Source organism: Microbacterium sp. M3 (genome assembly GCF_033548675.1).
GTDB classification, from domain to species: Bacteria; Actinomycetota; Actinomycetes; order Actinomycetales; family Microbacteriaceae; genus Microbacterium; species Microbacterium arthrosphaerae.
The window spans coordinates 809,898-865,683 of sequence record NZ_JAWTZT010000002.1; the positions used below are offsets into that span (position 1 = coordinate 809,898).

Here is a 55,786-nt window from a genome sequence, read left to right on the forward strand (position 1 = left end):
ATCGCGTCCGCCGGCTCACCGACGACCGTCGCCACCAGGACGAGGACGCCGAGCGTCGCGAGGGATGTGGTCACACGGTTCGTGTCGCGCACGGCCCGACGGTCGCGCGCCCAGGTGAACCCCCACGGTCTCCGGGTCGATCAGGCGGTGTACGGCGGCGGGACTTTGCGGTCGCCCGAGCGGCGTCACGCCGGTGATTCACACGGTGGCCGCGCGGACCGCCGCCCCGACGATCTGCGGATCGGTCACGTCATGCCCGTCCGCCCCGCCGCCGGGACCGGAGGGCGACGCGAGCCCCGCCCGCCCGCGGGCCGACAGATGCACCGCGTCGACGCCGGCGGCGAACAGCGCGGGAACGTCGGCCGGCTGCACCCCGCCGCCGGCCATCACCTCGACGTCTCCCGAGCGCGCCGCGAAAGCCGCGAGGGCGTCGAGGCCGTCGATGGACCGCGCGGCACCGCCCGACGTCAGGACGCGGTCGACCCCCTCCGCGACCAGCGCATCGAAGACCGCGGCGGGATCGGCCGCGGCATCGACGGCCCGATGGAACACGAGCGTGGCCGGGTCGGCGGCATCCCGCCATCTGCGGAGGGTGTCGACGTCGAGGCCGCCCGCGGCGTCGAGGCAGCCGATCACCACGCCGCCCGCACCGCGCCCGACGCACGCGCGGATGTCGGCCGACACGATCGCGATCTCGTCCGCGTCGTACACGAACCCTCCGCCGCGCGGACGCACCAGCACGTTCACCGCCGCCGGGTCGACCGCGCCGAGCACCGCCTCGAGGATCCCCAGCGAGGGGGTGAGCCCGCCGACCTCGAGCGCCTGGCAGAGCTCCAGACGGGCCGCGCCGGCACCGATCGCGACGCGCGCTCCGGCGGGGTCCTGCACGGCGATCTCGACGGGTCGGGGTGTGGCCATGACGGGAGCCTAGCGGCCCGCTCGTCTTGGGACCGGGGCCCGCCTCCCGCCCGAGGGAGCCGGGCCCCGTCCCCGGTTCAGAAGACGGGTGTCCCCGCGCGCACCAGCCGCCAGTTCTCCACGTGGAAGTCGGCCGGATCGATCACGCCGGTCGCCGACGCATAGGAGACGATGGCCTCGCGGATCGCGACCTGGGCGTTGTAGACGACCGGTGCCGATGCGATGTGCGGGAATCCGCCGCCACCGGACTGCCGGTAGTTGTTGACCGCGACGACGAACCGCTGGTCGGCGCCGACCGGTGTGCCCTCATACGCCAGGTTCGCGATGCGCGAGCCCTGCGGCTGCGAGATGTCGATGTCGTACGTGACCCCCGAGAACTGGTCGAAGTTGTAGTCGGGGGTGCCGAGGGCGTTCGTCCACGTCGCCGGCGCGACGGCGGCGTCGGGCGCCACCTGCAGGAAGTACTTGGCCGAGTACTCGAGGTAGTCCTTGATCTGCGCCCCCGTCAGCACCGAGCCCAGCAGCGTGTTGTCGTAGATGTAGAGGCCGGCGACGTCCTTGATCGTGACCTCCCCGGCGGGGAAGGTCGCCGCCCGGTTGAAGGGCGCCGCGATCGAGACGATCGGGAGGGATGCCTCGGCCGTGCCGGCGATCGCCTTCGACACCGTGTCGATCTGGACATGGTTCACATAGTCGAGGATCGCCGTGTCCTTCCAGCATGACTCGGCGGCCGACAGGGTCTCGGTGGACGTCGCCACCGCCGTGTTCACGTAGGCGACGACGGCGTCGTGCTGCGCCTGGACGACCTGCACGAGCGCCGGGTCGTCGGCCACCGTGTTGGTGTTCACCGTGAGGGACTTCGCGGCGGTCACACTCCACTTGCCGCGCACCATCGTGAGCTCGAGGTCGAAGACGCTGAGGCGCTGGCCCCAGTTCTTCGGCTCGCTCATCACCACCTCCTTGCCGGTGGCCTTGTTGACCACCCGCACCTCCGGCTTGTCGGCGTGCGCGTGGCCGAACAGGATCGCGTCGATCCCCGGGACCTCCTCGGCGAGCATCCGGGAGGCGTTCTCGACGGGGATGTCGCTGCCGTACGACGACAGTCCGCTGTCGCCCGCGTGCACGCTCACGACGACGACGTCGACGCCCTCCGCACGCATCACCGGCACCCAGCGCGCCGCCGTCTCGACGACGTCGAGAACGTCGATGCGCCCGCTGACGTTGGCCTTGTCCCAGATGACGACGCCGGGATTCGTGAGCCCGAGCACGCCGACCCGGACCGGCTTGTGACCCGGCACATGCATCTTCTTCACGACGTACGGCTGAAAGGCCGGGTCCGTCGTGCCGGCGTGCACCGCGTTCGCCGCCAGGGCCGGGGCATCCAGCTGAGAGATCCAGTAGTCGAGGAAGTCGAGGCCGTAGTTGAACTCGTGGTTGCCGAGCGCGATGGCGTCGTAGCCGATGGCGTTGAACTGGGCGGCGATGGGGTGGACGGCGCCGGACTCGTCGACGGGATCGACGGTGGCGTAGTAGAACCCGAGCGGCGAGCCCTGGATGGTGTCGCCGGCGTCGAAGAGGAGCGTGTGGTCACGACCCCGGTCGGCGCGGATCTGGTTCACCAGGCTCGACACCCGCGCCAGCCCGATGGTGTTGCCCGCGCTGTCGCTGTAGGCGGCGTCCTTGTAGTAGTCCCAGTTGAGCGCGTTGGCGTGGATGTCGGACGTGCCCATGATCGTGATCGTCAAGGACTTCCCTCCCGGCGCCGCGTGGGCCTGGGGCGACTGCACCCAGCCGGCGGCGGCCAGCACGCTCGCGGCCGAGACGCCGACGAGGAAATTGCGACGACTGAGACCCGGGTGGAGCGGGGTGTCCGCCCCTGATGCGGTGTCGGAGTCGGGCGTGTGGTCAGGCATGTGTTCTCCCATGGCGAGGATCACATCACGCGCGCGAGGTCAGCGACAAGGCTCGGCTGATGAGGAAACTCTCAGCAACGCCGGAGGCCCGGTCCCCCGTGGGGAACCGGGCCTCGCAAAGCCGGTGGGTCAGCGCGCCGCGCTGCCCTGGTTTCGATACGCCGCGCTGACGCGCGGCCACTCAACCCGAGTCGTCGAGCGCACCGCGGCGCTAGCGCGCCGCGCTGCCTTGGTTTCGATACGCCGCACTGACGCGCGGCTACTCGACCCGAGTCGTCGAGCGCACCGCGGCGCTAGCGCGCCGCGCTGCCTTGGTTTCGATACGCCGCACTGACGCGCGGCTACTCGACCCGAGTCGTCGAGCGCACCGCGGCGCTAGCGCGCCGCGCTGCCCTGGTTTCGATACGCCGCGCTGACGCGCGGCTACTCAACCCGAGTCGTCGAGCGCACCGCGGCGCTAGCGCGCCGCGCTGCCCTCGACGTAGTCCGCGTCCTGCTGCTTCCAGGCGAAAAGCGAGCGCAGGTCCTTGCCGACCGACTCGATCGGGTGCGCGGCGGCCTTCTCGCGCAGCTCGAGGAACTCCTGCGCGCCGTTGTCCTGGTCGCCGATGAACCGCTCCGCGAACGCGCCGGACTGGATGTCGGCGAGCACGGCCTGCATGTTCTCCTTGACGTGCGGGTCGATGACGCGGGGACCCGAGACGTAGTCGCCGTACTCCGCCGTGTCGGAGACCGACCAGCGCTGCTTGGCGATGCCGCCCTCCCACATGAGGTCGACGATGAGCTTCAGCTCGTGCAGCACCTCGAAGTAGGCGATCTGCGGCTGGTAGCCCGCCTCGGTCAGGGTCTCGAAGCCGTACTGGACGAGCTGCGAGACACCGCCGCAGAGGACGGCCTGCTCGCCGAACAGGTCGGTCTCGGTCTCCTCGGTGAAGGTCGTCTTGATGACACCGGCGCGCGTGCCGCCGATGGCCTTCGCGTACGAGAGCGCGGTCGCCCACGCCGAGCCCGAGGCATCCCGCTCCACGGCGATGATGTCGGGGATGCCGCGGCCGGCGACGTACTCGCGGCGCACGGTGTGGCCGGGGGCCTTCGGCGCGACGAGGATGACGTCCACGCCCTCGGGCGCGTCGATGTAGCCGAAGCGGATGTTGAAGCCGTGCGCGAAGGCCAGCGTCTTGCCCGGGGTGAGCTGGTCCTTGATGCTCTCGCTGTAGATCGACCGCTGGTGCTGGTCGGGAGCGAGGATCATGATCAGGTCGGCCCACGCGGCGGCGTCGGCCACCGTCTTGACCTCGAAGCCCTCGTCCTGCGCCTTCTCGGTGGACTTCGAGCCCTCCTTGAGCGCGATGACGACCTCGACGCCCGAGTCGCGGAGGTTCTGGGCGTGCGCGTGGCCCTGCGAGCCGTAGCCCACGATCGCCACCTTCTTGCCCTGGATGATGCTCAGGTCGGCGTCGGCGTCGTAGAAGATCTCAGCCATCTTCGTGTTTCTCCTTGATTGATTCCGGTCGTTGCGTTTCGTCTCGCTTCGCTCGCTCAACGACCGGTGAGCGGCATGCGAAAGGGGGTGTCAGCCGCGCAGGACGCGCTCGGTGATGCTCTTGCCGCCGCGGCCGATGGCGACGAGGCCGGACTGCGCCAGCTCCTTGATGCCGAACGGCTCGAGCGCGCGCAGGAAGGCCTCGACCTTGCCCTTGTCGCCGGTCACCTCGACCACGAGCGCGTCGGGGGCGTAGTCGACGATCTGCGCGCGGAAGAGGTTCACGACCTCGAGCACGTTCGAGCGCGTCTGGTTGTCGGCGCGCACCTTGATGAGCATGTGCTCCCGCTGCACGGAGGCGGCGGGGTCGAGCTCCACGATCTTGATCACGTTGATCAGCTTGTTCAGCTGCTTCGTGACCTGCTCGAGCGGCAGCTCGTCGACGTCGACCACGACGGTGATGCGCGAGAGTCCCGGCACCTCAGTGACGCCCACCGCGAGCGACTCGATGTTGAAGCCGCGGCGTGCGAACAGTCCGGCGACGCGGGTCAGCAGACCCGGCTTGTCCTCCACCAGGAGGCTCAGCACGTGACTGGGCATGTGTCAGTCCTCCTGCTCTGCGAAGGCGGGCGAGTGGTCGCGGGCGTACTGGACGTAGCTGTTGCTGACGCCCTGCGGAACCATCGGCCAGACCATGGCGTCGGCGCTCACGACGAAGTCGATGACGACCGGGCGGTCGTTGGTCTCGAGCGCCGTCTTGATGGCGGCATCCACGTCCTCCTCCTTCTCGACGCGGATGGCGAGGCAGCCGTAGGCCTCGGCCAGCTTCACGAAGTCGGGGATGCGGACGGTGCCGTGGCCGGTGTTGAGGTCGGTGTGCGAGTGACGGCCGTCGTAGAACAGCGTCTGCCACTGGCGCACCATGCCGAGCGACGAGTTGTTGATGATCGCGACCTTGATCGGGATGTCGTTGATCGCGCAGGTCGCGAGCTCCTGATTGGTCATCTGGAAGCACCCGTCGCCGTCGATCGCCCACACGTGGCGGTCGGGCTCGGCGACCTTCGCGCCCATCGCGGCGGGCACGGAGTAGCCCATCGTCCCGGCGCCGCCCGAGTTCAGCCAGGCGTTCGGACGCTCGTACTTGATGAACTGCGCCGCCCACATCTGGTGCTGGCCCACACCGGCGGCGTAGATGCCCTCGGGGCCGGTGAGCTCGCCGATGCGCTGGATGACGTACTGCGGCGACATCAGCCCGTCGGTCGGCTGGGTGTAGCCGAGCGGGAACTCGTCACGCAGCCCGTCGAGGAACGACCACCACTCGGCGATGTCGGGCGTCGTGCCCGCGGTGACGGTGTGGAAGGCGGCGTCGAGGTCGACGAGCACCTCCTTGAGGTCGCCCACGATCGGCACGTCGGCCGTGCGGATCTTCGAGATCTCGGCGGGGTCGATGTCGACGTGCACCACCTTGGCGTTCGGCGCGAACAGCGACGCCTTGCCGGTGACGCGGTCGTCGAAGCGGGCGCCCAGGGCGACGATGAGGTCGGACTCCTGCAGCGCCAGCACCGCCGGCACCGTGCCGTGCATGCCCGGCATCCCGAGGTGCTGCGCGTGCGAGTCCGGGAACGCGCCGCGGGCCATCAGGGTCGTCACGACCGGTGCGCCGGTGGACTCCGCGAGGGTGCGGAGCTCGTCCGACGCGCGCGAGCGCACCACGCCGCCGCCGACGTACAGCACCGGCTTCTGGGCCTCGGCGATGAGCTGGGCCGCCGCCTGGATCTGCTTGCCGTGCGCCTTGGTCACCGGGCGGTAGCCCGGGAGGTCGATCTTCGGCGGCCACACGAACGGGGCCTCGGCCTGCTGCGCGTCCTTCGTGATGTCGACGAGGACGGGGCCGGGGCGGCCGGTCGAGGCGATCTCGAAGGCCGCGGCGATGGCGCCGGGGATGTCCTCCGCGCGCTTGACCAGGAACGAGTGCTTCGTGATCGGCATCGTGATGCCCACGATGTCGGCCTCCTGGAAGGCATCCGTCCCCATCAGGGTCGAGAAGACCTGGCCCGTGATGCAGACGATCGGCACCGAGTCCATGTAGGCGTCCGCGATCGCGGTCACGAGGTTGGTCGCACCCGGGCCGGAGGTCGCGATGGCGACGCCGACACGACCGGATGCCGCGGCGTAGCCCTCTGCGGCATGACCGGCGCCCTGCTCATGACGGACGAGGATGTGGCGCACGGACTCGTCGTCCATGAGCGGGTCGTAGACGGGCATGATCGCGCCGCCGGGGAGCCCGAAGACGTCGGTCACCCCCAGCAGGTCGAGGGAGCGGACGACCGCTTCCGCACCCGTGAGCACGGGCGTCGTAGCGGTGCGGGCCGGCGGCCGCGGAATGGCGGCAGCGGTGTCGGCTGACATAGGAGGTCCTCAGAGATCGGTCGGACGGATGTCGGACGCCAGGCTCAACCGGTCGTCGCGCCCTCTGCAGCGGAGCGCACGAGTCGGGAGTACTTGGCAAGGACGCCACGGGTATAGCGCGGGGGAAGCGGCTCCCAGCCAGAGCGGCGGGAGTCAAGCTCAGCCTCGTCGACGAGTAGGTCGAGAGTGCGAGCCGCGATATCGACCCGTATCAGATCACCATCGCGCACGAAGGCGATGGGACCAGCGTCCACCGCTTCGGGTGCTATGTGGCCGATGCACAGGCCGGTTGTGCCGCCTGAGAATCGACCGTCCGTCAAGAGTAGTACATCTTTTCCGAGCCCCGCGCCCTTGATGGCCGCGGTGATCGCGAGCATCTCGCGCATGCCGGGGCCGCCCTTGGGGCCCTCGTAGCGGATGACCACGACGTCGCCGGCCGTGATCTCGCCCGCCTCGAGCGCGTCCATCGCCGAGCGCTCGCGCTCGAACACACGGGCCGGGCCCTCGAACACCGCGGCGTCGAAGCCGGCCGTCTTGACGACGGCACCCTCGGGCGCCATGGAGCCATGGAGGATGGTGATGCCGCCGGTGGCGTGGATCGGGTTGTCGAAGGTGTGGATCACCGTGCCGTCGATCGGGTCGGGATCGAGGTCGGCGAGGTTCTCGGCGAGCGTCTTGCCGGTGACGGTGAGCGCGTCGCCGTGGAGGAGCCCCTCGTCGAGCATCGCCTTCATGATGACCGGGATGCCGCCGTGTCGGTCGACGTCGTTCATGACGTACTTGCCGAACGGCTTCATGTCGGCTACGTGCGGCACCTTGTCGCCGATGCGGTTGAAGTCGTGCAGGCTCAGGTCGACGTCGGCCTCGCGGGCGATCGCGAGGAGGTGGAGCACGACGTTCGTCGAGCCGCCGAGGGCCATCGCGAGCGCGATCGCGTTCTCGAACGCCTCCTTGGTGAGGATGTCGCGCGTCGTGATGCCCTGGCGGAGCAGGTTGACGACCGCCTCGCCCGAACGGTGCGCGAAGTAATCGCGGCGGCGGTCGGCCGACGGCGGCGCGGCCGAGCCGGGGAGGCTGAGGCCGAGGGCCTCGGCGACCGAGGCCATCGTGTTGGCGGTGTACATGCCGCCACAGGCACCCTCACCGGGAGCGATGGCGCACTCGATGCGCTTGAGGTCTGCCTCGCTCATCTTGCCCGCGAGGCATGCGCCGACGGCCTCGAAAGAGTCGATGATCGTGACGTCCTTCTCGGTGCCGTCCGACAGCTTGACCCATCCAGGGGCGATCGAGCCGGCGTAGAGGAAGACGCTGGAGAGGTCGAGGCGGGCGGAGGCCATGAGCATGCCGGGGATCGACTTGTCGCAGCCGGCGAGCAGGACCGAGCCGTCGAGACGCTCGGCCATGATGACGGTCTCGACGGAGTCGGCGATGACCTCGCGCGAGACGAGCGAGAAGTGCATGCCCTCGTGCCCCATCGAGATGCCGTCGGAGACGGAGATGGTGCCGAACTGCAGCGGGTAGCCGCCGCCGGCGTGCACGCCTTCCTTGGCGCCCTGCGCGAGCCGATCGAGGCTGAGGTTGCAGGGGGTGATCTCGTTCCAGCTCGAGGCGATGCCGATCTGGGGCTTGTCCCAGTCCTCGTCGCCCATGCCCACCGCGCGGAGCATGCCGCGGGAAGTGGTCGCTTCGATGCCGTCGGTGACGACGCGACTGCGGGGCTTGATGTCGATGGACGTGTCGGCGGGCGAATCGAGCTGGGCCATTGACTCAGTGTATTCCCGCGAGGGCACCGCCTCGGCCCGGGTGTCGGCCGCCGAGGAACGCTCAGCCGACGCGTCGCGTCCGCTCCGCCGCCAGCCGGTCGAGCAGGTCCGCGAGCGCCGCGATGTCGGCGACGCGCACGGTCGCGGCGGTCTCCCCTTCACCCACTCGCACGCCCACGTCGGAGTCGCCGAGGCTCGCCAGGGCGTCCTCGTCGGTGACATCGTCGCCGGCGAAGAGCACGGCGGTCGCGCCGACTCGCTCGCGCAGCTCGGCCACCGCGGAATCCTTGCCTTCGTGGCGGAACGCGAACTCGACGATGTTGTAGCCGGTGCGGCGACGCCACTGCGGCGCCTCGGCCTCGACGATGTCGTCGACCAGACGGTTCGCCTCCGCCGCGGCCTCGGGGCTCGCACGTCGCGTATGGACGCCGAAGCCGAACGTCTTGGGCTCGATCCACACGCCCTCGAGGTGCGCCGTGGCCTGCTCGGCGTGCGCGCGCAGCGCATCGCGCAGCGCGACGTCGCCGGCATCCTCGCCGTGACTGGTCAGCCCCTCCCCCGGGCTCCAGTGCTCGGCGCCGTGCGACCCCGCGAGCAGCACGCGCGAGTCGTCGTCGTGCTCGGCGATCACCCGCAGGTCGACCAGACTGCGGCCCGAGACGAACGCCACGACGGTCTCGGGCGCCGCGACGAGGGCGTCGACCGCGGCGCGCGCGGCAGGCAGCATCCGTGCGTCCATCGGCTCGTCCTCGAGCGGAGACAGCGTGCCGTCGAAGTCGAGGGCGACGAGAAGACGATCGGATGCCGCGACCCGCGCGACGGCGGCGCGCAGGTCGTCGTCGGTGGAAACGGTCATGCCTCGCCCGCCCCGCCGCGCCGCGTCCGCCGTGCCTCGTCCAGCGCGTCGAGGAACGACTTGGACCACCGGGCGACGTCGCTGTCGATGACCTTCTTGCGGAGTGCGCGCATGCGGCGTCCCTGCTCGGCCGAGGGCATCTCGATCGCCCGCATGATGGAGTCCTTCATGCCGTCGATGTCGTGCGGGTTGATGCGGATCGCGCTCGGCAGTTCGTCGGCTGCGCCGGCGAACTCGCTCAGCACGAGCACACCGCGGTTGTCGATGCGCGAGGCGACGTACTCCTTCGCGACGAGGTTCATGCCGTCGCGGAGCGCCGTGACGAGCATCACGTCGGCGGCGAGGAACAGCGCCACCATCTCCTCGCGCGGATACGCCTGATGCAGATACCGGATGGCGGTGTGGTCCATGGTGTCGAAGTCGCCGTTGATGCGGCCGACGGTCAGCTCGATCTCGTCGCGCAGCTGCATGTACGCCTCGACGCGCTCGCGGCTGGGGCTCGCCACCTGCACGAGCGTCACGTCCTCGACCGAGACGCGGCCGTCTTCGAGCAGCTCGCCGAAGGCCTTCATGCGGTGCCGGATGCCCTTGGTGTAGTCCAGCCGGTCGACGCCGAGGAGGATCTTCTTGGGATTGCCGAGGCTCTCGCGGATCTCGCGGGCGCGCGCCTGGACGTCGTCGCGGCGCGCCAGCTCGATGTAGGAGTTCGCGTCGATCGAGATCGGGAACGCCTTCGCGAGCGCCCGGCGGGAGGTGCCGTCGGGGTTCGGGACCGTGATGCCCGTCGCCTTGGTCTCGTAGCGGAACTGCCGCCGCACGGCGCGCGCGAAATTGCCGGCGTCGGCGACGCGCTGGAAGCCGATCACGTCGGCGCCGAGCAGTCCCTCGAGCACCTGGCGGCGCCACGGCAGCTGCGAGTACAGGCCGTATGCCGGGAAGGGAATGTGGTGGAAGTACCCAATGGTGAGATCCGGCCGGGCCTCGCGCAGCATCTGCGGAACCAGCTGCAGCTGGTAGTCCTGAACCCACACGGTGGCGCCCGGTGCGGCGACCGCCGCGGTGGCCTCGGCGAACCGGCGGTTCACCCGCACATACGAGTCCCACCAGACCCGGCGGTACCGCGGCTCGGCGATCACGTCGTGATAGAGCGGCCAGAACGTGTCGTTCGACATGCCCTCGTAGTACTTCTCGACCTCGTCGGAGCTGAGGGCGACGGGCACGAGATGTGTGCCCTCGAACTCGAAAGGCTCGACCTCGATGTCGGGCTGGCCGGGCCAGCCGACCCAGGCGCCGTCGGCGCGTCGCATCACCGGCTCGAGCGCCGTCACGAGCCCACCGGGCGAGCGCCGCCATCCTGGTTCGCCGTCGTCGGAGGTCACCCGATCGACGGGGAGCCGGTTCGCGACGACGACCAGTTCAGCGGTGGGGGCGGGCTCTGTCACGCGGTCTCCTGACGGTTCGTGGACTCGGCACGATCAGGCTAACAGCGGCTCCGTGACGCCCGTTGCGCCCTTGACGCACGGCTGCCGCTCGTGTCAAGGGGCGCAAGGTGCCAGGCCCGCGCGCTAACGTGGCGGCATGCGCAAGTACCTCTTCGGCACCGGCATCCTCACCGCGTTCACCGGAGGGGTGACGCTGTTGCGGGCACTGCGCGAGCACGAGCCGTTCACCTGGCGCCAGGCGCTCGCGTGGATCAGCTGGGGCATCTCGCTGGCCCTCGCGATCGGCGCGATCGTCGACGTGCGCCGCGCCTCGCGCGGCGGGGTCATCGCGAACGACTCCCCCATCCACGGGCACGAGAAGAAGCTCCTCAAGCGCCGCGTCCAGAACTGACGGCAGCCGCGCCGCGCCGGTCGGCGCGAGCTCCGCACGGCGCGTGCTCTGCACGACACGCCGCGGGGTCTGCGCAGACCCCGCGGCGCCTTCGCGTCAGCGGGTGAGGATCAGCGCGTCACCCTGGCCGCCGCCGCCGCACAGCGCGACCGCGGCGGTGCCGCCGCCGCGGCGGACGAGCTCGTGCACCGCGTGCACCACGAGCCGGTTGCCGGACGCGCCGATCGGGTGACCGATCGCGATGCCTCCGCCGTGGGGGTTGACGACGTCGTCCGAGAGCCCGAGCTCGGCCTGCGATCGAGCCACGACCGCCCCGAACGCCTCATTGATCTCGACGACGTCGAGGTCGGCCGCGGTGATCCCCTGCTTCGCCAGGGCCTTCTCGATGGCGCGCGCGGGCTGGGCATGGAGGGAGTTGTCGGGTCCGGCGACCTGACCCGAGGAGCCGACCACGGCGAGCACCGGCCAGTCGTTCTCGTCGGCGTGCGTGCGCGTCGTCAGCACGACGGCGGATGCGCCGTCCGAGATCTGCGACGAGTTGCCGGCCGTGATCGAGCCTCCCTGCGCGAAGGCGGGTCGCAGGCCCGCAAGCGTCTCGACAGTGGTCTCGGGACGCACGCCCTCGTCCTTCGTCACCACCACCGGGTCGCCCTTGCGCTGCGGGATCTCGACGGGCACGATCTCGCCCTCGAACACGCCCTCGGCCTGCGCGGCGGCCGCCCGCTGGTGCGAGCGTGCGGCCACGGCATCCTGAGCCTCCCGGGTGATCTCGAAGCGCTCGTTGTGGCGCTCGGTCGACGCGCCCATGCTCTCGCGGTCGTAGGCGTCGGTGAGCCCGTCGGCGGCCATGTGGTCGAGCACCTCGATCGAGCCGTAGGCCCAGCCGTCGCGCGAGCCCATGAGCAGATGCGGCGCGCGGGTCATCGACTCCATGCCGGCGGCGACCACGACGGTGGCATCGCCCACGGCGATCATGCGCGCGCCGTCGATGATCGCGGTGAGCCCCGACAGGCACACCTTGTTGACCGACCCGGAGTGCACACCCCACGGGATGCCGGCGCCCACCGCGGCCTGGCGAGCGGGGTTCTGGCCGGCGCCTGCCGGCAGCACCTGTCCGACCAGGACGGCGTCGACGGCGTCGGCGGGGATGCCGCCCTGGTCGAGGGCCCCCTTGATGGCCGCGCTGCCGAGCTGGACCGCCGTGAGCGGCGCGAGCTGCCCCTTCAGTCGCCCCTGCGGCGTGCGTGCCGCGGCGACGATGACGACATCGTCGTGATTCATGCTTCCACCTTCAGTTCGTCCGAGATCGTGAGGCGGGGCTCGGTCGCCGCGACGACCTCGTCCACCGTCACCCCCGGTGCCGTCTCGACCAGCACGAGTCCGGCATCCGTCACGTCGATCACCGCGAGATCCGTGATGATGCGGTCGACCACACCCCGTCCGGTGAGGGGCAGCGAGCACTCGTCGACGATCTTCGCCGACCCGTCCTTCGCGACGTGCTCCATCAGGACGACGACCTTCGCGGCGCCGTGCACGAGGTCCATCGCGCCGCCCGGCCCCTTCACCATCTTGCCGGGGATCATCCAGTTCGCGAGGTCGCCGGTCGCCGACACCTGCATGGCCCCGAGGATGGCGGCGTCGATCTTGCCGCCGCGGATCATGCCGAAGCTCGTCGCCGAGTCGAAGAACGCGGCGCCGGGCAGCGTCGTCACGGTCTCTTTGCCGGCGTTGATGAGGTCGGGATCGACGTTCTCCTCCGTCGGATAGGGCCCGACGCCGAGGATGCCGTTCTCGGACTGCAGCACGACGGTCACGCCGTCGGGCACGAAGTTGGGCACCAGCGTCGGAAGGCCGATGCCGAGGTTGACGTACGCGCCGTCGGCGAGCTCGCGCGCCGCACGGGCAGCCATCTCGTGGCGGGTCAGGGGCATGTCAGGCTCCTTCCGGCATCTCGCGGGCGGCGGCCTGCGCGACGCTGACCGTGCGCCGTTCGATGCGCTTCTCGATGTCGGATCCGACTTCCACGATGCGGTGCACGTAGATGCCGGGGAGGTGGATGCTGTCGGGCTCGAGCTCGCCCGGCTCCACCAGCTCCTCCACCTGGGCGATGCACACGCGCCCGGCCATGGCCGCGAGCGGGTTGAAGTTGCGCGCCGCCTTGTTGAAGACGAGGTTGCCGTGCCGGTCGCCCTTGAGCGCGTGCACGAGGGCGAAGTCGGTGACGATGGCCTCCTCGAGCACGTACTCGCGAGCCGTGCCCGACACATCGAAGCTGCGGACGTCCTTCACCGGCGACGCGACGGCGATCGAGCCGTCGGCGGCGTACTTGCGCGGCAGGCCTCCCTCGGCGACCTGCGTGCCGACGCCGGTCTGCGTGTAGAAGGCGGCGATGCCCGAGCCGCCAGCGCGGAGCTTCTCGGCGAGGGTGCCCTGCGGCGTCAGCTCGAGCTCGAGTTCGCCGGAGAGGAACTGCCGCTCGAACTCCTTGTTCTCACCGACGTACGACGAGGTCATCTTGCGGATGCGCTTGGCGTTCAGCAGGACGCCGAGCCCCCAGTCGTCCACGCCGCAGTTGTTGCTGACGATGCTGAGGTCGCCGGTGCCCTGCGCGAGCAGCGCCTCGATGAGGGCGATGGGATTGCCCGAGAGACCGAAACCTCCCACCGCGAGCGAGGCTCCGTCGGGGATGTCGGCCACGGCCTGCGCCGCCGACTCCCAGGTCTTGTCGATCATTCCGCTCCTTCGCATGGACGACGTCTGCAGAACTCCACAAGGTTGCTCGCACGCGGCCCGGCTGACGCGGGTTCCGGTGCCGAGACCACCCGAAGCGTGGAGTTCCGCAGACCATGTTTCACCGCGGCCGACGTCGGCACCACGCCGCGCTTGCCATGTGGCCATCGGGCGTCGTACCGTCCATATTGTGGACACACCCGCCCAGCGCACGGTTCCCGGCGCGCAGTCGATCGCACGTGCGGCGCACCTCCTGCGCCTGGTGACGGCCGGCGGCGACGACGGGATGCCGGTGGCCGAGCTCGCCCGCCGCGCCGATCTCACGCGCCCCACCACGCACCGCCTGCTCACGGCGCTGCGGCACGAGGGTCTCGTCGACCAGGACGAGCGGACCGGGCGGTGGATGCCTGGACCCGAGCTGTTCCTCATGGGCACGGTCGCGGCATCCCGGTACGACATCACCGCCGTCGCGCGCGACATCGTGCGATCGCTCGCGGTGCGGACGGAGGAGAGCGCGTTCCTCTCGGTCCGGCGCGGCGACGAGACCGTCTGCCTGCTGCGGGAGGAGGGCAGCTTCCCGATCCGCTCGTTCGTGCTCTCGGAGGGGGTCCGCTTCCCGCTCGGCGTCGCGTCGGCGGGACTGGCGATCCTGGCGTTCCTGCCGCCCCACGATGTGGACGCCTACTTCGAACGACACCCCGAGCTGCCGCGCGACTGGGGTGCGGCCCACGGCGAGCCCCGACTGCGCGCGCGCCTGCGCGAGACGCAGGAGCGGGGCTATGCGGTGAACCCCGGCCTCATCGTGGAGGGCTCCTACGGCATCGGCGCGGCGGTCTTCACGCGCGAGGGCCACCCGCAGTGGGCCCTGAGCCTCACCGGCGTCCAGTTCCGGTTCGGGCCCGAACGCCTGGCGGAGCTCGGGCGCACGCTCCTCGCCCACGCGCACCAGCTCACGACGCGCATCGCGGCTTCGCGCTGAGGGCCGCGGGCACCGCATCGGGCTGAGCCTCGCGCAGCGTCGGCTCAGGACTGCCCGCGTTTCGGCGCAGCATCTCTATCGCTTCGAGCACGCGTGGGCTAGTTTGATCGCAACCCGGACGGCATGGGACCCGGCCGGGGAGCGCAGTACCCCTGGGGAGGGATCATGAAGCAGCGTTCATCCGTGCTGTCCGCCGTCGCTCTGGCGGTCTCGGCGGTTCTCGTCTCGATCGGGGGTGCGGCGTACGCCGACGACCTGTTCGTCGACGGGGACGCGATCGCCGTCGGCACGCAGGCCGATATCGAGTTCGGCACCGTCGCGTGCGGGAGCACCACGACCGAGCAGGTGGCCGTCTATCTGAAGAGCAACGGCCACCAGGGCAACACACAGGGCCAGAAGGTGTTCAAGAACGACACCTGGGTGAACGTCACGGCGGAGACGACCGCGCCGCTGTCGGTGACGGTGACGGACGGTGTGGCCGGCGACATCGAGGTGCCGGAGGACTGGGAGGGCACCGCGGTCTACGGCAACAACGACCTGTCCCCCACCGGGGCGACGGTCACCGTGACGCTGACGGCGGGCACCACTCCCGGAGGCCGCATCGGCACCGTGACCTTCTCGGGCTCGGGCACCAACTGGGAGGGCAAGCCCATCACCGTGGGTCCTGTCTCCAAGACGGCGCGCTGGACGGTCGGTCCCTGCGCCACCAAGACCGACACGACGACGACGCTCTCGTGTCCGGACTCGGTCGTGTACACCGGGACCGCCCTCACCCCCTGCACCGCCACGCTCACCAGCGCGGGCGGGGCCAGCCTGAGCCTGCCGGTCTCGTACGCCTCCAACACCCTCGCGGGCACGGCGACCGCGACGGCCTCGTTCGCCGGCGACGCGACGCGCAATCCGAGCGACGCGACCACCACCTTCGAGATCGCCAAGGCGCCCTCGACCACCACCCTGGACTGCCCGGCCTCCGTCACGTACACCGGCGCGCCCCACACTCCGTGCAGCGCGAGCGTCGTGGGTGTCGGCGGGCTCGCCGCATCGGTGCCGCCGTCGTACACCGACAACATCGCCGCGGGCACCGGTCAGGCCTCGGCGAGCTATCCCGGCGACGACAACCACAGCGGATCGAGCGCCACGAAGTCGTTCGCCATCCTTCCGGCCGGCGCGACCTGCACGGTGACCGGCTACGCGGGCGTCTACGACGGCGCCGCCCACGGCGCCGAGGGCACGTGCACGGGTCTGAACGACGAAGACCTCCGCAGTGGCCTCTCCCTCGGCGAGACGTTCATCGACGTGCCCGGCGGCACTGCGCGGTGGAACTTCGCGTTCGCCAACTACATGCCGCAATCCGGCACCGCCGATATCGCCATCGGGCCCGCGGCTTCGTCGATCGCGCTGGTATGCTCCGACACCGTCTACGACGGCACCGCCAAGGAGACCTGCACGGCGAAGGTGACGGGAGGCGGCGGCCTCGACGAGAGCGTTCCGGTGACATACCAGAAGAACACCGCCGCGGGAGAAGCCACCGCCTCGGCGGACTACGCCGGCGACCGCAACCACACGTCGAGCACGGCCTCCACCACGTTCCGCATCGCCAAGGCGCCGACGACGACGACGATCACCTGCACGGCGCCGAACACCTACACCGGCCAGCCGCTCACTCCGTGCACGGCACGCGTCGTGGGCGCCGGCGGCCTCGACGACGCGGTCACGCCGACGTACGAGAACAACATCGCGGCAGGACCGGCGGCGCGCGTCTCGGCTGCCTACCCGGGCGGCCCGAACCATGAGCCGAGCGCCGACGCGACCACGTTCGAGATCGGCAAGGCCGCGTCGTCGATCGCGCTGGCGTGCATCGGACCCGTCGTGTACACCGGCGAGCCCCACACCCCGTGCACCGCCGTCGTGAGCGGGGCGGGCCTGGCGGCCTTCACCGTGCCGGTCACCTATGTCGACAACGTGCACGCCGGTGACGCGGGGGCGAGCGCGTCGTGGCAGGGCGACGACAATCACGTCGGAACCTCGGTGCAGGGAGGCTTCGTCATCGGCAAAGCGCCCTCGCTCGTCGTCGTGAACTGCCCGACCGCGAAGATCCCGTTCTCGGGCTCGGCCATCGAGCCGTGCACGGCCACGGTCACGGGCGCCGGCGGGCTGAACCAGCCGCTGACCGTCGCCTACACCGGCAACACGGCGGTGGGCTTCGCGACGGCCTCGGCGAGCTTCCCCGGAGATGCCGACCACCTCGCGGGCGAGGGATCGGCCACCTTCGAGATCGAGGCCTGGAAGCTCGACGGCTTCTACAAGCCGGTCGACATGGGCACGACGGTGCTCAACGTCGTGAAGGGCGGATCGACCGTCCCGCTGAAGTTCGCGGTGCGCGCCGGCGAGACCGAGGTGACCAGCCTCACGACGCTGAAGGCGGCGTTCGTGGTGAAGGGTGCGAGCTGCGACCCGGCCGACGCCAAGAGCGACGACGTGCTCACCACCACGGGCAACACGACGCTCCGCTACGACGCCACCGCACACCAGTGGATCCAGAACTGGCAGACACCGAAGACGCCCGGCAAGTGCTACACGGTCGTGCTGACCACCGCCGACGGGTCCACGCTCAGCGCGCAGTTCCAGACGAAGTAGCGCTCACGCGGTCGTGGCCGCCGCCGCCAGCTCCTCGCGGACGGCGGTGGCCACGACCGCGGCGCCGTCCGGCGACATCACGATCGTGTAGTGGTTGACACCGTCGATCCGCTCGTGCGTCACCTCGGGGAACGCCTCGAGCACTCCGGCGAGGTACTCCGGCGCGTACAGCCCCGGCGGGTCGTCCTGCAGTCCGCGGGGCGCGGTGAGGACGCGGGTGGGATGCCGCAGCCCCGCCAGCGCCTCCGGCAGCGCCGTGCCGGTGTTCATGTCGACGGTGTCGTCGGCCGTCGTGGCATAGCTCGTCGCCGGGCGGAATGCGCCGGCCCCGTCATCGACCAGGTCGTACGCGAGGTACTCCTCGAGCTCGGCGGTCCACGCCGCGGCGAAGGCCGGATGCCGGCGCCAGAACTCGAGGTACTCCCCCACATCCGCGAATCGCATCGACAGCCGCGCGGCCGTCGGACCGAGGATCCCCGCGACCAGCTCGTCGGCGCTGAGCCCACTCGGCACGTCGAGCGGCAGCCCGCCGTCGACGAGCAGCAGCCGCGACACGCGCTCGGGGTGCCGGTGGGCGAACACCACCGAGACGAAACCGCCCATCGAGTGACCGACGACGACCGCGCGGTCGACGCCGACGGCGTCCAGCAGGGTGGCGAGGTCGTCGGCGTGTGCGGCCATCCCCGCCGCGCCCTCGATGCCGTTGCTGCGCCCGCGTCCGCGCAGGTCTGGCGCGATGACCCGCACGCCGGGCAGCCGGTCGACGACGAACGGCCACGCGAGGTGCGAGGCCGTGACCCCGTGCACCAGCAGCACCGTCGGCGCGCCGGGCGCGGCATCCGTCGGCTCCCACACCCCGGCGCGCAGCGTGCCGCCGGGCACGGGCACGTCGAGGGCGCGGTACCGGTGATTCAGCCTGCCGTCGCTCATCGGGCCGTCCATCCGCCGTCCATCGTGTACGACGCCCCGGTCACCATTCCGGCCTTGTCCGACACCAGCCAACCCGCGAGCGAGGCCACCTCGTCGGCCTCGACGAGCCGCTTGACGGCGCTCTCGGTGAGCATGATCTTCTCGACCACCTCGCTCTCGGGGATGCCGTGCACCTTCGCCTGGTCGGCGATCTGCTTCTCCACGAGCGGCGTCCGCACGTAGGCGGGATTGATGCAGTTGCTGGTGACTCCGTGCGCGGCGCCTTCCAGGGCGGTCACCTTCGAGAGCCCCTCGAGCCCGTGCTTGGCCGCCACGTAGGCCGACTTGAACGCGCTGGCACGCAGGCCGTGGGCGCTCGAGATGTTCACGACCCGGCCCCAGCCCCGTGCGTACATCCCGGGGAGCGCCGCCCGGACCAGCAGGAACGGCGACTCCAGCATGAGCCGCAGGATCAGCCGGAACGCGTCCGGATCGAAGTCCGGGATCGGCGCGACCCGCTGGATCCCGGCATTGTTCACGAGGATGTCGACGTCGAGCGTGAGATCCTCCAGCGCCCCGGTGTCCGACAGGTCGACGGCCCATGCCTCGCCGCCCACGGCGGTGGCGGCATCCGCTGCGGCATCTGCGTTGAGATCGGCGATGACGACGTGCGCGCCGCGGGCAGCGAACTCGTGCGCACAGGCTAGCCCGATGCCGCTGGCGCCCCCGGTGACCAGGGCCCGCTTGCCCGCGAGATCGCGCATCACTTCTCCTCCTCCGCCCGCGGCGCGAGCGCGTTGTCGATGAACCGGGTCATCCCGGCGAACACCTTCGGGTCGAGCTCGGCCGGCGGCCTGCCCTCGGCGTCGCGCTCCCACAACAGGAAGCGCATGCCGATGAGCTCGCCCATGCCCATGAGCGCCCACGCAGTGGTCTCCGGGTCGAGCGCGCGATCCACGTCGCCGGTGGCCTGCGCCGCGCGGAGCCCGGCCTCGTAGCCCTCGACGATACGGGTGTAGTGCAGGCGCAGCACCTCCGGCGAGACGAACTCCGCTTCGCGCACCACGCGGTACAGCGCCGGGTGCTCGGCGGTGAAGCGGAAGAATCCCGCGAAACCGGCCCGCTCGGCGGCAAGGCGGTCGGACGCCCCGGTCATCGCCTCCGACATCGAGTGCCGGACGCGCCGGTTGAGGTCGAGCACCAGGGCCTCGAAGATCGCCTGCTTGCTGTCGAAGTACAGGTAGAACGTGCCCAGCCCGATGCCGGCGCGCTCGGTGATCTTGACGATGGATGCCTCGTGGTAGCCCTGCTCGGCGAACACCAGCTCTGCCGCCTCGAGCAGGCGCCGGCGCGTGGCCTCGCCGCGTTTCGTCAGCGGCCGCCCCGTCGCGGACGACACCAGCTCCTCGTGCTCGACGAGTTCGTCGGACATGCTCATCGGGCCTCCCCCTTCGTTGCCTCGCGCACGACGTCGTGCGGATCCGCGCCGCTGCCTGCCGGGTCGCCGATCAGGGCCAGCGCCTCCTGGCGCAGGCGCGAACGGGCCAGCTTCTCGATCGTCGAGCGCGGCAGCTCGTCGACGAACCGGACGTGGACCGGCACTTTGAACGCCGCCAGGTTGCGGCGCGCGTGGGCGAGCACCTCGTCGACCCCGAGCGCGGCCCCCGGGGCCGGCACCACGAAGGCCACGCCCCGCTCGCCCCACACCGGGTCGGGCACACCGACGACGGCCGCCGCCTCGATGAGCGGGTGCAGGCACAGCGCGTACTCCACCTCGGCCGGCGCGACGTTCTCGCCGCCGGAGATGAAGATGTCCTTCAGCCGGTCGACGACCCGGAAGACGCCGGCCGCGTCACGCGACACCAGGTCGCCGGTGCGCAGCCAGTCCCCGCGCATCGCGCGGGCCGTCGCGGCGTCGTCACCCAGGTATCCGGCGAAGACGCTCGGCCCGCGCACCCACATCTCGCCGGTGGCCTCACCCTCCAGGGCCAGCTCCGACACCGGATCGACCACCCGCACAGAGACGTGCGGGTACGGACGCCCGACCGCGCCGGGCGCGTCGGCCGTCTCGGACGCGGGCAGGTGGAGGACGTTCGGTGCGGCCTCGGTGAGACCGTAACCCTGCGTCAGCGGCACGCCGCGGCTCGCCCAGATCTCGGAGAGCGCCAGCGGCATCGTGGCGCCGCCGACGAGCGCGAGCCGCAGCGAGCTCAGCTCGGTCGCGGCCCAATCGCGGTCGTCGGCCAGCATCGCGTACTGCGTGGGCACGCCCATCATGGCGGTGATGCCCCGGTCGGCGATGAGCGGCAGTACGCGCGAGGGCTGGAAGGAGCGCTCGAGCACGACCGTCGCGCCGACCCACCAGGCCAGCAGCGGCTGGCAGTTCCAGGCCGCGACGTGGAACTGCGGCAGCATGGCCAGCACGACATCGTCCTGACCGAGGGGCAGCGCCTGTGCCAGCGCCAGGTTGTTCCAGAAGCAGTTGGCGTGCGTCAGCACGACGCCCTTCGGGGCCGCTTCGCTGCCGGACGTGAAAATCACCAGCAGCGGATCCTCATCCCGCACCGGGCGGCGGCTGCGCGGCTGCGCCGCAGCCGGGGCACCGGACTCGACGCCCGTCGCGCCGAGCGAGGCGGACGGGGGCCGTACCGCCGCCAGGCGCAGGGCCTCGCCGGCGAGGGCCTCGTGCTCGTCCTCGATGAGGACGAGGGCCGGCGAGGCGCGCGTGAGCACGTCGGCGAGCTCTCGCGGCGTGAGTCGCCACGACAGCGGGACGAACGCGACGCCCGCGATCGCGCAGCCGAAGAAGGCCACGACGTGGTCGGCGGAGTTGCCCGACACGGTCGCGACGCGGTCGCCGGGGCCGTAGCCGGCACGCCGCAGGCGCTCGGCCAGGTCGGTCGCCCGCTGCGCGAGCGTCGCGTAGTCGGTGGTCACGCCGCGGTCATCGATGGCGATGCGCCCGGGCGATCGCGAGGCACGGTCGACGATCCACCGCCCGATCGTGTGCGGTCCGTCGTCGATCTCGGGGTCGGCGGTCCACGTCATGCGCGCACCTGGTCCGCAGCCGCGGGCGCCGTGCCGTCGAGCGCGTCGCCGGCGTCCTCGGCGTCGTCGAGGTCGCGGAGCGAGCCGCGCACCCGCTCGCCGCGCCGGCGGCGCACGGCGGCGTCGATCGTGCCGGCGATGCCACCGGGGAGGAACATCACCACGATGATGAACAGCACGCCGAAGAGGAACAGCGGCTCGGAGAGCGGGATGCGCAGCACCTCGGGCAGACCGGCGATGGCCTCCGAGCCCGCGAGCACCGTGAGTCGCTGGTCCAGCAGCGTGTAGAGCACACCGCCCACGATGGCACCCCAGCGGAATCCCACGCCACCCAGCACCACCATGACGAGCACGGTGATGGTGAGGTCGGCCGAGACCGATCGCGGCACGGTGCCCGACTGCAGCAGCATGTAGGCCACGCCGGCGAGGCTCGCGAGCACCGCGGCGATCACGAAGACGATGAGGCGCACCTTGTACGGCGACAGCCCGAGGACGCGCACGCGCTGCTCGTTCTCGCGCGTGGCGCGGGCGAGGTGACCGAGGCGCGATGTGTCGACCCACACCGTCACGAGGTAGACGACGACGAGCACGACCAGCGTGAACCAGTACAGGTTGCGCGTGTTGATGACGCCGACCAGGAAGTCGGGCACCTGATCGGTGTTGACGCTGAGCCCTTCTTCACCGCCGGTGATCTGCGAGTTGCGACGTACGAGCACAGACCCCGCCTGCGCGAAGGCGAGCGTCACCATGGCGAACGGGATGCCCGAGACGCGCATCGACACGGCGCCGGTGATGAGGGCGATGATCATGCCGCCGACGAGTGCGATGAAGACCCCCGGCCACAGCGGCACGCCGAAGTGCTCGAGCGCGATCCCCAGCCCGTACGCGCCCGCGCCGAAGTACAGCGCATGGCCGAACGAGAGCATGCCGCCCGATCCCAGCAGCAGGTTGTACGACAGCGCGAGGGCGGCGAACACCATGCACAGCGACAGCAGCGCCAGCGTTCCGGGCATGTACGTGGGTGTGGGCAGGATGCCCGGCAGCGAGAGGTTCAGCTGCGGCAGCACCGCCATGAACGCGACCAGCACGACCCCGACGACCGCGGGGACGAATCGACGGATGCCGGGGTCCGAGGCATCCTCCGCTCCTCGCGCGCCGTTCGCCGGTCGCTGAGCCTGTCGAACGGTCATGCCTTCCTCCCGAGGAGTCCGGTCGGGCGCACCAGCAGCACGAGGGCCAGGAGGATCACGACGATGAAGTCGCCGGTGCCGCCGAGGTAGAAGTTCGCGAACTGCTGCAGGACCGCGACGAGCACAGAGGCCACCGCCGCTCCGGTCAGCGAGCCGAGACCGCCCACGACGGTCACGATGAACGCGAAGATGAGCAGCGTCTGCCCGAGGTGGGCCGACACGAAGGTGGAGTAGTGCATGGCCAGTACGCCGCCGATGCCGGCGGCCGCGCCGCCGATGGCGAAGACGAGGGTGAACGAGCGCCGCACGTCGATGCCGAGGGCGGTCACCATCGAGCGGTTCTCCACGCCGGCCCGGATGATCATGCCGTAGCGGGTGCGCTGCAGGAACAGCACGAGCGCGGCGAGCACGAGCACGGCGGCGATCATGAGCACCCAGTACGTGTTCGGGATGCGGGCCCCCAGCACCTCGGTGGTCTGCCTGAGCCACGGCGGTCCCGAGATGTGGATCGGGTCGGTGCCCCAGATGCCCTCGAAGAGAGCCACTGCGGCGAACGAGAGGCCGACGGTGACGAGCACCTGCTCGATGTGCCGCTCGTACAAGGGACGAATCAGCACCAGCTCGGTGAGCGTCGCGAACACCGCGCCGACGGCGGCGCCGACGAGCACCGACAGCAGGAACGAGGTCCACGAGTCGGTGCCGAGCGCCTGCGCGACCATGAAGCCGATGAAGGCGCTCAATGTCAGGAACGCGCCGTGCGCGAAGTTCAGCACATGCATGAGCCCGTAGATGAGGCTCAGCCCGCTCGCGACGAGGAAGTAGAGGGCGCCGAGGCCGACGCCGGTGATCAGGGTGAGGACGAGGGTGCTCACTTCGACTCGCTCCGCTCGCTCAGTGCATCGCATGCGTCTGCGTGCTCCGCATGGACGCCGAGGAGGCGCCGGGTGAGGTCGTCGTCCTCGAGGATGTCGCGCGCCTTGCCGACGTGCACGACGCGACCGCCGGCGATGACGATCGCGTCGTCGGCGAGCCGCCGCACGACCTCGAGGTTCTGTTCGACGAGAAGGATGGGCACGGTCTTCGACGCCTCTTCGAGGGCATCGGCGACCTCGGTCACGATCCTCGGGGCGAGACCTTTGGTCGGCTCGTCGACCAGCAGCAGCCGGTTGTCGTTGAGCAGCGCCCGGGCGACAGAGACCATCTGCTGCTGACCTCCCGAAAGAGTGCCTGCCGGCTGGTCGCGGCGGGCCACGAGGTCGGGGAACAGCTCGGCGACGAACTCGCGCCGGGGGTTGCGCTGACGCTCGGCCAGCGCGAGGTTCTCGGCGACCGTGAGCTTCGAGAAGACCTCGCGGTCTTCGGGCACATAGCCCACGCCCCGTCGGACGATGCGATGCGTCGGCAGGCCGTCGATGCGCTCACCGGCCAGGCGCACCTCGCCGCGCCGCGAGATGAGCCCCAGGATGCCGCGCAGGGTCGACGTCTTGCCGACGCCGTTGCGCCCGAGCACGGCTGTGATCCCGGTCGCCGGCACCTCGAACGATACGTCCTCCACGACCTGCTGCCCCGCGATGGTGCATCGCAGGTCGCGCACGCTGAGAATGGGAGCGGATGCCGCAGCCCCGGCCGCTGAGCCGCTCATGCCGCCTCCCCCTCGCCCGAGCCGGTGCCGAGGTACGCACTCTGCACCAGCGGGTCGTCCATGATCCGCTGCGGTGTGTCGTACGCGATGATCGTGCCGAAGTACATCACCGCGACCTTCTCGACGAGGCCCATGAGCACGTCGATGTGGTGCTCGACCATGAGCAGCGTGCAGCCCTTCTCACGCTGCATCTGTCGGATGTTCTCGACCAGGCCCGGCACGTCGCCCGAGGCGACGCCGGCCATCGGCTCGTCCAGCAGCACGATGCTCGCCTCGGTCGCCAGCAGCACCGCGATCTCGAGTTTGCGCTTGTCGCCGTGCGAGATGTCACCCGCAAGCGCGTCGCGCTTGTGGTCGAGCCCGACGACGCGGAGCTTCTCGAGCGCGAGCTCGGTCGCGGCATCCTTCCGCTTGGGGAAGTGCAGGAGCGAGCCCGAGCCGCCGAGCGACACCTGGGCCGCCAGACGCACGTTCTCGAGCACGCTGAGCTTCGGGAAGAGGCTCGACGTCTGGAAGGTGCGCCCCAGTCCCGCCCGCGCCCGCGCGGGCACCGACGCCGTCGTGATGTCTCGGCCGTCCAGCACGACGCGGCCGGCGGTGGGCTTCATGAGCCCCGAGATCACGTTGAAGAGCGTGGTCTTGCCGGCGCCGTTCGGGCCGATGACACCCACGAGGGAGCCGGCAGCGACGTCGAGCTCGACGTCCTTGAGGATCGTCGCGCCGCCGATCTGCAGACCGAGGCCCTCGATCTTCAGCGGACAGCCGCGGCGCGCGGCCTCGCCGGACGGCGCGGACGGGACGGGAGTGCTCATCGTTCGGTTCGGCTCCGCGTCACTCGGCTTCGGCCGGCGCGACCTCGTCGGCCGCGACGGTGTCGACGAGCTCGGGGACGAAGGTGCCGCCGTCGGCGACGAGCTTGACCTGGTACATGTCCTGGATCAGCGCGTGGTCGCTCTCGCGCACCGTCATCGAGCCCTTCGGGCCCTCGAACTCGAAGCCCTCCAGGGCGGCGACCATCGCGTCGACATCGCCCTTGCCCTCCTTGATGGCCTGCACGATCATGATCGCGGCGTTGAAGCCGTCCGGGCTGAAGAGGTCAGGGGTGCCGCCGGCCTCCTCGATGGCCTCGACCATCGCGGTGTTGACATCATTGTCGGGAGCGCCCGGGAAGTAGTGGTTCAGGAAGTTGATCTTCTCGGACGCCTCGCCGTACGCGCCGAACGTGGCGGCGTCGCCGAGGCCGGTCACGACCGGGATCTCGTCGAGGACGCCCTGCTGGCTCATCGCCTGCCACATCGCGCCGGAGGTGGCGCCGGCCCAGGCCACGAAGACGAGGTCGGGCTCGCCCGCGAGCACCTGCTGCGCGAACGGCGTGAACTCGGTGGCGTCCTCCGCCACCAGCACGGAGTTGACGGTGGCGCCCTGGCCGCCGAGGATCGCCTCGACCGCGGCGACGTTGCCCTGCCCGAAGGCGTTGTCTTGCGCGAACACCGTGACGGTGCGCCCCTCGATGTCGTCGAGGAACGTTCCGGCGGTCGCGACGTCCTGCGCGCTCTGGCGCCCCGAGCGGAACGTGTAGTCGTTGATGCCGGTCACCGCGTCGGCGGCAGCGGGGCCCGAGATGTAGAGCACCTGGTTCTGCTCGGCCTGCTCGGCCACGGCCAGCGCCACGCCGGAGGAAGCCGTGCCGGCGATGATGTTGACGCCCTCGCCGATGAGCTCCTTCACGGCGGTGACGGCCTTGTCGGGGTCGCCCGCGTCGTCGCGGTTCTCGATGGTGATGGTGGTGCCGTCGATCTCGCCTGTGCCGTCGGTGGCGTAGTCGAGACCGGCCTCGAAGGCGTCGAGGTACTGCTTGCCGTAGCCGGCGAGCGGACCGGACTCGCTCGTGACGATGCCGACCGTCACCTCCGACGGCCCGCCGCCGTCGGTGGCGCCGCCCGACGGCGTCTCGGCGGTCGGCGCGCAGGCCGCCAGGCCGAGCGCTGCCGTGACGACCACGGAGCCCAGGAGCAACTTCTTCGTAACCCGCATGTGCGTGCCTTTCCCCATTGGAAGGATCTGGTGCTGGAATCGGCGCTTCGGTGCAAACATGAAATCCGATTCAGGTTCTTGCAATGTAGGAAACGGATGGCTCGTCCGTCAAGTCGGCGCGAGTGTCGGGGCGTCGCCGTTATCGAATCGGAACTCCGCGCCGCCTCGCGGCGCCATTTCGATACCCGCGGTATATATCGGCGGTATGCTTTTTCCGTGACCCACGACCAGGACATCGAGACCCTCATCGTCGCCGCCCACGCTCTCACCCGCGTCGCGGCGCTCGAGACCGCCAGCGAGACACCGGCTGCGCAGTGGCGCACGCTCACGATCCTCCGCGGCCAGGGCGCACTCCGCGTCGGCGAGCTGGCTCGTCTCAGCCGTGTGACGCAGCCCGGGATGACGCGGCTGATCGGGCAGATGGCCGATCACGGCCTCGTGGAGAAGATGACGGATGCCGCGGACTCGCGGGCGACCGTGGTCGCCGCGACGCCGCTCGGGCTCGAGGCGCTCGACGCCTGGCTGCGACAGCTGACCGCCGCCCTGGCACCCCACTTCGACGACCTCTCTGCGGAGGAATGGGACGCGCTGCGGACCACGGCATCCGTCCTCACCCGCAAGCTCGATCGCACCCGCGCCGTGACGGCCACGGCTTCCGCGGAGGCTGGGCTGTGAGCGGTCGCACCACGGGTTCGGTCTGGCGCCAGCCGGCGCAGGTGTGGGCGGTCGCGTTCGCGTGCGTCGTGGCGTTCATGGGCATCGGCCTGGTCGACCCGATCCTTCCCGCGATCGCCGAGTCGCTGCAGGCGAGCCCGGTGCAGACCGAGCTGCTCTTCACGAGCTACCTGCTGGTGACGGGGCTCGCGATGCTGGTGACGAGCTGGATCTCGAGCCGCATCGGCGCCAAGGCGACCCTGCTCGTCGGTCTGGGGCTCATCGTGGTGTTCGCCCTGCTGTGCGCGCTCAGCGGCAGCGTCGACGCGATCATCGGCTTCCGTGCCGGGTGGGGCCTGGGCAACGCGCTGTTCATCTCGACCGCGCTCGCGACGATCGTCGGGGCGGCGTCCGGTGGCAGCGGCGCCGCGATCGTGCTGTACGAAGCAGCACTCGGCCTCGGGATCGCCGTCGGCCCGCTGCTGGGCGGCCTCCTCGGCGAGATGAGCTGGCGCGGCCCGTTCTTCGGTGTCGTGGCACTCATGGCGATCGCGTTCGTGGCCGTGCTGGTGCTGGTGCGGCGCCCGGTCGACAAGCCGGCTCCCGTGCCGCTGTCGGCGCCGTTCCGGGCGCTGCGCATCCCGGCGCTCGCGGTACTCGCCGTGGCGGCCCTCTTCTACAACGTCGGGTTCTTCGTGCTGCTGGCGTTCTCGCCGTTCCCCCTCGGCTTCGGCGCCATGGGCATCGGATTCACGTTCTTCGGCTGGGGCGTCGCGCTCGCCCTCACGAGCGTGTGGGTCGCACCGCTCCTGATGCGGCACCTGGCGCGCACCACCGTGATGCTGCTGACCCTGCCGCTCCTGGCGCTCGACCTGGTCGCCGCGGGACTGCTGGTGCACGACGCGGCGGCGCTCGTGGCCTGCATCATCGTCGGCGGTCTGCTGCTCGGCATCATGAACACCGTCCTGACGGAGTCCGTCATGGAGGCCACCGATCTCCCCCGCTCGGTGGCATCGTCGTCGTACTCCGCGGTGCGGTTCCTGGGCGGAGCTGCCGCTCCCCCGCTCGCCGCCCTGCTGTGGCACCTCTACGGCCCGACCGTGCCGTACGTCTTCGCCGCGGCATCCGTCATCATCGCCGCCGCGACGATCCTGCTCGGCCGGCGCGCGCTCGCCCGCATCGACGCGCGAGAGGCGGACGCTGCGGACGAGGCCGCGGCCGTGCTGGTCGGCGACGCCGCCTGAGGCCGGTGTCAGTCGGACTCGGCGGCGAGGCGCTCGACGTCGCCGGGTCCGAACACGATCCCGGCGAACTCCGTCAGCCCGAGCTCCTGCTCGAACACGCCGCCGTCCTGCGGGACGTAGGCGCGATCGAAGCTGTCGGCGCCGTCATCGCCGTAGTCCGCCGGTTCGCCCTCGTAGAAGTTGACGGTCGTCTCGAACCGGGAGGTCGCGCGGTCGGCTGCGAGCACGGGAGCGATGTCGCGCACGGTCTGCACGAGCGCGTCCTCGTCCGTCTCCTCGACGTACAGGTCGATGTTCACCTGCGTCTCCCATGGGAAGTTGGAGTGCTGCGGCGACGCCGTCGCCGCAGTCACGTTGTCGACGCCGGCGAGCCCGCTCTCGACCGCGCCGAGATCCGGGTCGGGCGCACAGCCCGCCAGGGCGAGCGTCGCCGTCGCCACAACGATCGCGTTCGCGGCCGCGCGCAACGGCGCCCGGGTGGCGGCGGCAGGATTGCCACGGATTCGTCGTCTGGAATCTGACATCGCGCCCACCCTATCGGGCGGATTCTCGGGACTCCGGACGGATGCGAAGAGCCGCCCGGCGTTCATCGCGCGGGCGGCTCTTGGTGATGGTGCACCCCCAGGGACTTGAACCCTGAACCCACTGATTAAGAGTCAGTTGCTCTGCCGATTGAGCTAGAGGTGCGAGATTCGCAACGCGGCGAACCGAGGACCAACATTAGCATCACGATCGCGTCTCGTGAAATCGAGGCGGGAACGCCGCGGTTATCCTTGATCTCGTGACCTCGCCCTCCGCCGCATCGACGTTCGACACGCCGTTCGAGGGAGATCTGCAGCGCGATCTCGATCTCGCGCTCCGGCTGGCGGATGCCGCCGACGCCGCGTCCATGGCGCGCTTCGACGCCGCCGATCTCGACGTGCGCCTGAAGGCCGACGCGAGCCACGTCACGGAGGCGGATCTCGCCACCGAACGTGCGATCCGTGCCCTGCTCGAGACCGAGCGCCCGGGCGACGGGATCTTCGGCGAGGAGTACGGCATCACCGGCGACTCGGCACGCCAATGGATCATCGACCCCATCGACGGCACCGCGAACTACCTCAAGGGCATCCCGATGTGGACCACCCTCATCGCCCTGGCGATCGACGACGTGCCGCGGGTGGGTGTCGCGAGCCAGCCCGCCATCGGGCGTCGCTGGTGGGCCGCCACCGGGCACGGCGCGTGGACGAACACACCTGCCGGCGAACCCCGGCGCCTCGCGGTGTCGACGGTGGATGCGATCGCCGACTCCAGCGTGAGCTTCCAGAGCATCGCGCAGTGGCGTGAGGCCGGCAAGCTCGAGGCCCTCGAGCGGCTCACGGCCTCGGTCTGGCGCGACCGGGGCTACGGCGACGCGTGGCCGTACATGCTCCTGGCAGAGGGCCGCCTCGAGTTCGTCGCGGAGTTCGGCGTCAAGGAATACGACATCGCCGCACTCGTGCCCATCGTCACCGAGGCCGGCGGCAAGTTCACCTCGTTCGAGGGCCACGACTCCCTGTCGGACCGCTCGTCACTCGCGACGAACCGCACGCTCCACGCCGCCTACCTCGACCTGCTCCACTCCGCCTGATCCCCCGATCCGCCTCCCGAATCCCCCTACGGAGACCTCCCCGATGCACGCCTCCCGCATCCTCGGCACCGCAGCCACCCTCCTCCTGACGGCGGTCGTCCTCACCGCCTGCGCCGGCTCCCCCGAGGCGGCTCCCGAAGAGACCGCCCCGGAGGCGGCTCCGACGACGGCCGCCCCCGAACCCACGTCCACGGCGGAGCCCGAGCCGACGTCGACCGAAGACCCGACGTGCGAGACGCTGATCGCCGCGACCGTCGTCGCCGAGTTCGAGGGTGTGGGCTGGACGGCGCAGGAGTCGCCGCTGTACATCGGCAGCACCGAGATCGAGGACGGGCTGCAGTGCATGTGGGCCGACTTCGAAGGACCCGCCGGCGACCACGGCATGATGTTCGGCTGGGCGCCCCTCGAGGAGTCGAAGGCCGGCGACGTGCAGGACGAGCTCATCTCACAGGGTTGGGTGCGCGAGGAGTCCGCAGACGGCGTCTACATCACCGAGAGCCCCGACACCGTGATCGCCCCCGACGACGAGGGCTACGGCATGACCTACCACTTCACCGACGGCGAGGTCACCTTCGCCGGCACCAAGCAGGGTCTCCTGCTCATCGAGTGGCCCAAGGCCTGACCAGCACGGAGAGCTGAGGCATCGGGCGCACCCGCCTGGGCCGCCTCAGCTCACCCCGACCAGCGCCAGGAGACTCTCCAGCCCGTCGGCCGTGCCCGGCCAGTGACGCTCGATCGCCGCCCTTCCGGCCGTCCGGATGGCGTAGCGCAGGGCGATCGCCACGATGATCGCGTCGTCGGCGTAGCCGAGCACCGGGATGAAGTCGGGCACCAGGTCGATGGGCAGCAAGAGGTACACCAGGAGGCCGCCAAGCCACCAGCGCGTGCCCCGCGGCACCTCGGGATCGGCGACGAGCCGCTTCAGCAGCACCACGACATCGCCCACCAGCCGCACGATCTGCCGCCAGTCCACGCTGCGTCCCGCGCGGCGCGCCTGCACCCACAGCACCAGCAGCAGCGCCAGCCACATCGCCACGAGCCCCGCGACGACCGCGAGGCCGACGACGAGCCATTCCGGCATGGTCAGTCCTGCGACGAGTCCGGCACGTTGCGTGCGAACACCTGCTCGGCGTAGCCGGCGAGCTTCTCGGTCACCTCGTCGAGACGCCGATTCGCCGCGTCGGCGATGTCGAGCTCGACGATGTTGCGTCGGCGGAGGTCGCGGTGCCACCGGCGAAGACGGTCGAGGCTCTGCTCCTCCTCCTCGAGCTCACCGAACGTGAACTTCTCCTTCGCGATCTCGCGGTCGATCTCGTCAGAGAACTTGCCGCAGTCGGCGATGAACTCCTCCCACTCGTCGACACGCGCCGCGATGAACGCGTCGCGGAGCACGGCGACGTCGTCATCGCCGTGCGAGGCGGCTTTCAGCACCGACACACCGCCGCCACCGCGCTGGGCGAGCTCGCGCACCGTGGGCAGGGCTTCGGTGAACGCGGGAAGGTCGGGCACCGTCCACGCCCCCGACGCGGCGGGAACGGCTCCGATCCGCCGGAGCTCGCGCCACACCGCGACGCGGTGCCGCGACGGCTCGGCCGGAACCTTCGGGATGAGCAGCAGCCAAGAGGGAGATGTATCCGTCGTCATGTCACGAATGTAACACGCGTTACGTTCCCGTCGGCGCGTATGCTCGGGGGCTATGGCTATCGGCGTCACCATGCACACCTTCGACATCCAGCTGGCCGACGTCGATCGCAGTGTCTACGAAGATCTCTCGGTGCGTGTGGCGCGGCATCCGTCCGAGACCGACGCGTTCATGCTCACACGCGTGCTCGCCTACTGCCTCGAGTACGAGGAGGGCATCGCGTTCAGCGAGGGGATCTCGGCGACGGACGAGCCCGCGGTGCTCGTGCGCGATCTCACCGGAGCGCTCGTCGCGTGGATCGAGGTGGGTGCTCCGGATGCCGCGCGCCTGCACTCCGGCAGCCTCCAGGCCGCGCGGGTCGCGGTGTACACCCACCGCGACCCGGTGAAGGTGGCCGCGCCGTGGGCCGGGAAACGCATCCACCGCGCGGACGAGATCCCGCTGTACAGCTTCGACCCCGGCTTCATCGACTCGGCCACCGGCGCCCTCGAGCGCCGGAACACCCTCACCGTGTCCATCACGGAACGACGCCTCTACCTCGATCTCAACGGCTCGTCGTTCGAGTCCGAGATCCACGTCGCCACCGCCGGCTGAGACCCGCCGAGGGCAGCGGGCGGTTCTAGGCGGGCAGGAAGTTCTCCCGCGCCAGCGGGGCGATCTCGAGCGACGCGGCCTCGCGCCGGCCAACCCACCGCAGCTCTTCGATCTCGGCATCGATCACCGGCACCTGGTCGCCGATGTCGGCGGCGAACACGTCGGCCACGACCAGGAATCCGGGTTCGTTCGCCGCGGCCGCCGTGAAGAGGCCCAGCGGCCGCATCTCACCCGGCGCGACCGACAGCCCCAGCTCCTCGAGCAGCTCGCGACTCAGCGTCTCGCTGGGCGTCTCGCCCGGCTCGGGCTTGCCGCCGGGCTGCATGAAGGCCGTCGTGCCGGCCTTGCGCACCAGCAGCAGCTCGTCGTGCTGGTTGAGGATGACAGCGGCCGACACGTGGATGCTGCGGGAACGGGTCGGGGCGGCGTCCGAGGTGGTCACGCTGGCACGCTAACAGCAACCGCGCACGTCGTCCGGCGTAGAATCGCGTGTGCCCGAAACCCCCGCCCCTGCCGACCTGCCGCCGAGCGGCATCGACCCGGACGACCTCGCCACCACGCTGCGCGTGCTCGGCAACATGGCGGGCGTCGACGAGACGCACCCCGACTACATCGCCGTGCGCCGTGCCACCGCCGCGATGTTCAAGGCCGTGAAGAAGGAGCGGCGCCGCGAGATCCGCGAGGCGATCGCCGCCGCCGACCGCGCGGTGGTCGCCGCCACGGCCACCGGGGCGCCCGACCGCATCGACGACGAGACCCGCGGCATCCCGATCTCGAGCTCGACCACCGCCCCCACGGCGGGCACCCTGCTGAAGTCGCGCGCCTGCTACATCTGCAAGCAGCCCTACACGGTCGTCGACGCGTTCTACCACCAGCTCTGCCCCACCTGCGCGGCGATGAGTCACGCGAAGCGCAACGCGCGCACCGACCTGACCGGCAAGCGCGCCCTGCTCACGGGCGGCCGCGCGAAGATCGGCATGTACATCGCCCTGCGCCTGCTGCGTGACGGCGCACACACCACGATCACCACGAGGTTCCCGCGCGACGCGGTGCGCCGCTTCAGCAGCCTGCCCGACGCCCCCGAGTGGATCGATCGCCTCAAGGTCGTCGGCATCGACCTGCGCGACCCCGCGCAGGTCATCGGACTGGCGGAGGATGTCGCGGCCGCCGGCCCGCTCGACATCCTGATCAACAACGCGACCCAGACGGTGCGCCGCTCCCCCGGCGCGTACCAGCCGCTCGTCGACGCCGAGCTCGCGCCGCTCCCCGACGGACCGCTCCCCGAGCTCGTGACGTTCGGCCACACGAACGACCGCCACCCTCAGGCCCTGGAGCGCTCCGTCACCGCGCACCCGATCCTCGCCGCGGCGGCGGCCCGCGCCGATGAGCTGACCGAGCAGGCGATGGCTGCCGGGTCGAGCTCGCTCGAGCGTCTCGCCGCGGGCACCGCGATCGACGCCGGCGGCCTCATCCCCGACCTCGACCACACCAACTCGTGGGTGCAGGCCGTCGACGAGGTCGACCCGCTCGAGATGCTCGAGGTGCAGCTCGCGAACACGACCGCCCCGTTCCTGCTCGTCTCGAAGCTGCGCGCAACGCTCGCCGCGAGCCCCGCCCGCCGGACGTACGTCGTCAACGTCAGCGCGATGGAGGGCGTCTTCAACCGCGGCTACAAGGGACCGGGGCATCCCCACACCAACATGGCGAAGGCCGCCGTCAACATGCTGACCCGCACCAGTGCCCGGGAGCTGTTCGAGAAGGACCGCATCCTGATGACCAGCGTCGACACCGGGTGGATCACCGACGAGCGCCCGCACCCGACGAAGGTGCGCTTGGCCGAGGAGGGCTTCCACGCTCCGCTCGACCTCGTCGACGGCGCCGCGCGCGTGTACGACCCGATCGTGCGGGGTGAGGCCGGCGAAGACCTGTTCGGCGTCTTCCTCAAGGACTACGCACCCGGCCAATGGTGAATCTGCCCGAGCCGGGACGCCGCGTCGTGGTCCGCTACCTCCTGCCGACAGGGCAGGCGACCGACGCCCTCGGCGAGCTGCTCGCCGCCGATGCCGCCACGGTCGTCGTCGACGGCAAGCGGGGCGTCGAGCGCATCCCCCGCGGTGCGGTCATCGCCGCGAAGGAAGTCCCGCCGCCACCGCCGCCGCGCGCGCCTCGACGCCCTCCCGAGGGACAGCGATGACCCCCGACCAGGAGGATCGCGCGATCGGCGTGGTCGTCGCCTCGGCGGCCGGAGACGCGCTCGGCTCGCAGTACGAGTTCGGCCCAGCCCTCGACGACGCCGTGACGCCCGAGTTCGGGGTCGGCTACTTCGGCCACGCGCGCGGCGAGTGGACCGACGACACCAGCATGGCCATGCCGATCCTCCGGGCGCTGGCCGACGGGCGCACTCTCGAAGACCCGGGCAGCCTCGACGGGATCGTCGCCCAGTGGCGGAGCTGGTCGCTGACCGCGAAGGACGTCGGCGCCCAGACCCGTGGGGTGCTGGCGCCGCTGACCACACCGACCGCCGCTGCTTCCTATACGCAATCCGAAGCGCTCCACCGCTCCACGGGACGCAGCGCCGGCAACGGCTCGCTGATGCGCACCGGACCCGTGCCGTTGGGCTACCTGCACCGCACTGCCGCCGAGCTCGCGGCGGCCGCGGCATCCGTCTCGCGTCTGACCCACTGGGAGGACGACAACAGCGACGCCTGCGCGCTGTGGTGCCTGGCGATCCGCCACGCCGTGCTCACCGGCGGGCTCGAGATCCGAGCAGGCCTGGACGTCGTGTTCGACGGGATGCCGCAATCAGCGCCGCGTCGTGCGCGCTGGGAAGCGCTCATCGACGAGGCGCTGACGCCCGGGGCGCATCCGCGCGACTTCCGCGAAGGCAACGGCTGGGTCGTCCGCGCGTTCCAGTCCGCGCTGGCGGCGGTCGCCGGCGCGACGTCGCTGATCGACGCGCTCGAGCGGGCGGTGCGCGGCGGGAACGACACCGACACGGTCGCGGCGATCGCGGGGTCGCTCGCGGGCGCGATCCACGGAGCGAACGCCGTCCCGCAGGAGTGGATCGGCGTCCTGCACGGCTGGCCCGGCATCGACGCCGCCGAGCTGGAGCGACTGGCGCTGCGGGCGGCCGGGCCGGGGGGCGGGGTCGCCTGAGGCCAGACTCCGCCCGCCCGCGGCCCGCTCTCAGAACTTCAGCAGCACCTTGCCGGCGCGACCGGGGCGGCCGCTCGCCGCCGCGGCCTCGCGCGCCCGGTCGAACGGGAACACCTCGTCGACGGGCAACGACACCTCGCCCGAGCCGATGCGCTGCACGAGCTCGGCGAAGAGCGCACCGCGGGTCGCGGCATCCATCGTCCGGCTGACCGTGCTGCCCCAGAAGCCCTTCACCGTCGCCTGCTTGAAGATGAGGTCACCCGCCGAGAGGGTGAGCGTGCCGGAATCCATCGACCCGAACGACACGAGGGTGCCGCCCTCGCCGAGCAGCGAGAGCAGGTCGCCGGCTGCCTTTCCGCCCACCGAGTCCACCGCAGCGCGCGGCGCCGCTTCGCCCAGGATCGCCGCAGCCTGCCGGCGCCAGTCGCCGGAGGCGGTCGAGACGACATCACGGATGCCGAGCTCGGCCAGTTCGTAGACGCCTGCGTCGCGGCGCACGAGGCCGAGGACCCGCACGCCGCGCGCGGCGGCGAACTGGGCGAGGAGCTTGCCGACGGCGCCGTTGGCCGCGTTCTGCGCGATCCAGTCGCCCGGCTGCACGTCGAGCGAGTCGAGCAGGCTGAGGGCGCTGAACGGCATCGAGATGAGCTGCGCGGCGGTCTCGTCGCTCATCGCGTCGGGCACCGGGATCAGCCCGGCGGCCTTCGCCACGAAGTACTCGCTCCACACCCCGAAGGTGCCTCCGGTCGCGACGCGCTGACCGACCTGAAGCGCATCGACGCCCTCGCCGAGCGCGTCCACGACGCCGACGGCCTCGGTGCCGGACGCAGCCGGCAGCTCGGGCTTGAAGCCGTACGTGCCGCGGATCGTCCAGAGGTCGTGGTTGTGGATGGGCGAGAGCACCGTGCGCACCCGCACCTGGCCGGGTCCCGGCTCCGGCAGGGGCCGCTCGGCAACCTCGAGGACCTGCGTCGGATCGCCGAAAGTGGAATGGATGACTGCGCGCACGGTGGTGCTCCTCGGATCTCACGGACCGCGGGATGTGCGGCCACTCGACGGTACAGCGGCGCAACGGCCGAGGGCATTCCCCGGCGCGACCAGTATCAGGGGGTCGGGGAGGCCCGGCGAGCGAGGTCGACGATTCCGCTCTGCGGGCGGAACGAACATCCCACCCACGCCGATGGCGACGAGTCGAACGGTTGAGTCGAGGGCGGCCTATGCGGACCTGGCCTGTCTGAGCTCATGCAGCAAGAGCCGGTTGGGTCCTCGCCATCGGCGTCGGGAGTCGATCCACGCTGGTGGCCGTACCTCTGGCATGCCGTCGACCATGCGGATCTCCCATCCGCTGGTCTCGATGCCGTGATGGTGATGCCAGCACAGCAGCACCCCGTTGTCGACCGCGGTCGGTCCGCCGTTGGCCCACTCCACCACGTGATGCACCTCACTCCACGCGGCCGGCACGGTGCAGCCGGGGATGATGCAGCCGCCGTCGCGGGCGCCGATCGCCTTCCGCTGCCAGTGGTTGAACACGCGGTCCTCGACGTGCAGCGCCTTGATCGCCCCGTTCGCCTCCACCGTGACCCGGTGGATCGTGCCGTGGCATCCGACATGCCGCGCGACCGACGAGGGAACCGGCACCGGACCGGCGACGCTCTCCACGAACGCCACCCCGTCCGGTGAGGCGAGGTCTTCCGCCGTCGTCGTGACGATCAGCGTCGGCGCCGCACCGCCCAGCACCGGCATCGCGGCGGCACCGGCCGCGACCGACAGGATCGATGCGAACGCATCATGCCGCCTCTGATCCACGCTCCGGGGGTCGAGCACCCGCTCCTCCGGATCACCGCCGGCCGCAGCATCCGTGAACCGCGGCGCCCGGTCTCCCGCCCGCGGGTTCAGCTGCGCGTCCACCAGCCGGTCGAACTGCGCCGCCACTTCCTCGGTGACGTCCCCGAAGATCCGCCGCAGTCCCCGACGCGACCGCCGGCTGATCCGGATCCCCCTCATCCGCGCCGCGTACTCCGGATCGGGCAGCGTGCCGTCGGGGTCGAGGAACAGCGCCCAGGTGGTCGCCATCACCTTCAACTCATGGATGCCGCACCCCGGCGTGAGCGCATCGCCCACCGCCGCGCCCACCAGCTCGGCCTCTGCCGCCTCGAGTTCATCGGCTGAGACCCGGCCCTGCAACGGCCGCAGCGCATCCACGATCGTGGTCAGCGCATCGGCACCGAGCCGCCCCGCCGCGAGCGCCGCCCGCGCGTGCTCCAGCGGCGCCGGACGCGACTGCCCCGTCAGCGTCATCCGCCCGGTGATGGCCTTCGCATCCCGCAACCGCGCCCGCGCCGTCGCCGCCGACACCCGGGTCGCCCGCTCCACCAGCTCCTGCGCCGACCCGCAGCCGAACCGCCGCGTGATGGCGCCGTCACCGAACTCCGAGTCCGCACGCCGCCCGACCTCTCCCGCGAGTGCCAGCCGTGCGGCATCCGTCACCCGCCCCAGCAGCTCGACCACGCTCAGCGCGTCGATCAGCTCGGGGTGCGAGAGCGCCCGCTGCGCTTCGCCACCAACCGCCGCGCCCAGCACGTCACCGAGCAGATCGGCGATGCCCTCGAGGTCGGCGAGCGGGAAGTTCATACCCCCATTCTGACGAGGGCCTCCGACATCCGAACCACCCCGAAACCCCCGGTCACGTGCGGTTCTATAGACAACCGCGCGCCCCGGGCGATCGCCCACGAACTGCGGAGGAGCCGCTGGATCGCAGGACCCTCAGTGGGGTGGTGGCCGGCTCGACGCACGCCGCTGCCCCTACCCTCGCCCGCGGTGCCCGATCGGCGCCCGCAGTTCCCCGCCGGTCGGGATCGGGGTACGGTGCTTGCCGTGGACGACGTCGACGATGACCGGTGGCTCGTCGTCGACGGCCGGAGATGGCGGCGCAGCGATCCCCTCCTTCCCCACGACGTCATCGACGCGCTGAAGTCGCATCTCGGCCGAGGGCGGGCGGCGGTGCGGGTCGCGAAGAAGCGAGAGGATCCGGATGCCGTCGCCCACGCCCGTCACCGGGTGAACCTCGCCAAGCACGGCCTGGGTGAGCGCGGCGAGCCGTGGTGGGACATGACGGCACATGCGCGCCTGCACCGAGCCCAGCGGGCGCTCCAACAGCTCGACGAACTCGACGCCCTGCACTGACCCGTCGCTCGGATGTCGATTCCCGACACCGCCGGTGGATGCCGCAACCCGCGTCGTCGCGGCATCCGCTCTCCATCCGGGCTGCACGCCATAGCGGCCCGCCGCCACACCGGTCAATCCCGTATCCCGCTCGCCGGAGCGGGGCCGACCCTGGGGCATGAGCACTTCTGGCGCGGCCGCCGACCACAGCGAGCCGGTAGACCGGTTCCTGGCGACTCACGCCGACGAACTGCGCGACCAGCTCGCCTCGTGGGTGGCGATCCCTTCCATCGCGGGCGATCCCGACCGCACGGCCGACGTGCAGCGCTCGGCGCAGTGGATCGCCTCCGAGCTGCGGACGCTCGGAGCCACCACGCAGCTCGTGCCGATGAAGGAGGGGGTCGCGGTGATCGGCGAGCTGCGCGCGGCTGACGACCGCCCGACCGTGCTGGTCTACAGCCACCACGACGTCCGGCGAGCCGACCCCGCGAACTGGGAGGTGACCGATCCGTTCGTCGCGTGCGAGCGCGACGGCCGCCTGTACGGGCGCGGCGCATCGGACGCCAAGGGTCAGGTCATCGCGCACCTGTGGGGGCTGCGGGCGCACCTCGCGGTACGGCAGGGCGCTCGGCCGGCCGTGAACCTGGTGTTCCTCATCGACGGATCGGAGGAACGCGGCTCACCCGGGTTCGCGGAGCTCATCGAGCAGCATGCGGACGCGCTCGCGTGCGATCTCATCGTCTTCTCCGACACGGTGCAATGGCGCTCCGGAGAACCCGTCGTGGTCACCTCGATGCGGGGCACGATCACGGCATCGCTCCTTGTCGAAGGCCCGCATCGGGATGTGCACAGCGGTCTGGTCTCGGGCACGGCACCGAATCCGGCGCACATGCTGGCCGAGATCGTCGCGGCGCTGCATGACGACGACGGCCGCGTGGCGGTGCCCGGTTTCTACGACGGCGTGGAACCCCTGAGCGACGAGCGTCGCCGTGTGTTCGCCGAGCTGTCCGGCACCGAGGACTCCTGGGCCCGTCGCACCGAGACCCGCACCACCACGGGCGAGCGCGGCTACACCGCTCTCGAGCGGCTGTGGGCCCGCCCGTCGCTCGAGGTGCTCTCACTCGCGGCCGGCGACACCGGAAGCGTGACACGTTCCGTGATCCTCGCCGTCGCGACGGCGAGCATCAGCATCCGCACCGTCCCCCAGCAGGACATGCACGCGGTCGCGGTGCGACTGCGGCGGTTCGTGGCCGAGCACATGCCTCCGACCGTCGAGTACGAGTTGACGGTCGACGAGTACCTGGCCCAGCCCGCCTACGTCACGCCGGAGGGAACTGCGCTGCGTGGGCTCGAGCAGGCGACCGCTCGTGCCCACGGCACGACGTCGGTGAACCGGATGGGGAATGCCGGCGGCGGGCCCGCCGACGTCCTCTCCCGCGCCCTGCGTGCTGACGTGCTGTTCCTCGGCACCGGCCTTCCGGAGGACCACTGGCACGCCGACGACGAGAGCGTCGATCTCGCCACCCTGCGGCGGGGCGCCGCGACGATCGCCCACCTCTGGGACGAACTCGCAGCCGGAGGCATTCGCGGGGGCGACGAGCGTCGCTGAGCTCTCCCGATCTCCGGCGGCCGGGCAATCGGCGCAGAGTGTCGGAGGGGTTCTCCCCGCGGTCGATGGCTGCCCGCCCGTACGCGGCGGAGAGCTACTGCTCGCTGACGTCGCGGTCAACGGAGCTGAAGGTGGTGTCGAGGGAGGTGTGGCCGGTCATCGGCGCAAGCTTTCGCTCGGCAACTCGCCGAAGGCTGCGCGGTAGCTGCTCGCGAAGCGGCCGAGGTGCGTGAAGCCCCACCGTCGCGCGATTGCCGCAACGGTCTCCCGTGTCGGATCGCCGGCGAGGAGGTCGAGCCGCGCAGAGCTCAGTCGCACCTTCTGCAGGTAGCCCATCGGTGTGGTGTCGAGATAGCGGCGGAAGCCGGCTTGCAGTGCGCGCACGCTCAGCCGGGAGGCGCTCGCGACGTCGGCCAGCGTGACCGGGTCCTGGGCATGCTCGTCGATGTACGCGACGGCTCGGCGCATCCCAGAGTCGCCCAGAGCCCGGCTCCCGGAGCATGTACACGACCGAGTACACGTGCTCCGCCGGATCGCGCTCCAAACCGTCGACGTCCGACGTTCCCCGGAAGCTCAACTGGAAATCCAACGCCGACAAGGAGTAACCCACCGCGGAGCGGATGGACAAGTAGGCATCGCGCGGATCGATGACGGACATGTCGACCGCCCCCAGCGCGCTCGACATCATGTCGGCCATCAGATCCGCGTCGCGCGTTTCGAACCTCGACAGGGTGAAGCCACCCATAGCCCCTCCGTCCCGGCCAATCTCGTCCCGACGGCTCCTGCGCTGGCGCAGGCGCCCCCGATGAAGGTCGCGAAGTCGCCATCGACCGCATGGACGCGGAAAAGCGCCTCCACCTCAGGGTGCGCCTGGACCATGACGGCGTCAACCGGATATCCGCGCGAGCGACGGCCGTCGGATCCCTTGCAGCACGTGATCCACCACGCGCCACTCGCAGACTCCGACTGCGAGGTCAGCAGGGGGCGCATCGCGGCATATCGAGCAGCGGCGCCGCACGACGTCATGGTTCAGAGCCGCCCTCGAGCGGCCAACAAAAAGGGCCCGAGATCCGCGGAAATCCGCGGGCCTCGGGCCCGATTCTGGTGACAACGGCTGTGGAGATGGGGGGAATCGAACCCCCGTCCATCGCTGAGTAACGGCGGATTCTCCGGGCGCAGTCTGTGCGAGCGTTCTCATCGGCTCCGACCTTTGTCACAGACACCTAAGTCGACGAGCCCATCCTGATAAGAGTCCCGCGTGACGCTCAGGCGACGTCACGCAGCAAGATCCCTAGATGACGCCAATACCCGTGACGGGATCAGTCACGGATTGACGGAGTCGGGCTCGCTGCTCAGGCAGCGAGGGCGAACTCGGACTGCTTCTTTTCGGCAGTTATTGGTTTGCAGGGGGCGTTCACGAGATAACCCTGCATCCTCGGCCCGCTTCTCGCAGATTCGCAGGCGATGTCGAAACCGATCATCCCCGTGCCCTCGTTCGAGGGTGTCCTTCGTGCGAAGGGCCGCTGTCACACTGTGGAATTGCCATTCCCGGGCGCCGAAGCACCCGAGCACATCAGAATACAACGGATGCCGCGCCCCCGCCATTCCCGGTGCACCGATGTCGTCGAGGTCGCGCCCGACGCGGGTCGAGCCATCCGCTTTCCTTCGATGTCAAGGCCCGTGCGGGATGCCGCCCCCGATGGTCGGGTGGGCTCAACCCACGCAAGGAGGACCAATGTCGCAGAACACCCCGCAGCAGCGCGCCAAACAGCCCCGCACCGGACTCGCCGGCCCGTACGGCCACCCGTTCCACCCGATCCTGGTGACGATCCCGATCGGCGCCTGGGTGGCGAGCCTCGTCTTCGACATCATCGGACTCGCCTCCGACGACCCGGCGCCGTACGTGCACGGCGCGTGGATCCTCATCGTCATCGGGCTCATCGGGGCGGTGCTGGCCGCGATCTGGGGCTTCATCGACTACCTGCAGCTCGGCAGGAGCACGATCGCCCGCCGCACGGCCACCATCCACATGGCCATCAACCTCGGCGTCACCGTGCTCTACATCATCAACCTGCTGGTGCGGCTGTCGACCGAGGATGACGACGACGTGAGCATCTGGGGCTTCATCCTGAGCATCGTGGGCCTCGCGGCGCTCGGTGTCTCCGGATGGCTCGGCGGCAAACTGGCCTATCGGTACGGCGTGCGCGTCGCCGACGAGCGCACTCAGATGGAGGGCTTCCGCTGATCCGTCAGCGGCGCCGCGTGACGAGCAGTCCCGAGACCGCGGCCGCGGTGGCGAGCGCGCCGAGCATGAGCCGCAGTCCCGGCGACCGCCAGCTCCCCGTGACCGGCCCGGCAGCCTCCGGCGGGTCGAGAACCGTGCCCAGGCTCACCTCGGCGCCCTCGCCGTGCAGCTCCACGCGCTCGACGAGGAAAGAGGCCACTTCATCGAAGACCTTCGGCGTGAGGTCGTGCACCAGCACGGTCGAGGCCTGCGCGCGGCCGACGAACGTCGCGAACCGGCGCCGGTGCGGGGCGCGCACGATGGCACGCGCGACGCGCGCGGGCGAGACCGCCGGAGGCAGCGGACGCACGTGCTTGGTCGTGATGTTGGCCGCGTTCTCGTAGATCGGGGTGTCGACCGTGGACGGCAGGATGAGGCGGACACGGATGCCGGTGCGCCGAAGCTCCTGGCGCAGGCACTCGGCGAACCCGAGCAGGCCGAACTTGCTCGTGACGTAGGGAGCGATGAGGGGCGAGCCGACGCGCGAGTAGAGCGAGCCCACAAGCACGAGCGCGCCACTCCCCTGCCGGCGGAAGTACGGCAGGACCGCGCGGGCGCCGTGGATCTGTCCCATGAGATTCGTCTCGATCACCTGGCGGAAGACGCGCGGCGAGAGCTGCTCGAACGCACCGTAGGCGAAGACGCCGGCGTTGCCCACCCACACATCGATACGGCCGTACTCCCCCACCGCTGCGGCCGCGAGCGCGCGAACCTCACCCTCGTGCGAGACGTCCGTCGGCACGACGAGGGCCCGGCCGCCGAGCGCGCGGCATTCGTCGGCCACCGTCTCGAGCGCGGTCCGGCTGCGCGACGCCAGCACGAGGCGGGCGCCGTCGCGCGCGTAGGCGCGCGCGGTCGCCCGGCCGATCCCGCTCGACGCGCCCGTGATCACGACGACGGGCGCCTCGGGATCCCGGCTCATCGCCCCGCCGTCCGCCCGGTGTCGCTTCGGGTCAGGGCTGCGGCATCCGGAGTCTCGCGTTCGGGGTCCATGGCCTGACGTTAGGTCGGCGGCGTAATGCGCCGCTCCCCCTTGACATCCCGGGGTCGCCGCTCACGCTCGCGGCGAGAGGTCAGGCAGCGCCCTCACACCGAAGTCGTGGTTCAGGGCACTGAGCGCGGCGAACCACCCGGGCATTCCGGTGACGCCCGGCCCGGGAGCGGTCGACGCCGACGCGAGGTAGACCCCCGGGATCGGCGTGCGCCAGGGATCGGCGCTGAAGACGGGGCGCCGGAACAACTGCCACAGGTTCGGCGCACCGGCGGCGATGTCGCCCCCGGGATAGTTCGGATTGTGCCTCTCGACATCCCGTGCACTCCGCGAGCTCGCCGCGAGGATCGTGTCGCGGAAACCGGGTGCAAACCGCTCGAGCTGCCGGATCACCGCCTCGCGCCGATCGACGGGGCTGCCCGCGGGGACGTGGGTGTACGTCCACAGCGTGTGCTTCCCCGCCGGAGCGCGGGACGCGTCGAACAGCGAGGGCTGCGAGACGAGCACATACGGGCGCTCGGGCACGCGTCCGCGGTTGACCTGGTTCTCGGCGGCCGCCACCTCGGCGCGGGTGCCCCCGACGTGCACGGTGCCCGCCCGGCGCAGCTCGGGGTGCGTCCAGGGCACCGGCTCGCTGAGCGCGAAGTCGACCTTGGCCACCCCGTCGCCGTAGCGGAAGCGCTCGAGCGCGCGACGGTAGCCCGATGGCATGGCGTCGCCCGCGATGCGGATCAGTGCCTTCGGCGTCACGTCGAGCAGCGTGACCGGCGCATCGGGCAGCGCGTCGAGCGACGTGACCTCGTGGTCGACGACGACCTCCCCGCCGTGCGCGCGCAGATCGTCGACCATCGCATCGATGATCGCCTGGCTGCCCCCGACCGGGATCGGCCAGCCGCGCGCGTGGGCGTACGCGGTGAGGGCGAGCCCGGCACCTGCCGCGGCGAGACTCGGCTGCGTCAGGATGGTGTGCGCCGCGACGCCCGTGAGCAGGGCCGGAGCCGTCTCTTCCCGGAACCGTGCACGCCACGCGGGCCCGCCCTGCTCGAGCGTGCGGAGGCCGAACGCGACGGTCGTGCGCAGATCGGTGGGCACCCGCACGAGCGACGAGCCCGTGAAGTGCGCGACCTGTGTCGATCTCTCGACCAGCGGGCGCATCAGCTGCTCGTACGCGCGGCCGTCGGTGCCCAGCGCATCGCGCGTGCGGCCGAGGTCTCGGTACGCGATCCCGGCGCGCCCCAGGCTCAGCGGGTGACCGAACGACACCTCGGGCGTGACGAACTCGACGCGCTGCCGCAGGCCGAACTCGCGGAAGAACCGCGACTCGAACGCCATCGGGTGCACCGCCGAGCAGACGTCGTGGTGGAAGCCGGGCAGGGTCAGCGAGCGCGTCGCGGCGCCCCCGCCGGGCTGGTCGGCGCGCTCGTACACCCGCACGCGCAACCCCGCGCGCGCCAGGGTCACCGCGGCGGCGAGCCCGTTCGGGCCCGCCCCCACGACGACGGCGTCCAGGTCCGCGCCGCGACGGACGCGTGCGCTCACGATCCGGGTGTCCCCTTCGTGCGAGCACCCTTGAGCGTCGGCGAAGCCGCGGCGATGGGCGCTTCGGCGGGCGTGGGGACCTCCTCGTCCGCCTCCGGCCCGCTTCCGCGGTCATTCCCGCCTGCCCTGTCGGCCGACGAGCCGTCGTCGGCCCCGCGGCCCGGGTCCGAGTCGGCGGCCGGGTCGGAGCCCGAGACCGCACCCACGAAGGGATTCTCGTTGGCGTCGAGATCGAACCCGTCGGTCTGCGGCATCCCCGGGGTGGGAGCCGTTTCTTCAGCGCCGCCCTCCGCATCGGGGACCGGCTCGTCGCCCGTCGGCTCCGGCTCCGCGGCGCGAGGAGTCGCGTCGGCAGAGCTCTCTCCCGCGGCATCCGCCTGGCCCGACTCCACCGCGTCGATCGACGTCGCGACCCCGTTCCACTCTTCGTCGGTCGCCGACTCGACCGGCTCCCGGCTTGTGCTCGCCGCCGACTTCTCGTGCTCGTGGGTCCCGGCGATCTCGCGCTCGGCGGTGGTCGGCTCGCGGCGGTCGGCCGCCCGTCCCTCGGCGAGATAGGCGAGCCGATGCAGTGTCTCGGCGTTGCGCCAGTGCAGAGGGATGTCGAGCAGCTGCTGCGGCACGAAGCGTCCGGGACCGGCGACGGCCTCCTCCTGGATGCGCACGAGGCACTCGTCGCCGCGCTGCTTCACCTCGATCGTCACGCGCGCCTCGCCGATCGGCCAGCCCCGCGCCCGCATCACCATCAGGCGCGACGGGATGAACTCCTCCACCACGGTCTTGTCGTTGATGAGCGCCGGCCACACGCCGAACGAGTGATGCAGCTCGGCGCCCGCCATGGGCCAGGTCTCGTCGACCTCACGCATGCGCGACGCGCCGACCACCCACGACGGGTAGAGCCATCCATCGCCCAGCACCTCGAACACGTCCTCGGGTGTGCACTGCAGCACCCTCACGTTGCGCGACATGGCGTCGCTCCTCCCTCGTCGGGTTCACCTGGTGTGTCGACGGTAGACCGGCGCGGTTGCGGCCAGGAGCGGGTTGCGTCGGCGTCCATCGTGTGGCACGGCGCCCGGCGCGACGTTTCCCGGCCGCGCCGGCGGGACGTAGAGTCGGCGTCATGAGCGACGTCGTCATCACGGTCCGCGGAGAGCACGAGACCCGCATCGCCCCCGAGCGTGCGATCGCCCACCTCACCATCCGCGCCGAAGGCCCGGAGCGTGGTGCGGTGGTCGAGCGCATGGCCGCACTCACCGAACCCGTGCGCGACGACCTGGCCGCCCGCCGATCGGCGGGAACCGTCGTGGAGTGGACCAGCCAGCGCGTGTCGGTGTGGTCGGAGCGCCCGTGGAACAACGAGGGCAAGCGGCTCGCCCCGGTGCACTACGCCACGGTGGACTACTCCGTGACCTTCACCGATTTCGCCGTGCTGTCGTGGTGGGCGGGCGAAGTCGCCGAGCGCGAGGGCGTGCAGCTGGGCTGGATCGAATGGAAGCTCACGCCCGAGACCCGCGCGAAGATCGAACGGGATGTCGCCACCGAGGCCGTCGGAGTCGCCGTCGCCCGTGCGAGCGCCTACGCGGGAGCCCTCGGGCTCGGCGACGTGACGGCGCTCGAGCTCGCCGACGTGGGACTGCTGACGCACCAGGATCGTCCGGAAGCGGCGCCCGCGGGCCGCATGCTGATGGCCAAGGCGTCGTTCGCGGCGGACGCCGGCGGTGCTCCCGCCGTGCAGCTGCAGCCGGAGGACATCGTCGTCTCCGCGGCCGTCGAGGCCCGGTTCGCCGCCCGATGAGCGGCGCCGATCACCCGCCGGCCCCGCAGCCCCGGGCCTCGGAGCCCCGGGCCCCGCAGCCCCGGGCGCCGGAGCCGCGGGTGCCGGAGCCGGGCGGACAGACCGCCGCTCGCCCGGGCATCGCCGAGCGCCTCTCGCGCATGATCCAGCTGCCGACCGTCTCGGCCGAGCGCGCCGAGCGCGGGCAGGCACCGTTCGAGGCGTTCGCGCAGCTGCTCGTCGAGCTCTACCCGCTCGTGCACGAGCATCTCGAGTTCGAGCGCATCGGCGAGCTGGGCCTGCTGTACCGCTGGCGCGGCCGCCGCTCCGAGGAGCCCGTCGTGCTGATGGCCCACTTCGACGTGGTCCCGGTGGACGAGAGCGACGCCTGGTCGCACCCGCCGTTCGACGGCCGTGTCGAACGCGGGTGGGTGTATGGCCGCGGCGCCCTGGACGACAAGGGGCCACTCGTGGTGGTCATGGATGCCGTCGAGAACCTCCTCGCGGCGGGGTTCATCCCCGCCCGCGACGTCTACCTGTCCTTCGGCGGCGACGAGGAGACCTTCGGTGGCGCCGCACGCATCATCGCCGAGACCCTCCGCGATCGCGGCATCGAGCCGTGGCTCGTCCTCGACGAGGGAGGTGCCGTCGTCGAGGCGCCCCTCCCCTTCGTCCGCGGGCGCGCGGCCATGGTCGGCGTCGGCGAGAAAGGCGTGCTCACGCTGCGCCTCAGCGCGCGCGGCGAAGGCGGCCACGCGTCTGCCCCGCCGGCGCGCACGGCCGTGCGACGGATCGCACGCGCGGTCGAGAGGCTCTCGCCGCGCACCTTCCCCGCTCGCACCCCGGCTGCGGTCTCGCGGATGCTGGAGCTCTTCGCTACGCGGGCCGACGGCATCCCCCGCCGCCTTTACCAAATGCTCTCGACGACACCGTGGCTGACCGCCCGGGTCTTCACCGCGATGGGCGGGGAACCGGCCGCCCTCGTGCGCACGACCGTGGCCGCCACGATGCAGTCCGGCGGCACCGCCGCGAACGTGCTGCCGTCGCAGGCCTCTGCGACGCTCAACCTCCGCATCGCGCTCGGCGAGTCCCTCGACGGCACCGTGCGGCGGGTGCGGCGGCGGATCGCCGACCGCCGAGTGCTCGTCGAGGTGCTCGAGGGCGACGGGCCCTCGCCCGAGTCGCCGACCGACAACGCGCAGTTCGCCCTCATCGCGCACGCCGTGGCCGTCTCGCACCCCGACGCCGCCACCGTCCCTTACGTCATGATGGCGGCCACCGATTCACGCCACTTCCACCGGTTCTCTCCCGCCGTGTACCGCTTCGCGCCGCTGGAGATGAGCAAGGCGCAACGCGCGTCGATCCACGGGGTCGACGAGCGGGTCGAGGTTGCCGCGCTCGAGCGCGGAGAGCTGTTCCACCGCACCCTGCTGCAGCGCCTAGAGTGATCGCACCCGCCTCCGGGCGGATCGGGGACCGGGGCTGGGGCCCATGAACGAAGGAGCACGGATGTCGCGCAGCGCCACGCCGTCACGCGTGACCCTCGGCACGCTGGCAGGCGTCGTCGGATTCCTGGCGTTCGTCGAGTTCACCAGCGGGGTGATCCAGGGCTACTACACGCCGATGCTCACCGACATCGCCCGCCATCTCGGCGTGCACGACGCGGACGTCAACTGGCTCGAGGGCACCCAGCTGATGCTCTCGGCGCTCGTGGTCCCCGCGTTCGCGAAGCTCGGCGACATGATCGGCCACAAGCGCATGCTCGTGGTGTCGACGGCGATCACGGCCGCGGCATCCCTGGTCCTGCCCTTCACCGACTCGTTCGGGGTGTTCCTCGCGGCGTGGGCGATCCAGGGCTTCTACGTCGTCTGGCTGCCGCTCGAGATCGCGCTCATCTGGTCGCGCTCGCGGCGCATGGACGGCCGCGCCACGATCACCGCACGCGCGGCCGGATTCCTCGTCGCCGCCCTCGAGACCGGGGCCATCGTGGGCGCGCTGGTGGGCGGAATGCTCATCGACAGCCTGCCGCTGTGGATCGTGCTGCTGGTGCCGGCTCTTCTCACGGTCGCGTGCTTCTTCGTGATCCTGTTCGGCGTGAAGGAGTCGCCCGAACCCACCGGCGGGCGCCTCGACACCGTCGGCCTCGTGCTCATCTCGATCGCGCTCATCGCCTTCACCGGCGGTCTCAGCCTGCTCCGCCTGAACGGACCGGCCGACCCCTTCGCGTGGGTGGTCACCGCGATCGGCGTGCTGCTGGTCGTGCCGTTCGCGCTGTGGGAGCTGCGTCACGACGACCCGCTCATCGACGTGCGCATGTTCCGCTCCCCCGCCCTCGGACCGGTGTTCCTCACCGCCGGCCTCTTCGGGGTCAGCGTGCTCGGCGCGCAGGCGCCGCTGTCGACGTTCGCCCGCACCGACCCCGAGACGTACGGGTACGGACTCGGCACGAGCGGCTTCCAGACCTCGCTCATCATCGGCGTGTACCTCATCGCCATGATCGTCGGCGCGCTCCTGTATCCGCTCATCGCGCGGCTCACCGCTCCCCGCCTGACGCTGATCGGCGCCGCGACCCTCGTCGGCATCGGCTTCCTGCTGTTCCTGCCGCTCCACGACACCTACACGCAGGTCGTCGTCAACATGGTCGTCGTCGGCCTCGGCTCGGGAGCCCTGGTCGCGGCGCTACCGGCGGCCGCGGCATCCGCTGCCCCTCACAGCCAGACCGGGGTCGCAACGGGACTGACGAACTCGGTCAAGACCGTGGGCGGGGCGATCGCCTCGTGCGTGTTCGGCATCGCGCTGCTGCACGGCGCGACGGGGGCCGCCGCCGAAGGCACGGCGGGTTCGTTCTCGGGCTACCTGACCGTGTGGATCGTCTGCGGCGCAACGGCGCTCGCGGCGGCGGTCCTGCTCTGCTTCGTGCCGAAGACCGCGTTCAGCGACCGCGCCTCGCACGCCGACACGGATGCCGCGGGGACGGTGGTGCGGTAGGTCCGCGGCCCGTCGCCTACTCGCCGAGGCGGTTGCGCGTGCGCATGGCGCGTTCGGCCTCGCGCTTGTCTTCGCGCTCGCGGATCGTCTGGCGCTTCTCGAACTCGCGCTTGCCCTTCGCGACCGCGATCTCGACCTTCGCGCGGCCGTCGCTGAAGTAGAGCTTCAGCGGCACCAGCGTGTAGCCGCCCGCCGAGATCGCGTGCGACAGCTTCACGATCTCTTCCTTGTGCAGCAGCAGCTTGCGCGTGCGCTTGGACGAGTGGTTGGTCCAATGACCCTGCGAGTACTCCGGGATGTGCACCGCGTCGAGGTAGGCCTCGCCGTTGTCGATGTAGGCGTAGCCGTCCGACAGGTTCGCCCGGCCCTCGCGCAGCGACTTGACCTCGGTGCCGGTCAGGACGAGCCCGGCCTCGTAGGTCTTCTCGATCGCGTACTCGTGTCGCGCGCGACGGTTGGTCGCCACGACCTTCTCCCCGCGTTCCCTGGGCATGGCGACTCCGTTCCGGTTTGCTGAGCTTGTCGACGCTGCCGTCCGCGCCGGACGGCAGCCTGTCAGTCTACCCCGATCAGGCGCGCAGCCAGCGCCGGATCGCGAAGCCGGCCGAGAGGGCCGCGAGCACGACGCCGATCAGGATGAGGATCGGCACCACCAGCCAGGCGTCGCCGAGGTCGACCCAGGTCGTCACGAAATCCACCCGGTTGCGCAGGTAGTTGTCGACACCGAAGTGCACCCCCGCGATGACCGCCCCGCCCGCGAGCAGCGAGCCGAGCAGCGCCGCGAACACGCCCTCGAGGATGAAGGGCGTCTGGATGAACCGATTGGATGCCCCGACCAGGCGCATGATGCCCAGCTCGCGTCTTCGCGCGTAGGCCGAGAGTCGGATGGTCGTCGCGATCAGGAGCACGGCGGCGATCAGCATCAGCGCCGCGATCCCGACCGCGATGTACGTGGCGATCGTCAGCGCCGAGAAGAGCGGTTCGAGGTACTGCAGCTGATCCTGCACCTGCTCGACGCCGACGGTGCCCGAGAAGGCCTCGATGATGACGTCGGACTGCGTGGGATCGACCAGCGTGATGCGGAAGGTCTCGTTGACCTGGTCGGGCGTCAGCACGCTGGCGTCCTGGTCGCCCACGAGGTCGAGGAGCTCCTGATACGCCTGGTCGTGGTCGAGGAACACCATGTTCCGGATGAGCGGCGACAGGGCGCTCCCCTCCAGCTTGACGCGCACCTCTTCGGTCTGCTCGGGCGAGGCCTCGCCGGCCGTGCAGGTCGCCGCGAGCGAGATGTCGGTGCACATGTAGATCGCGACCTGGGCGCGGTCGACCCAGAAGTCGCGCATCGTGCCGATCTGCATCTGCATGAGGATCGCCGCGCCCACGAAGGTCAGCGACACGAACGTCACGAGCACGACCGAGACGACCATCGAGACGTTGCGGCGGAGGCCGGTGAAGGCCTCCGACATGATGAGTCCGAACCTCATGAGGTGGGCCCCACTTCGTCGTCGGGGTCGGTCTCGCCCAGGCCCAGCCGGTCGGCGAGCCCGAGCTCGGCCACCTCGATCTGCTCGAGGTCGATCACGGGGATGGCCTGCGTCTGCGACGCCGGCACCGGGGCGACGGATGCCTCCGCCGGCGGTGCGTCGTCGGCGACGGGCTCTTCGTCGGCATGCGCCAGCGCCTCGGCCTGCTGCGCCTCCGCGGCGGTCACCGCGACCGCTGCCGCGGCGGCTGCCGCCGCAGCGGCGACCCCTGCGGAGGCGGAGGCGGCGTCGGCGGGCACTTCGGCCTCGTCGTCGTCGGGCGGGACGGCGGTGGGGTCGAGGCCCGCCGCCGCGGCGATCGCCGCCTCGCGCTGCACCTCGAGCACGGCCGTCAGGGCGGCGACGGCCGCCGCGCCGCGTTCGGGCTCCGGCGCCAGGCTCGGCAGGGCCGAGCGGTCGCCATAGCCGCCGTGCCGCTCGTCTCGGACCATCTCGCCGTGCCGCAGCTCGATCACCCGACGCTGCATCTGGTCGACGAAGCCGGCCTCGTGGGTGGCCATCACCACCGTGGTGCCGCCGGCGTTGATGCGCGCGAGCAGCTGCATGATGTCGACTGACGTGGCCGGGTCGAGGTTGCCGGTCGGCTCGTCGGCGAGGAGGATCTGCGGCCGGTTCACCAGGGCGCGGGCGATCGCCACGCGCTGCTGCTCACCGCCCGACAGCTCGTGCGGGAACCGCTTCTCCTTGCCCGCGAGCCCGACGAGGGCGAGCACCTCCGGCACCGCCTGCTGGATGAAGCCGCGGGAGGAGCCGATGACCTGCAGCGTGAACGCGACGTTCTGGAACACCGTCTTGGTCGGCAGGAGCCGGAAATCCTGGAAGACCGCGCCGATGTGCCGGCGGAAGTAGGGCACCTTGCGGTTCGACAGCGTGCGCAGATCGCGTCCGAGCACGACCACGCGCCCCTCGCTCGGCGTCTCCTCACGGAGGACGAGCCGCAGGCAGGAGGACTTCCCCGATCCCGACGCGCCGACGAGGAAGACGAACTCCCCGCGCTGCACCTCGAAGTCGACGTCGCTCAGGGCAGGTTTGGAAGTGCCGCGAAAGCGCTTCGTGACGTTCTCGAACCGGATCATGGCCTAACGAGCCTATGCGGCCGCCCCGTCAGCGTGTCGAGCGACACTCAGAGGCGCGGCATCCGTCGCCTGTCAGTCGTCGTCGTCCTTGCGCTTGCGCCAGCGGATGCCCGCCGAGATGAAGCCGTCGAGATCGCCGTCGAAGACGACTGCGGGGTTGCCGACCTCGTGGCCGGTGCGGAGGTCCTTGACGAGCTGCTGCCCGTAGAGGAAGTACGAGCGCATCTGGTCGCCCCAGCTCGCGGTGATGACACCGGCGAGCTCCTTCTTCTTCGCGGCCTCCTCTTCGCGCTGCAGCAGCATGAGGCGGGTCTGCAGCACGCGCATGGCGGCCGCGCGGTTCTGGATCTGCGACTTCTCGTTCTGCATCGACACGACGATGCCCGTCGGGAGGTGCGTGAGGCGCACGGCGGAGTCCGTCGTGTTGACCGACTGCCCGCCGGGGCCCGAGGAGCGGAAGACGTCGACCCGGATGTCGCCCTCGGGGATGTCGACCTCGACAGCCTCCTCCATCACCGGGATGACCTCGACGGCGGCGAACGACGTCTGACGCTTGTCGGCCGAGCCGAAGGGGCTGATGCGCGCGAGGCGGTGGGTGCCGGCCTCGACCGACAGGGTGCCGTACGCGTACGGCGCGTCGATCTCGAACGTGGCGGACTTGATGCCCGCGCCCTCGGCGTAGGAGGTGTCCATCACCTTCACCGGGTACTTGTGCCGCTCGGCCCAGCGCAGGTACATGCGCAGCAGCATCTCGGCGAAGTCGGTGGCGTCGTCGCCGCCCGCACCGGAGCGGATGGTGACGACCGCCGCGCGCTCGTCGTACTCGCCGTCGAGGAGCGTCTGCACCTCGAGCTGGCTGACGATGTCTTCGAGCTCGGCGATCTCGTGACGCGCCTCTTCGGCGGAGTCCTCGTCGTCCATCTCGTTGGCGAGCTCGACGAGGACGTCGAGGTCGTCGAGGCGCTGCTCCACGTCGGAGATGCGCTTGAGCTCGGCCTGGCGGTGACTGAGGGCGCTGGTGACCTTCTGAGCCTTCTCGACGTCGTCCCACAGGTCGGGGGCGCCGGCCTCCTCGCTGAGGCGGGCGATGTCGGCGGTGAGTGCCTCGACGTCGACCACGGCCTTGATGTCGGCGAACGTGGAACGCAGGGCCTGGATGTCGGCGGAGGGATCGAAGTCGAGCATGACACTCCAGACTAACGTGGAAGAAGTGACCGATCGCGCCGACTCCCCCACCGCCCGCGACGTGCTGTGGCGGTTCGGCCCCATGGTCTACGGCCCGACGGTGCTCTTCGCCCTCGGGGAAGGCGCCGTGATCCCGCTGATCCCGGTCATCGCCGCGCAGCTGGGCGCCGATGTCGCGACCGCCGCGCTCGTCGCCTCGGCGCTCGTCGTCGGGCAGCTCTGCGGCAACATCCCGGCCGGCTGGGCGGTCGCCCGCATCGGCGAGCGCCTCACGATGGCGATCGCGGGCGTCGTGTCGCTCGCCGGCGTCGTCGGCATGGCGCTCGCGCCCGCGCTGGGCGTGTTCGCGATCGCGGTGTTCCTGATCGGCTTCTGTGCGGCGGCGTTCGGCCTCGCGCGCCACTCGTTCATGACGACGCGCGTCCCACTGGCCTTCCGGGCGCGGGCGCTGTCGCTCCTCGGGGGCACCTTCCGCCTCGGCATGTTCGTGGGACCGTTCGTGGCGGCCGCCCTCCTCGCCCTCTTCGGCGACGAGCACGCCACGATCTGGTTCTTCGGCGGCTGCCTCGTGGCCACCGTGCTGCTGGTGCTCTTCGGCCCCGACCCCGAGAAGCGGTTCCTGGCGCCGCAGACCGGCTCCGCGCGCAACGGCGTGGAGACCGAGGACACCGGCGAGCCCGTCACCGGGTCGATCCCCGTCCGCCGCACACGGGAGCCGGAGACGAGGTCGGGCCCGGGCACCGGCGTCATCCGGACGATGTGGCGCCACCGGCGGGTGCTCTCGACGCTCGGCCTGGCCGCGGCATCCCTCTCCGCCGTCCGTTCGGCCCGGCAGGTCGTGCTGCCGCTGTGGGGCGTGTCGATCGGGCTGGACGCCCAGACCATCGCCCTCGTGGTCGGCGTCTCGGGAGCCATCGACTTCGCCCTCTTCTACGCGAGCGGCCAGGTGATGGACCGTTTCGGGCGGCTCTGGGCGGCTCTTCCGGCCATGGTCCTCATGGGCGCCGGGTTCGTCGCGCTGTCGTTCACGCACGATCTGCCGCAGGCGGCGATGTGGTTCGCGATGTTCGCCGCGGTGCTGGGCGTGGGCAACGGGCTCTCGAGCGGCATCCTCCTCACGCTCGGTGCGGATGTCGCGCCCAAGGCAGACCCCGCGCCGTTCCTCGGGTCGTGGCGCACCCTCACCGACGCCGGCGGCGCCGTCGCCCCGCTGCTGGTGTCGGGCATCGCCGCGGTGGCATCGCTCGCGGTCGCGAGCGGGGTCATGGGCGCGGTCGGACTCCTCGGAGCCCTGGCCTTCGTGCGGTGGGTGCCGCGCTACGCTCCGCGGCGGCAGCCGTGAGCGAGGCCGCGCCGGCCGCCGCGGACCATGGCGTCGTGCGATTCTGCCGCAGCCGCAGCGCCGGCCGTCGGTGCACCCGCCCGCTCGGCCACCCCGGCCTGCATCGGCACCGCACGATCATGTGGACGGATGCCGCAGCCGACCCCGCGCGCTGCCCCGGCTCGGATGAGCCCGATGCGCCGGCGGCCCGGCTGGCCGACGGCTTCCCGGACGGCCGGGCGCTGTGCCCGGTCTGCCTGCGGTTCGTCGCGCTCACCGAAGACGGCCGGCGGATCGAACACGACACCACGGATGCCGCCGAGACGGCGACCGAGGCCCGCCGCAGACGGGAATGGTTCAACACCCACGGCTGGTAGCGGCATCCGTCGGTCGCGGCGTCCGCCTCACACCCAGGAGCGGCGCACCGCCTCGGCGCCGAGCTGCATGCGGGTGGTGACGCCGGCGGTGTCCATGAGCTCGGCCACCCGGCGCTGCACCGTGCGCAGCGAGATGCCGAGCTGGGTCGCGGCCGCGGCATCCGTCACGCCGAGCAGCAGCAGGCGCAGCAGGTCGCGGTCCACCTCCTCGGTGGTGGGCACCGCGGCGATGGGGAGGAACTCCGTCGCGGAGCGCCAGTACTCCTCGAAGATCGAGGTGACGAGATCCAGCAGGCCGCTCGGGTGGATGAGCAGCGCGCCGAATCCCTCGTCCTCGTCTTGCGAGTGCATCGGCACAAGGGCCATCTGGTCGTCCGCGATGAACATGCGCGTGGGAAGCGTCGGCAGCACCCGGATCTCCTCGCCGATCTGCGCCATCTCGCGCGCGGCGGTGAGGAAGCCGGGGCGCTCGAGCACCGCGCTCTCGACGATGACGCGGTAGCGGACGCCGCGGGCGAGGGCCCGGTCCTCCTCGATGTTGTCTTCGCCGCTGACGAGGGCCACCTCATGCAGCACGAGCACCCGCACCTGCTCCGTGGCAGCCGCCTGCAGCTGCGCGACCCGCTGCCGAACGGCGTCGTCGCCGATGACCACGTCGACCACGTCGGCGACGCTGCGCTGCTCGGCAGAACG

At 71.0% G+C, this 55,786-nt stretch carries 54 protein-coding genes, 1 tRNA gene, 1 other RNA gene and 1 pseudogene (2 of these 57 only partly in view); 19 read left to right on the forward strand and 38 right to left on the reverse strand.

Annotated features, from left to right (window positions below):
• The 9 genes from R8Z57_RS09100 to R8Z57_RS09140 all read right to left on the reverse strand — a co-directional run.
• Nucleotides 1-74, reverse strand: the start of a protein-coding gene (locus tag R8Z57_RS09100) for a lamin tail domain-containing protein (protein WP_318353431.1). The gene continues 3,181 nt to the left of window position 1, outside the view; only the first 74 of its 3,255 coding nucleotides appear in the window; it begins with the start codon at nt 72-74; its stop codon lies beyond the left edge, outside the window.
• A 124-nt stretch (nt 75-198) separates the two neighbouring features.
• Nucleotides 199-918 (reverse strand): copper homeostasis protein CutC, encoded by a 720-nt coding sequence (locus R8Z57_RS09105; protein WP_318353432.1) that lies wholly within the window; start codon nt 916-918, stop codon nt 199-201.
• Nucleotides 919-995: 77 nt separating this feature from the next.
• Nucleotides 996-2,831, reverse strand: a complete 1,836-nt coding sequence (locus R8Z57_RS09110; RefSeq protein ID WP_318353433.1) for a 5'-nucleotidase C-terminal domain-containing protein — start codon at nt 2,829-2,831, stop codon at nt 996-998.
• Nucleotides 2,832-3,288: 457 nt separating this feature from the next.
• Nucleotides 3,289-4,314, reverse strand: a complete 1,026-nt coding sequence (gene ilvC / locus R8Z57_RS09115) for a ketol-acid reductoisomerase (RefSeq protein ID WP_318353434.1) — start codon at nt 4,312-4,314, stop codon at nt 3,289-3,291.
• A 90-nt stretch (nt 4,315-4,404) separates the two neighbouring features.
• Complete coding sequence (gene ilvN / locus R8Z57_RS09120; protein ID WP_318353435.1) at nt 4,405-4,914, reverse strand: acetolactate synthase small subunit; 510 nt, start codon at nt 4,912-4,914, stop codon at nt 4,405-4,407.
• Between the two features lie 3 nt (nt 4,915-4,917).
• A complete protein-coding gene (locus R8Z57_RS09125; protein WP_318353436.1) occupies nt 4,918-6,723 on the reverse strand; it encodes an acetolactate synthase large subunit in 1,806 nt (601 codons plus the stop codon).
• A 44-nt stretch (nt 6,724-6,767) separates the two neighbouring features.
• Entirely contained in the window at nt 6,768-8,486 is a 1,719-nt protein-coding gene (gene ilvD, locus R8Z57_RS09130) for a dihydroxy-acid dehydratase (RefSeq protein ID WP_318353437.1), read from the reverse strand.
• Between the two features lie 61 nt (nt 8,487-8,547).
• On the reverse strand, nt 8,548-9,342 hold the full coding sequence (gene otsB, locus R8Z57_RS09135) for a trehalose-phosphatase (RefSeq protein WP_318353438.1): 795 nt from the start codon (nt 9,340-9,342) through the stop codon (nt 8,548-8,550).
• On the reverse strand, nt 9,339-10,784 hold the full coding sequence (locus R8Z57_RS09140) for an alpha,alpha-trehalose-phosphate synthase (UDP-forming) (protein WP_318353439.1): 1,446 nt from the start codon (nt 10,782-10,784) through the stop codon (nt 9,339-9,341). Before R8Z57_RS09140 ends, otsB begins: the two co-directional genes overlap by 4 nt.
• Nucleotides 10,785-10,920: 136 nt before the next feature.
• Here R8Z57_RS09140 and R8Z57_RS09145 point away from each other — a divergent pair, with 136 nt between their 5' ends.
• On the forward strand, nt 10,921-11,175 hold the full coding sequence (locus R8Z57_RS09145; protein ID WP_318353440.1) for a hypothetical protein: 255 nt from the start codon (nt 10,921-10,923) through the stop codon (nt 11,173-11,175).
• 96 nt (nt 11,176-11,271) lie between these two features.
• Here R8Z57_RS09145 and R8Z57_RS09150 read toward each other — a convergent pair whose 3' ends face one another.
• From R8Z57_RS09150 to R8Z57_RS09160, 3 genes are read right to left on the reverse strand one after another with little or no spacing between them, the layout of a single operon-like run.
• Nucleotides 11,272-12,456, reverse strand: coding sequence for an acetyl-CoA C-acetyltransferase (locus tag R8Z57_RS09150; protein ID WP_318353441.1), 1,185 nt, complete (start codon nt 12,454-12,456; stop codon nt 11,272-11,274).
• Nucleotides 12,453-13,106 (reverse strand): CoA transferase subunit B, encoded by a 654-nt coding sequence (locus tag R8Z57_RS09155; RefSeq protein ID WP_318353442.1) that lies wholly within the window; start codon nt 13,104-13,106, stop codon nt 12,453-12,455. Before R8Z57_RS09155 ends, R8Z57_RS09150 begins: the two co-directional genes overlap by 4 nt.
• A gap of 1 nt (nt 13,107) precedes the next feature.
• A complete protein-coding gene (locus R8Z57_RS09160) occupies nt 13,108-13,908 on the reverse strand; it encodes a CoA transferase subunit A (protein ID WP_318353443.1) in 801 nt (266 codons plus the stop codon).
• 187 nt (nt 13,909-14,095) lie between these two features.
• Here R8Z57_RS09160 and R8Z57_RS09165 point away from each other — a divergent pair, with 187 nt between their 5' ends.
• Both R8Z57_RS09165 and R8Z57_RS09170 read left to right on the forward strand, forming a co-directional pair.
• The gene (locus tag R8Z57_RS09165) at nt 14,096-14,884 is read left to right on the forward strand and encodes an IclR family transcriptional regulator (RefSeq protein WP_318353444.1); all 789 of its coding nucleotides are present in this window, start codon (nt 14,096-14,098) and stop codon (nt 14,882-14,884) included.
• 183 nt (nt 14,885-15,067) lie between these two features.
• The gene (locus R8Z57_RS09170) at nt 15,068-17,521 is read left to right on the forward strand and encodes a PxKF domain-containing protein (protein WP_318353445.1); all 2,454 of its coding nucleotides are present in this window, start codon (nt 15,068-15,070) and stop codon (nt 17,519-17,521) included.
• Between the two features lie 3 nt (nt 17,522-17,524).
• On the opposite strand, the gene R8Z57_RS09175 is transcribed toward R8Z57_RS09170, so the two are convergent.
• The 9 genes from R8Z57_RS09175 to R8Z57_RS09215 all read right to left on the reverse strand — a co-directional run bounded on the left by R8Z57_RS09175 (nt 17,525) and on the right by R8Z57_RS09215 (nt 26,344).
• Nucleotides 17,525-18,451 carry an alpha/beta hydrolase gene (locus R8Z57_RS09175; RefSeq protein WP_318353446.1) on the reverse strand — a complete coding sequence of 309 codons (927 nt, stop codon included), beginning with the start codon at nt 18,449-18,451 and terminating at the stop codon, nt 17,525-17,527.
• Nucleotides 18,448-19,194, reverse strand: coding sequence for a 3-hydroxybutyrate dehydrogenase (locus R8Z57_RS09180; RefSeq protein ID WP_318353447.1), 747 nt, complete (start codon nt 19,192-19,194; stop codon nt 18,448-18,450). The genes R8Z57_RS09175 and R8Z57_RS09180 overlap by 4 nt, the downstream gene beginning before the upstream one ends.
• Nucleotides 19,194-19,868, reverse strand: coding sequence for a TetR/AcrR family transcriptional regulator (locus R8Z57_RS09185; RefSeq protein ID WP_318353448.1), 675 nt, complete (start codon nt 19,866-19,868; stop codon nt 19,194-19,196). The genes R8Z57_RS09180 and R8Z57_RS09185 overlap by 1 nt, the downstream gene beginning before the upstream one ends.
• Nucleotides 19,865-21,478: a class I adenylate-forming enzyme family protein gene (locus tag R8Z57_RS09190; protein WP_318353449.1), complete on the reverse strand. Its 1,614-nt coding sequence runs from the start codon at nt 21,476-21,478 to the stop codon at nt 19,865-19,867. The genes R8Z57_RS09185 and R8Z57_RS09190 overlap by 4 nt, the downstream gene beginning before the upstream one ends.
• Complete coding sequence (locus R8Z57_RS09195; protein ID WP_318353580.1) at nt 21,475-22,551, reverse strand: branched-chain amino acid ABC transporter permease; 1,077 nt, start codon at nt 22,549-22,551, stop codon at nt 21,475-21,477. Before R8Z57_RS09195 ends, R8Z57_RS09190 begins: the two co-directional genes overlap by 4 nt.
• A 113-nt stretch (nt 22,552-22,664) precedes the next feature.
• A complete protein-coding gene (locus tag R8Z57_RS09200; protein ID WP_318353450.1) occupies nt 22,665-23,540 on the reverse strand; it encodes a branched-chain amino acid ABC transporter permease in 876 nt (291 codons plus the stop codon).
• Nucleotides 23,537-24,310 (reverse strand): ABC transporter ATP-binding protein, encoded by a 774-nt coding sequence (locus tag R8Z57_RS09205; RefSeq protein WP_318353451.1) that lies wholly within the window; start codon nt 24,308-24,310, stop codon nt 23,537-23,539. Before R8Z57_RS09205 ends, R8Z57_RS09200 begins: the two co-directional genes overlap by 4 nt.
• Complete coding sequence (locus R8Z57_RS09210) at nt 24,307-25,122, reverse strand: ABC transporter ATP-binding protein (protein ID WP_318353452.1); 816 nt, start codon at nt 25,120-25,122, stop codon at nt 24,307-24,309. Before R8Z57_RS09210 ends, R8Z57_RS09205 begins: the two co-directional genes overlap by 4 nt.
• Nucleotides 25,123-25,141: 19 nt before the next feature.
• Nucleotides 25,142-26,344, reverse strand: coding sequence for a substrate-binding domain-containing protein (locus tag R8Z57_RS09215; protein ID WP_318353453.1), 1,203 nt, complete (start codon nt 26,342-26,344; stop codon nt 25,142-25,144).
• Nucleotides 26,345-26,560: 216 nt separating this feature from the next.
• On the opposite strand from R8Z57_RS09215, the gene R8Z57_RS09220 reads away from it, so the two are divergent.
• Nucleotides 26,561-27,019, forward strand: a complete 459-nt coding sequence (locus tag R8Z57_RS09220; protein WP_318353454.1) for a MarR family winged helix-turn-helix transcriptional regulator — start codon at nt 26,561-26,563, stop codon at nt 27,017-27,019.
• A complete protein-coding gene (locus tag R8Z57_RS09225; RefSeq protein ID WP_318353455.1) occupies nt 27,016-28,242 on the forward strand; it encodes an MFS transporter in 1,227 nt (408 codons plus the stop codon). Before R8Z57_RS09220 ends, R8Z57_RS09225 begins: the two co-directional genes overlap by 4 nt.
• Nucleotides 28,243-28,250: 8 nt before the next feature.
• Here the strand turns inward: R8Z57_RS09225 and R8Z57_RS09230 are convergent, their stop codons facing one another.
• Both R8Z57_RS09230 and R8Z57_RS09235 read right to left on the reverse strand, forming a co-directional pair.
• Entirely contained in the window at nt 28,251-28,766 is a 516-nt protein-coding gene (locus R8Z57_RS09230; RefSeq protein WP_318353456.1) for a hypothetical protein, read from the reverse strand.
• A gap of 87 nt (nt 28,767-28,853) precedes the next feature.
• Nucleotides 28,854-28,929: transfer RNA gene (locus tag R8Z57_RS09235), tRNA-Lys, on the reverse strand.
• Between the two features lie 94 nt (nt 28,930-29,023).
• Between R8Z57_RS09235 and R8Z57_RS09240 the strand changes: the two genes are divergently transcribed.
• Both R8Z57_RS09240 and R8Z57_RS09245 read left to right on the forward strand, forming a co-directional pair.
• A complete protein-coding gene (locus tag R8Z57_RS09240; RefSeq protein WP_318353457.1) occupies nt 29,024-29,851 on the forward strand; it encodes an inositol monophosphatase family protein in 828 nt (275 codons plus the stop codon).
• 43 nt (nt 29,852-29,894) lie between these two features.
• Nucleotides 29,895-30,473 carry a hypothetical protein gene (locus R8Z57_RS09245; protein WP_318353458.1) on the forward strand — a complete coding sequence of 193 codons (579 nt, stop codon included), beginning with the start codon at nt 29,895-29,897 and terminating at the stop codon, nt 30,471-30,473.
• 45 nt (nt 30,474-30,518) lie between these two features.
• Here the strand turns inward: R8Z57_RS09245 and R8Z57_RS09250 are convergent, their stop codons facing one another.
• Both R8Z57_RS09250 and R8Z57_RS09255 read right to left on the reverse strand, forming a co-directional pair.
• Nucleotides 30,519-30,932, reverse strand: a complete 414-nt coding sequence (locus R8Z57_RS09250) for a YkvA family protein (RefSeq protein ID WP_318353459.1) — start codon at nt 30,930-30,932, stop codon at nt 30,519-30,521.
• Nucleotides 30,933-30,934: 2 nt separating this feature from the next.
• Nucleotides 30,935-31,495, reverse strand: a complete 561-nt coding sequence (locus R8Z57_RS09255; protein WP_318353460.1) for a Chromate resistance protein ChrB — start codon at nt 31,493-31,495, stop codon at nt 30,935-30,937.
• 52 nt (nt 31,496-31,547) lie between these two features.
• On the opposite strand from R8Z57_RS09255, the gene R8Z57_RS09260 reads away from it, so the two are divergent.
• Complete coding sequence (locus R8Z57_RS09260; RefSeq protein ID WP_318353461.1) at nt 31,548-32,087, forward strand: YaeQ family protein; 540 nt, start codon at nt 31,548-31,550, stop codon at nt 32,085-32,087.
• Between the two features lie 25 nt (nt 32,088-32,112).
• On the opposite strand, the gene R8Z57_RS09265 is transcribed toward R8Z57_RS09260, so the two are convergent.
• Complete coding sequence (locus R8Z57_RS09265; RefSeq protein WP_318353462.1) at nt 32,113-32,529, reverse strand: NUDIX domain-containing protein; 417 nt, start codon at nt 32,527-32,529, stop codon at nt 32,113-32,115.
• Nucleotides 32,530-32,578: 49 nt separating this feature from the next.
• Between R8Z57_RS09265 and R8Z57_RS09270 the strand changes: the two genes are divergently transcribed.
• Genes R8Z57_RS09270 through R8Z57_RS09280 form a run of 3 tightly spaced genes read left to right on the forward strand, consistent with a single transcriptional unit; the run spans nt 32,579 to nt 35,243 of the window.
• The gene (locus R8Z57_RS09270; protein ID WP_318353463.1) at nt 32,579-34,057 is read left to right on the forward strand and encodes an SDR family NAD(P)-dependent oxidoreductase; all 1,479 of its coding nucleotides are present in this window, start codon (nt 32,579-32,581) and stop codon (nt 34,055-34,057) included.
• Nucleotides 34,051-34,281 (forward strand): hypothetical protein, encoded by a 231-nt coding sequence (locus tag R8Z57_RS09275; protein ID WP_318353464.1) that lies wholly within the window; start codon nt 34,051-34,053, stop codon nt 34,279-34,281. Before R8Z57_RS09270 ends, R8Z57_RS09275 begins: the two co-directional genes overlap by 7 nt.
• A complete protein-coding gene (locus tag R8Z57_RS09280; RefSeq protein WP_318353465.1) occupies nt 34,278-35,243 on the forward strand; it encodes an ADP-ribosylglycohydrolase family protein in 966 nt (321 codons plus the stop codon). Before R8Z57_RS09275 ends, R8Z57_RS09280 begins: the two co-directional genes overlap by 4 nt.
• 30 nt (nt 35,244-35,273) lie before the next feature.
• Here R8Z57_RS09280 and R8Z57_RS09285 read toward each other — a convergent pair whose 3' ends face one another.
• The gene (locus R8Z57_RS09285) at nt 35,274-36,251 is read right to left on the reverse strand and encodes a zinc-binding dehydrogenase (RefSeq protein WP_318353466.1); all 978 of its coding nucleotides are present in this window, start codon (nt 36,249-36,251) and stop codon (nt 35,274-35,276) included.
• Nucleotides 36,252-36,458: 207 nt separating this feature from the next.
• Nucleotides 36,459-37,874 carry an HNH endonuclease signature motif containing protein gene (locus tag R8Z57_RS09290; protein WP_318353467.1) on the reverse strand — a complete coding sequence of 472 codons (1,416 nt, stop codon included), beginning with the start codon at nt 37,872-37,874 and terminating at the stop codon, nt 36,459-36,461.
• 243 nt (nt 37,875-38,117) lie between these two features.
• Between R8Z57_RS09290 and R8Z57_RS09295 the strand changes: the two genes are divergently transcribed.
• Entirely contained in the window at nt 38,118-38,426 is a 309-nt protein-coding gene (locus R8Z57_RS09295) for a biopolymer transporter Tol (protein ID WP_318353468.1), read from the forward strand.
• A 157-nt stretch (nt 38,427-38,583) separates the two neighbouring features.
• A complete protein-coding gene (locus R8Z57_RS09300) occupies nt 38,584-40,014 on the forward strand; it encodes a M20/M25/M40 family metallo-hydrolase (RefSeq protein ID WP_318353469.1) in 1,431 nt (476 codons plus the stop codon).
• Between the two features lie 156 nt (nt 40,015-40,170).
• Here R8Z57_RS09300 and R8Z57_RS09305 read toward each other — a convergent pair whose 3' ends face one another.
• Both R8Z57_RS09305 and ssrA read right to left on the reverse strand, forming a co-directional pair.
• Nucleotides 40,171-40,482 (reverse strand): helix-turn-helix transcriptional regulator, encoded by a 312-nt coding sequence (locus tag R8Z57_RS09305; RefSeq protein ID WP_318353470.1) that lies wholly within the window; start codon nt 40,480-40,482, stop codon nt 40,171-40,173.
• A gap of 646 nt (nt 40,483-41,128) precedes the next feature.
• Nucleotides 41,129-41,499, reverse strand: a transfer-messenger RNA (tmRNA) gene (ssrA, locus tag R8Z57_RS09310).
• A gap of 250 nt (nt 41,500-41,749) precedes the next feature.
• On the opposite strand from ssrA, the gene R8Z57_RS09315 reads away from it, so the two are divergent.
• A complete protein-coding gene (locus R8Z57_RS09315; RefSeq protein ID WP_318353471.1) occupies nt 41,750-42,259 on the forward strand; it encodes a DUF2231 domain-containing protein in 510 nt (169 codons plus the stop codon).
• Between the two features lie 4 nt (nt 42,260-42,263).
• Here the strand turns inward: R8Z57_RS09315 and R8Z57_RS09320 are convergent, their stop codons facing one another.
• The 3 genes and pseudogenes from R8Z57_RS09320 to R8Z57_RS09330 all read right to left on the reverse strand — a co-directional run.
• Nucleotides 42,264-43,220: an SDR family NAD(P)-dependent oxidoreductase gene (locus R8Z57_RS09320; RefSeq protein WP_318353472.1), complete on the reverse strand. Its 957-nt coding sequence runs from the start codon at nt 43,218-43,220 to the stop codon at nt 42,264-42,266.
• 132 nt (nt 43,221-43,352) lie between these two features.
• Nucleotides 43,353-44,828, reverse strand: a complete 1,476-nt coding sequence (locus R8Z57_RS09325; RefSeq protein WP_318353473.1) for an NAD(P)/FAD-dependent oxidoreductase — start codon at nt 44,826-44,828, stop codon at nt 43,353-43,355.
• Nucleotides 44,829-45,322: 494 nt separating this feature from the next.
• A pseudogene (locus R8Z57_RS09330) lies at nt 45,323-45,796 on the reverse strand (SRPBCC family protein); the annotation flags it as partial.
• A 152-nt stretch (nt 45,797-45,948) separates the two neighbouring features.
• Here R8Z57_RS09330 and R8Z57_RS09335 point away from each other — a divergent pair.
• From R8Z57_RS09335 to R8Z57_RS09345, 3 genes are all read left to right on the forward strand, one after another.
• Nucleotides 45,949-46,623, forward strand: a complete 675-nt coding sequence (locus R8Z57_RS09335; RefSeq protein WP_318353474.1) for an SIMPL domain-containing protein — start codon at nt 45,949-45,951, stop codon at nt 46,621-46,623.
• Nucleotides 46,624-46,703: 80 nt separating this feature from the next.
• Nucleotides 46,704-48,050: a M20/M25/M40 family metallo-hydrolase gene (locus R8Z57_RS09340; RefSeq protein ID WP_318353475.1), complete on the forward strand. Its 1,347-nt coding sequence runs from the start codon at nt 46,704-46,706 to the stop codon at nt 48,048-48,050.
• A gap of 61 nt (nt 48,051-48,111) precedes the next feature.
• A complete protein-coding gene (locus R8Z57_RS09345) occupies nt 48,112-49,590 on the forward strand; it encodes an MFS transporter (protein ID WP_318353476.1) in 1,479 nt (492 codons plus the stop codon).
• 16 nt (nt 49,591-49,606) lie between these two features.
• Here R8Z57_RS09345 and smpB read toward each other — a convergent pair whose 3' ends face one another.
• From smpB to prfB, 4 genes are all read right to left on the reverse strand, one after another.
• Nucleotides 49,607-50,083: an SsrA-binding protein SmpB gene (gene smpB / locus R8Z57_RS09350; RefSeq protein WP_318353477.1), complete on the reverse strand. Its 477-nt coding sequence runs from the start codon at nt 50,081-50,083 to the stop codon at nt 49,607-49,609.
• A 76-nt stretch (nt 50,084-50,159) separates the two neighbouring features.
• Nucleotides 50,160-51,074 carry a permease-like cell division protein FtsX gene (gene ftsX, locus R8Z57_RS09355; RefSeq protein WP_318353478.1) on the reverse strand — a complete coding sequence of 305 codons (915 nt, stop codon included), beginning with the start codon at nt 51,072-51,074 and terminating at the stop codon, nt 50,160-50,162.
• Nucleotides 51,071-52,210 (reverse strand): cell division ATP-binding protein FtsE, encoded by a 1,140-nt coding sequence (gene ftsE / locus R8Z57_RS09360; protein ID WP_318353479.1) that lies wholly within the window; start codon nt 52,208-52,210, stop codon nt 51,071-51,073. Before ftsE ends, ftsX begins: the two co-directional genes overlap by 4 nt.
• Before the next feature lie 72 nt (nt 52,211-52,282).
• A complete protein-coding gene (gene prfB, locus R8Z57_RS09365; RefSeq protein WP_318353480.1) occupies nt 52,283-53,395 on the reverse strand; it encodes a peptide chain release factor 2 in 1,113 nt (370 codons plus the stop codon).
• Between the two features lie 82 nt (nt 53,396-53,477).
• Between prfB and R8Z57_RS09370 the strand changes: the two genes are divergently transcribed.
• Together R8Z57_RS09370 and R8Z57_RS09375 are read left to right on the forward strand one after the other, a co-directional pair.
• Complete coding sequence (locus R8Z57_RS09370; protein WP_318353581.1) at nt 53,478-54,737, forward strand: MFS transporter; 1,260 nt, start codon at nt 53,478-53,480, stop codon at nt 54,735-54,737.
• A complete protein-coding gene (locus R8Z57_RS09375; protein ID WP_318353481.1) occupies nt 54,734-55,093 on the forward strand; it encodes a hypothetical protein in 360 nt (119 codons plus the stop codon). The genes R8Z57_RS09370 and R8Z57_RS09375 overlap by 4 nt, the downstream gene beginning before the upstream one ends.
• A gap of 27 nt (nt 55,094-55,120) precedes the next feature.
• Here R8Z57_RS09375 and R8Z57_RS09380 read toward each other — a convergent pair whose 3' ends face one another.
• On the reverse strand, nt 55,121-55,786 hold the 3' portion of the coding sequence (locus tag R8Z57_RS09380; RefSeq protein ID WP_318353482.1) for a helix-turn-helix domain-containing protein. It continues 309 nt past the right edge of the window; 666 of the gene's 975 nt are visible here — the last part of the coding sequence; its start codon lies beyond the right edge, outside the window; its stop codon occupies nt 55,121-55,123.

Bases quoted from the DNA above. Each gene is read 5' to 3' on its own strand.
- ftsX (WP_318353478.1), bottom strand. From the start codon at position 51,074: ATGAGGTTCGGACTCATCATGTCGGAGGCCTTCACCGGCCTCCGCCGC.
- R8Z57_RS09280 (WP_318353465.1), top strand. From the start codon at position 34,278: ATGACCCCCGACCAGGAGGATCGCGCGATCGGCGTGGTCGTCGCCTCG.
- R8Z57_RS09195 (WP_318353580.1), bottom strand. From the start codon at position 22,551: ATGGCGGTGCTGCCGCAGCTGAACCTCTCGCTGCCGGGCATCCTGCCC.
- R8Z57_RS09275 (WP_318353464.1), top strand. From the start codon at position 34,051: ATGGTGAATCTGCCCGAGCCGGGACGCCGCGTCGTGGTCCGCTACCTC.
- ilvC (WP_318353434.1), bottom strand. From the start codon at position 4,314: ATGGCTGAGATCTTCTACGACGCCGACGCCGACCTGAGCATCATCCAG.
- R8Z57_RS09145 (WP_318353440.1), top strand. From the start codon at position 10,921: ATGCGCAAGTACCTCTTCGGCACCGGCATCCTCACCGCGTTCACCGGA.
- R8Z57_RS09105 (WP_318353432.1), bottom strand. From the start codon at position 918: ATGGCCACACCCCGACCCGTCGAGATCGCCGTGCAGGACCCCGCCGGA.
- R8Z57_RS09255 (WP_318353460.1), bottom strand. From the start codon at position 31,495: ATGACGACGGATACATCTCCCTCTTGGCTGCTGCTCATCCCGAAGGTT.
- R8Z57_RS09155 (WP_318353442.1), bottom strand. From the start codon at position 13,106: ATGCCCCTGACCCGCCACGAGATGGCTGCCCGTGCGGCGCGCGAGCTC.
- ftsE (WP_318353479.1), bottom strand. From the start codon at position 52,210: ATGATCCGGTTCGAGAACGTCACGAAGCGCTTTCGCGGCACTTCCAAA.
- R8Z57_RS09345 (WP_318353476.1), top strand. From the start codon at position 48,112: ATGTCGCGCAGCGCCACGCCGTCACGCGTGACCCTCGGCACGCTGGCA.
- R8Z57_RS09320 (WP_318353472.1), bottom strand. From the start codon at position 43,220: ATGAGCCGGGATCCCGAGGCGCCCGTCGTCGTGATCACGGGCGCGTCG.
- otsB (WP_318353438.1), bottom strand. From the start codon at position 9,342: ATGACCGTTTCCACCGACGACGACCTGCGCGCCGCCGTCGCGCGGGTC.
- R8Z57_RS09185 (WP_318353448.1), bottom strand. From the start codon at position 19,868: ATGAGCATGTCCGACGAACTCGTCGAGCACGAGGAGCTGGTGTCGTCC.
- R8Z57_RS09290 (WP_318353467.1), bottom strand. From the start codon at position 37,874: ATGAACTTCCCGCTCGCCGACCTCGAGGGCATCGCCGATCTGCTCGGT.
- R8Z57_RS09150 (WP_318353441.1), bottom strand. From the start codon at position 12,456: ATGAATCACGACGATGTCGTCATCGTCGCCGCGGCACGCACGCCGCAG.
- R8Z57_RS09160 (WP_318353443.1), bottom strand. From the start codon at position 13,908: ATGATCGACAAGACCTGGGAGTCGGCGGCGCAGGCCGTGGCCGACATC.
- R8Z57_RS09260 (WP_318353461.1), top strand. From the start codon at position 31,548: ATGGCTATCGGCGTCACCATGCACACCTTCGACATCCAGCTGGCCGAC.
- prfB (WP_318353480.1), bottom strand. From the start codon at position 53,395: ATGCTCGACTTCGATCCCTCCGCCGACATCCAGGCCCTGCGTTCCACG.
- R8Z57_RS09205 (WP_318353451.1), bottom strand. From the start codon at position 24,310: ATGAGCGGCTCAGCGGCCGGGGCTGCGGCATCCGCTCCCATTCTCAGC.
- smpB (WP_318353477.1), bottom strand. From the start codon at position 50,083: ATGCCCAGGGAACGCGGGGAGAAGGTCGTGGCGACCAACCGTCGCGCG.
- R8Z57_RS09370 (WP_318353581.1), top strand. From the start codon at position 53,478: ATGGTCTACGGCCCGACGGTGCTCTTCGCCCTCGGGGAAGGCGCCGTG.
- R8Z57_RS09245 (WP_318353458.1), top strand. From the start codon at position 29,895: ATGCACGCCTCCCGCATCCTCGGCACCGCAGCCACCCTCCTCCTGACG.
- R8Z57_RS09175 (WP_318353446.1), bottom strand. From the start codon at position 18,451: ATGAGCGACGGCAGGCTGAATCACCGGTACCGCGCCCTCGACGTGCCC.
- R8Z57_RS09190 (WP_318353449.1), bottom strand. From the start codon at position 21,478: ATGACGTGGACCGCCGACCCCGAGATCGACGACGGACCGCACACGATC.
- R8Z57_RS09230 (WP_318353456.1), bottom strand. From the start codon at position 28,766: ATGTCAGATTCCAGACGACGAATCCGTGGCAATCCTGCCGCCGCCACC.
- R8Z57_RS09315 (WP_318353471.1), top strand. From the start codon at position 41,750: ATGTCGCAGAACACCCCGCAGCAGCGCGCCAAACAGCCCCGCACCGGA.
- R8Z57_RS09110 (WP_318353433.1), bottom strand. From the start codon at position 2,831: ATGCCTGACCACACGCCCGACTCCGACACCGCATCAGGGGCGGACACC.
- R8Z57_RS09305 (WP_318353470.1), bottom strand. From the start codon at position 40,482: ATGCGCCGAGCCGTCGCGTACATCGACGAGCATGCCCAGGACCCGGTC.
- R8Z57_RS09300 (WP_318353469.1), top strand. From the start codon at position 38,584: ATGAGCACTTCTGGCGCGGCCGCCGACCACAGCGAGCCGGTAGACCGG.
- R8Z57_RS09210 (WP_318353452.1), bottom strand. From the start codon at position 25,122: ATGAGCACTCCCGTCCCGTCCGCGCCGTCCGGCGAGGCCGCGCGCCGC.
- R8Z57_RS09125 (WP_318353436.1), bottom strand. From the start codon at position 6,723: ATGTCAGCCGACACCGCTGCCGCCATTCCGCGGCCGCCGGCCCGCACC.
- ilvN (WP_318353435.1), bottom strand. From the start codon at position 4,914: ATGCCCAGTCACGTGCTGAGCCTCCTGGTGGAGGACAAGCCGGGTCTG.
- R8Z57_RS09250 (WP_318353459.1), bottom strand. From the start codon at position 30,932: ATGCCGGAATGGCTCGTCGTCGGCCTCGCGGTCGTCGCGGGGCTCGTG.
- R8Z57_RS09335 (WP_318353474.1), top strand. From the start codon at position 45,949: ATGAGCGACGTCGTCATCACGGTCCGCGGAGAGCACGAGACCCGCATC.
- ilvD (WP_318353437.1), bottom strand. From the start codon at position 8,486: ATGGCCCAGCTCGATTCGCCCGCCGACACGTCCATCGACATCAAGCCC.
- R8Z57_RS09180 (WP_318353447.1), bottom strand. From the start codon at position 19,194: ATGCGCGATCTCGCGGGCAAGCGGGCCCTGGTCACCGGGGGCGCCAGC.
- R8Z57_RS09215 (WP_318353453.1), bottom strand. From the start codon at position 26,344: ATGCGGGTTACGAAGAAGTTGCTCCTGGGCTCCGTGGTCGTCACGGCA.